Consider the following 45,781-nt stretch of genomic DNA (forward strand, 5'->3'; position numbering starts at 1 on the left):
TTGACCTCCACAGTCAGCTTGTAACGATAGCTCTCGCTTTTCCCGCATCCTGCGAGACAGAGCGCAAGGAGGGCTAAGGCGCCGAGGCGCAAAGGGGCAAATCGCATCTGGTCCACTTGGTTGCATCCAGCCCTTCAGTCAACCAAAAGCGTCACGCATGCTGAATTTTCAGTATGTGGGCCGAAGGTCAGCTATTGGGTCACAATGCGAAGAACTCAACCTGAGCAAATCTGGTCCGGCATGCCTCGGTGAGCGGACCTCGTGGAACGCCGCCGCCACTTCGCTAATGGGCCAACAGCAGACATGCCCCGGGTACCGTCAGTCTGGAGTGTCCCGGCTCATTCCTATGGCATGGAAAGTCTTTCCGCACGATGAGGTCTCGACGAACGCCTCATAGAAGGGTTCTTTTGGGTTCTTGTCGATCTCGGCCTGAGGCATTCTGTACACGACACGGACATAGCGGATTTTGTATCCGAGCAAGGCATCAAGAGATGAGTTGCTCGGTTGAAAGCCTGGTATCGAGCAGCAATTTGGATGGGTTGCTAAGTAGGATCTCGGCGTGTCTTTGGGCAAGTAGTCGCCGATCCTGTAGGCTTCATGGGAGATAGCAGCCTCGAACAGCTCTTGATTGGAGAGATACCGCATCTGGAGATAGCAAAATCCAGTGAGGTTCAGGACGAGCAAGGGGAAGCTGGCAATGATCATCAGCCCGATAAACTTGGCCATGCGATCCCTCAAATCTCTGCCGCGCCTGGCATCTGCCCAAGATAGCCGAACCTAAATCTTACAATCCCCGGCGCTACAAGCGTCGTTTCTGGCACAAATAAGCAATCCGGCATCGGACATGTGCGGTCTTGCCCGGGCTTGTGAGGATCCCGTGCAAAGAAGACAGCTTTGGGTCACAAGCGGTCCTGGACCAACTGCGGGTGGCAGGTCAGCTAGGGGCCAACTAGAGGCATACTCCTTGAAGTTGCCACTCAATTTGGTCTCTACTATTGGGAGCCCTCGGGGATTTATATGCCGGAGCAGCAATATTCCCGTCGTGAGGCTGTTTCATCGCTGGCTGCTACAGTCGCCTGTGCATTGGCCGGCCCCATCTCCGCGACCGCAGAACCAGCTTCCGCGGGCGAGACGCAAGACTGCGCCGGACCGATTTTCTCCACTACAGGTCCAAACGCCGAGCTGTACGGAGCCAAAGATGGTTATCCCCTTCCCGACATTATGGAGGCGCGGAGGCAAGGCGACCCTTGGGAGCCAAAATACCGTGTCGGCGCATTCACTCATATCGATAAGATCTATCCAACACGGCTCATCAAGCGTGCTGTGACGCCTTGGAAGTTCAAGTGCTCGAAGGCAGAAGTTTACTACAATTTTCAGGGAAGCAAGCTTTCGCCCCTCGACTACATGTCGCGCAATCCGGTCACTGGCCTGCTGATCGCGAAGGACGACCAGATTATCTTCGAGCGCTATCAGTACGCGCGAACTGATCAAGATCGGTTCGTATCCCAGTCGATGGTCAAGTCGATAACCGGACTGTTGATCGGGATCGCCATCTCGGAGGGCGCGATCAAGTCAGTCAATGATATCCCCGAAGGTTATGTGCCGGGCTTTATGGGCAGCGAGTACGGCAGGACGCCCATTCGCGACCTGCTGCACATGTCCTCAGGCGTGGATTTCGGTGAAGCAAGAGACGGAGGACGTGACCTCAATCGCCTGTGGAACGGTATGGGGATCGCGTTCCCGGACACGAAGTTGGGCACGATTAAGAGCATCGTGCAATTCAATCAGCGAATCGCCCCAGCGGGAACGAGATTTTACTACGCCAGCATTGAAGCCGACGTGCTCGGCATGGTGCTTCATAGTGCTGTTGACAAGTCAGCGTCTGACTATCTGCGCGAGAAAGTATGGGAGCCGATCGGCGCGGAAGCGGATGCCAATTGGTTGGTAGACGCAGAAGGATTTGAACTGGGACACTTCGGTTTCAATGCCGTTCTGCGCGATTACGCCCGGCTCGGGCGTTTGCTGGCGCATGATGGCGCGTGGAATGGCAAGCAGATCGTTCCGACGCAATGGATGATCGATGCGACAACCGGTCGAGCTTCGGATGGCTATCTGCTACCGGGCGTGGCGACGAAAAGATTTGGTTACGGTTATCTTTTGTGGCTGTTTCCCGGTGAGAGGCGGCAGTTCGCGTTGTTAGGATTCAAAGGCCAGTATATTTGCGTTGACCCGACCTCCAAGATTATCATGGTGCACACCGCAATTGAGGACCCGGTACATCGAGACGAGCCATGGGCCTTGTGGTCAGCACTGGTCGATCAGCTAGGCTGACAGTAGCTCGGAACAAAGTCGGCATTGACCGCTTTGGGTCACAAGCGGTCCTCGGGCGGATGGGCACGGCAGGTCGGCTGTGGGCCGATAGCGGAAATGGCTTTTGGCTTACACAGATGCCTAGTTAAGCACGTGGTCCATCCGCGATGACGCACGCAGGCAATTATTCATCACTCGTCTTCGTTTGTCGCCTGTGCAACCGTCGCTCGATCACTTCGCCTAGTGCCGTATCCGGTGATTTGCGAAACGCCTTCAGCTTCTTCATTCGACCTTTGCGCAATGCTTGCGACTGGGATTCATCGGCAACTTCGTCCGCAACGGCCCCCTGCGCAGCGATGAGGGCTTGGCTCACCGCCCGCCGCTCATCCTGATGCGAGAGCTGCTTGCTGCGCGGAATGTTCTTTCGACTGCTCTTCTGATTTTCGCCGTAGGTGTTTCGTCAGTCGTTTGTGTAGCTCAGTTGCTTCTTTTCCCGTGGAGTTTTGACCTTACTCACAGCTTGCCTCCGAGCTAGACCGCGGATGACGGGGCGGCCGCACGTCCTGCTCGTATTGATCGATAACCGCTCACGTCACCATCGACCAATAGCGTTACAATTTGGTGGTCGCCAGGTCCGCTCCGGCTCGGAAGCGGCCGATCACGACCAAGCAGCGCGCCGTCCGCTGTAAATTAGCGGGCGCTCACGAGCGCCCTCGCCTACGCCGTCCGCAACACCGGCGCCGGCGGCTGCGATGGTCGGATCAGCGCGAAGGCGACCTGGATGATGCCGCCGGCCAGCCCCAGCGCGACGCCGATGCGCCAGGCCATCGTATACGAGCCGAGCGCGTCGTAGAGCACCCCTCCCCCATACGCGCCGAGGAAGCTGCCGATCTGGTGGCTCATGAAGGCGAGGCCCTGGATCATCGCCTGCCAGCGCAGGCCGAACATCTCGGCCACCGCGCCCGCGACCAGCGGGCCGACACCCATCCACAGGAAGCCCATGATCGCGCCGAACAGCAAGGTCGAGGCAGGCGTCGCCGGCAGCATGAAGTACCAGGCCAGCGCGAGTGAGCGGAAGACGTAGATGCCGCCGAGCAGTGCGAGCTTGTTCCAGCGCTGGCCGGCCCAGCCGAAGAACAGCGAGCCGAGCACGTTGAAGCCGCCGATCATGCCGAGCGTCTGTGCGCTCAGCATCGGATCGAGGCCGCAGATCGCGAGATAGGACGGCAGATGCGTGGTGAGGAACACGAGCTGCATGCCGCAGACGAGATAGGCGCAGGTCATCACCACGAAGGACGCGTTGCCGAAGGCGGTCTTCGCTGCAATCATCGCCGTGGCATCGACGATCTCGTCAGTCGCGGGCTTCGGCAGCGGGACAGCGTCGACGCGCCCGGCATACCAGGCCGCCGGGATCATCAGCACCGACATCACGACGAAGCCGGCGAGCCCGACGCGCCAGCCGAAGCCCTCGTTGAGCATCTGCCCGATCGGCGCCGACAGCAGCGCGCCGAGCGAGCCAGCGCCGGAGACGATGCCGAGCACGGTGGAACGCACCGTCGCGGGCACCGCGCGCGCCGCCACCGACATCGCGATCGCAGCCGCGGTGCAGGCGAGCGAGGTGCCGATCAGCACGCCGGCACCGATCATGATGGCGACGAGACCGTTCGCGGTTGCCATCAGCACCAGGCCCGCGATGTACATGAACGAGCCTGCGATCATGATGGGACGGAAGCCGTAGCGCGTGGTCATCGCGCCTGCGAGCGGCTGGAGAAAGCCCCAGGCGAGGTTCTGCACGGCCAGCGCCAGCGTGAAATCGGAGATCGACAGATGGATGTCGTGGGTCAGCGGCTGCATGAAGATGCCGAGGCTCTGCCGCAGCCCCATGCTCAGCGTCAGCATGATCGAGGCGCCGATCAGGATGGGCAATGTCGGGCGCAGGATCTGCAACAGGGGCATTTTTCTTCTCCCTCATCGGCGCGGCGCGGGCGCCGTCGTCTGCAATATCAGTTGATTTTGGTTACACAGACCTGTGTACTTAGGCTATGGTTAGCGCGCGCTGTCAAGCGAACAGGACATTCACCGCCGCATGGCTCCCCCGCCCGCCCCACAGACGATGAAAGAGCGGATCCTCGAGACCGCCGACAAGCTGTTCTATCTGCAGGGCATTCGCGCCATCGGCGTCGACACCATCGCGGCCGAGATCGGCATCTCCAAGCGCACGCTCTACAACCACTTCCCCTCCAAGGACGCGCTGATCGCGGCCTATCTGGAGCGCCGCTTCGTGCAGCCCCGCCCATCGGACAAGCCCGCGGCGGAGCAGATCCTCGCCACCTTCGATTCGCTGGAGCGCCGCTTCGCCGCCAAAGACTTTCGCGGCTGCCCGTTCGTGAATGCGGTCGCCGAGCTTGGCCCGGCCGACCGCGCCGTGAAGAAGATCGCCATCGCCTTCAAGGAAAGCCGCCGCATCTGGTTTCGCGACCGCCTGAACGAGCTCGGCATTGCGAACGCGGAGGCGCTCGCAACGCAGCTCGTGCTGCTGGTCGACGGCTCGATCGCCCAGGACCTCGTCCGCGACGACCCCGCAATGGCGCGTGCCGCGAAGGAGGCGGCGACGGTGTTGTTGCGGAATGCGGGGGTGGACGTGGGAGACGAGGCTGCGGTGAAGCGAGGCGAGCGGTCGGCCCGGCATCCCTGACGCAGCTGAAGGGTCAACGCGATCCGCTCGCCGCAAGAGGGCGGATGGGAGAGCACGTACCGCAGTCTCCACCCCAGTTTGCCATGCTTCACCTTCGACCTCTCCAAGAGAGCGCGCCGATATCGCTGAGGGAGTGCACGCGGCGCAGGTTTCCATGCGGGAACTTTTGTGCACTTTTACACTTATCTGTACTGTCGCGATGGTGCGCGACAGAGGGTGGGGCCGGTGCAAGATAGCCAATTGTTGCTAGTCCTCATTGTAGAGGACGAAGCTCTCATCCAAGAGATGGTGGGCGAGGCCCTCGTAGACGGTGGATTTCAGACCGAGATTGTTTCATCAGGCGAGGACGCGGTTGCCCTGCTGAAAGGCGACCCCACCAAATACCGCGCGTTGCTCACCGATGTTCATTTGGCCGGTAAGCTCACCGGCTGGGACGTTGCAAAGCAAGCCCGAGAGATCAATCCAGAGATGCCGGTGGTCTATATGACCGGCGCTGGAGCCGATCAGTGGCCCTCTCACGGCGTGCCCAATAGCGTTCTGCTGAGCAAGCCCTTCGCGCCCGCCCAGGTCGTTACGGCAGTATCGCAGCTGCTCAACCAAGTCCCACCTTCGCATTGATCTAGTCTTGATCAAAGTCGGCTGCCGAGGAAAGCTGGGGTGACGCATGAGCGATGATCCACCGACGTCCGAGCCAGAAGTGAAAGTCCGCGAGAGGGATGAGAACCATCGAAGAGTATGCCGCGAACGTCCGCGAATTGATCAGGAAGCTCCGCTAGAAGCTGAACTCCTGAAGCGAGTGGAGGAAAAGGAACCATCGTCATTTCGGCGTAGTTGACCTTCTTTACACTGGAGAAGGTCATGAATCGAAAAACGCTTCTTCTTACAGCCGCACTGTCCTTCGCTGTTGCCGCGCCCGTCTTCGCACAAGGCGGCGGTGGTGGTGGTGGTGGTGCCGGCGGAGGCGCGGGTGGCGCGGCGGCGAGCGGCGGCGCGTCCGGATCATCCGCGAGCTCAGGTGCAGGCACTGGCACGTCTGGTGCCGCCAATGGAGGTCCCTCGGCCCCATCCGGCATGGGCACAAACGCAACCTCAACCGGCGCTCACACCAACAACTCTCCAACCAATCCGAACGTTCAGCCCCCGACGCCGAACGGCAACACCGCGAGCACACCGGCCGCACCAAGCAGCTCGGGCACGGGCAACACCGCGTCCGGGTCGACACAGACGGGCACGCCAAACGGGACCGACAGGTCCGGCATCACGGCCACCAACGGTGCCAACAGCGACAACAAGGGCCAGATGAGCCCCGCGGAGCAAGCAAGAACGGGGACCAAGACGCTTCCGCAGGATCAAACTCCAGGAGCCGTCAGTGCGCCCGGCGTTGGCGTCGGTCATGCGGCGAACGGTTTGCCGATCGGCACGCCCGGCTCGGGGACCAGCAACGTCGATCAGAAGTGACCCGGACTTTCTCCATCTCCACAGGGCCCGCTACGGCGGGCCTTTTCTGTGACGTCCCGAAGGGAGTGGACGAGGCATAGGGCTGCGAGGGCGAGACATGGAGTAAACTTGGAATCAGGCGGCCCTGCCGATACACTGGTTTCTTTTTGGGGCGCGCCCATGATTAGGTTTTCGTCGTTGCTGCCAATTTCATTTCTGATCATCTGCACCCCGGCCTGGGCCGACGAGATGAAGATCCAATTCACCTTTGGACCTCCCCGGCCCTGCACCACCGTCTTTCCAAATCCCGAAATCAAGATGAAAAGTGTTCCGCCCGGCACGCGCACGATCGTCGTCAAGTTTCGCAGAGAGAAGAACTACGAGATGGGCGGCCAGGAGATCCCATTTCCTTCAGACAACATCGTGAAGCCGGAGAGCTTACGAACCTGGGGCCCCTGCAATTCCGGCCTGTACACTTACGAGATCATCGCAAAGTCCAGCACGGGCGCGGCCCTGGCCAAGGCAGAATGGTCGGAGCCGTATCCTCCCTGACTTGAAGGGTGGACGCCCGCTGGTCCGCCGTGGCGTGCTTGATTCCCCGCCTGCGCGGGGAATGACGGCGGAGTTCGTGGGATGATCGGGATGCTAGCAGGATGCTCCTGTTTTGCCCGACGAGTCAAACGGCATTGCTGTCTGCATCAGCCGTTTTGCCACCGCGTAAGCTATTGATCCGACTAGTGTCGGCTACTGTGCATGGGGTTGTTTTCGCGCTTTTTTTTTTTGCGCCGGCCTGTGCAATCGGCCTCACGCCGCGTGCGACACCACGCGATTGCGGCCGTCGTGCTTGGCGCGGTACAGCGCGGTGTCGGCACGCTTGAGGACGTCGCCAACCGCCTCGCCCTTCTGCTCCAGCGTGGTCAGGCCGATCGAGATCGTGACCTCGATGCGCTTGGTGCCTTTATGGATCGCAAAGGGCTCGCCGGCGATCGAGCGGCGCAGGCGCTCGGCGACCATGCCGGCGACGTGGAGATCGGTCTCCGGCATCACGATGACGAATTCCTCGCCGCCGTAGCGGCAGGCAAGGTCGATGCCGCGGATCGACTTGCGCACCCGCACGGCGAATTCGCGCAGCACGTCGTCGCCGGCGTCGTGGCCGTAATTGTCGTTGATCGACTTGAAGTAGTCGATGTCCAGGATCATCAGCGCCAGCGGCTTGCCGCGGGTCGCGGCCTGCTCGGCCAGCGTCGCGAGATGGCTCTCCATGTAGCGGCGATTGTGCAGCCCGGTGAGCGCGTCGGTGATCGCCATCTCGATCGAGTTCTGCACGTTGTCGCGCAGATGGTCGGTGTAGCGGCGGCGGCGGATCTGGGTGCGGGCGCGCGCCAAGAGCTCGATCTTGTCGATGGGACGCAGCAGATAGTCGTTGACGCCGATCTCGAGCCCACGCAGCAGCCGCGTCGCGTTCTCGGGGTCGGCGATCGCCAGGATCGGTACATGCCGCGTGCGCTCCAGCGAGCGCGCCTGGCTGCACAGCCTGAGGCCGTCGAAATTGTTGAGGTCGAGCGAGACGATCAGCAGATCGTAATTGCCCTCGGCGGCGTGGAACAGCGCCTCCGTCGGATTCGGCTCGACGTCGATGGTGTGCTCGGCGGCGAGGATCGTCGCCAGCCGCTCATAGGAGGACTGGCGGTCGTCGACCAGCAGGATGCGGCCGCCCTTGCCGGTGTCGGAGATTGCACTGCGCTCGGGCGCCTGCATGCCGATCTCGAGCGAGGTGATGGCGCGCATGCGCAGCTCGTCGGTCATCATCTTCAGCCGCGTCAGCGAGCGCACGCGCGCGATCAGCACGACGTCGGAGACGGGCTTTGTCAGAAAATCGTCGGCGCCGGCTTCCAGCCCGCGGTTGCGATCGGACGGGCTGTCGAGCGCGGTGACCATCACGACGGGAATGTGGTGCGTGGCCGGATCGGTCTTGAGGCGGCGGCAGACCTCGAAACCGTCCATGTCCGGCATCATGACGTCGAGCAGGATGATGTCGCATTCGGCGCGGGCGCAGATCGCCAGCGCCTCGGTGCCGTTCGCGGCGGTCATCACGTCGAAATATTCGGCGGACAGGCGGGCTTCGAGCAGCTTGACGTTGGCAGGGACGTCGTCGACGACGAGAATACGCGCGGACACTGTGAACTCACTTCCTATCCGATGAAACGTCGGACCGTCTCAATGAATTTGCCGACCGAGATCGGCTTGGACAAATAGGCCTCGCAGCCGCCCTCGCGGATGCGCTCTTCGTCGCCCTTCATCGCGAACGCCGTGACGGCGACGACGGGAATGCTGCGCAGCTCCGGATCGTCCTTGATCCAGCGCGTCACCTCCAGGCCCGAGACCTGCGGCAATTGGATATCCATCAGCACGAGGTCGGGCCGCATCTTGCGAACGAGGTCGAGCGCCTCGTAGCCGTTGCTGGTGCCGGTGGTCTGGTAGCCGTGCGCCTCCAACAGGTCGCGGAAGAGCTTCATGTTGAGCTCGTTGTCTTCCACGATCAGGACGGTCTTAGCCATCCCGCCCTCCTGATTGGTCCGCAGACCGATGCATGTGACGCCTCAGGCGCCGGTCGCCGGCGCTTCGAAAACTGGATTCAAACTAGCCTCGAATTCGCTTGAGTTTCGTTAAACCCGAGGGCCAACTTTCTGCGATGTGGTTTCCAGTTGCTTGTCGGGGGTCGCAAGACTTGGCAACAGACTTGGGCAAGAGACTTGGGAACGAGACTCGGGCATGGTGACCCCAAAGTAGACACCTAAAGTTAACGGAAAGGCAAACCGGCCACGTGAAAAAGCCTGTTCACAACCCGCGCGAAGTCGCTGAAATCGTTGCGCTTCAGGCGCTGTCTTTCGTCGCGGGCGAGCCCGAGCGGCTGGGCCTGTTCCTGGCCGAGACAGGGGTCGGCCCGGAGATGCTGCGCAAGGCCGCCTCGGACCCCAATTTCCTGCTCAGCGTGCTCGATTTCGTAATGCGCGATGACGCCACCGTGAAGGCCTTTGCCAGCACTGCGGAACTGCATCCGACCAACGTTGCCGCAGCGCGGCAGGTTCTCGGCGACGCGCTCGGCGACCCCAATTGGGAGCGCGACGTGCCGTGACCTCCCGGGAGACGGCCGGCCCCCGCTGCTTCTGCCGGGATTGTTCGGCCGATCTGGATATGGGCGTGCGGCGCTGTTCCGCCTGCGGTTCCCCCCGCCTCGCCCGCCACCGCGCACTCGCAAGCCTGACCATCGCTCATATCGACTGCGACGCCTTCTACGCGACCGTCGAGAAGCGCGACAATCCCGACATCGCCGACAAACCCGTCATCATCGGCGGGGGCAAGCGCGGGGTGGTGTCGGCGGCCTGCTACATCGCGCGCACCTACGGCGTGCGCTCGGCCATGCCGATGTATAAGGCGCTGGAAGCCTGCCCGCATGCGGCCGTGATCCCGCCGAACATGACGAAATATGTCCGGGTCGGGCGCGAGGTGCGCCAGGCCATGCAGGCGCTGACGCCGCTGGTCGAGCCGCTCTCGATCGACGAGGCCTTCCTCGATCTCTCCGGCACCGAGCGGGTGCACGGCATGATCCCGGCCAAGGTGCTGGCGCGGTTCGCACGCAACATCGAGCGCGACATCGGCATCAGTGTCTCGGTCGGCCTCTCCTGCAACAAGTTCCTGGCGAAGATCGCCTCCGACCTCGACAAGCCGCGCGGGTTTGCCGCGCTCGACCAGGAGGAAGCGCGCGAGATGCTGGCCGACAAACCGGTCGGTTTCATTTTCGGCGTTGGACCCGCAACGCAGGAGCGTCTGGTGCAGCGCGGCTTCCGCATCATCGCCGACCTGCAGAAGGCCGACGAGATCGAGATGATGCGGCATTTTCCGAGCGACGGCCGCAGGCTGTGGCGGCTCGCGCGCGGCATCGACGACCGCCGCGTCGAACCCGATCGGGGCGCCAAGACGATTTCGAGCGAGACGACGTTTGAGACCGACATCCGGGATTTCGCGACGCTGGAGAAGATTCTGTGGCGGCTGTGTGAGAAGACGTCGTCTCGCCTCAAGAGCAGCGAGCTCGCCGGCTCGACCGTCACGCTGAAGCTGAAGACCGCCGATTTCCGCCAACGCACGCGCTCGCAGTCGATCACGGCCCCGACGCAGCTTGCCGCAAAGATCTTTTCGATCTGCTGCGAGATGCTGGCGAAAGAGATCGACGGCACCGCCTTCCGCCTGATGGGCGCCGGCGTCAGCGCATTGCGCGAGGGTTCGGTCGCCGACGACACCGACATGCTCGACCGCCGTGCCGCCCACGCCGAGCGCGCGGTGGACAGCTTGCGTAAGAAATTCGGCAGCGCCGCAGTGATCCGCGGCATCGCCTACGAGGGGCCGGAAAAGGCGCAGGAGTGATGACAGGCGAACGCGATCTCGACGCACTGCTGAGACACATGAAGCCGGATCTGCGGCCAGGCATCTTCGTGTTCTGCACGATCCCGACAGGCCAGTCGATTCCCGCGGCGCTCAGCCCCTTGCTGACGTTCCGCGAGCAGGAAGGAACGACGCTGGTGATCCCGCGCGAACAGGCCGAAGCGGCGGGACTACGCTACGCATTCGTATCGTGCCTGATCACGCTGACGGTTCACTCCGCACTCGATGCGGTGGGCTTTCTGGCGGCGATCACGGCACGTCTCGCCGCAGCCGGGATCAGCGTGAACGCCGTGTCGGCGTTCCACCACGATCATCTGTTTGTGCCGGCTGACAGGGCGGACGACGCGATGGTTCTTCTGCAGGAGATGTCCAAGGCTACGCACTCGTAGCCCGGATGGAGCGCAGCGCAATCCGGGCAACGGGAAAGATCTCAATCCGCGACCGCCACCGCCTCGATCTCGATCATCCATTCCGGCGCGGCGAGCGCCGAGACGCCGACGAGCGTGCTCGCCGGCGGCTCCATGCCTTCGAAGAAGGCCGAGCGGGCCTTGCCGATGATCGGGCGCAGCTCCGGTTTGTAGTTCACGACGAAGGTCGTGATCTTGACGATGTTGGCGTAGCTCGCGCCGGCTGCTTTCAGCGCGTGCCCGAGATTCTGCATCACCTGCGTGGTCTGGGCCGCGATGTCGCCTTCGCCGACGATCCGCCCCTCCTCGTCTACCGATACCTGGCCGGAGATGTAGATCGTCCGCGCCCCCGTGGCAGTGACGACATGCGAATAGGCGGGATTATGATGCAGGCCGCTGGGACGGAGATGATCGAGCTTGGGCATGTCTGGCCTCCCGGATGTTTGTGGTTGGGAGGGAGCGTAGCCAGAGACCGCGTTGCAGGCCAGCCCTCAATTGCAGGGCTTGCTGTCCTTCGCGTCGAACTTGCCCATCGCGCCCGAAATCACAAAATCATTGTAATCGAGCACAAGCTGGCGCGAGACGCCGTTCTCGTAGAGCTCGAACGCCATCGCGTAGACCGGCGTCTGCTCGCCTTCCTTCTGCTGGGCCTCACGGTCGAAATAGCTGACGGTGACGGGCCAGCGCTTGAGCGACTTCATGTGCTCATCGGATGTTGAGGGATCGGGCGAACCTTCGCGCTCGGCCGGGATCGGCTGACCGATCACGGTCAGCGTGTTGTAGACCTTCTGGCCATCGTCAGAGCCGTCATAGACGGAGAGCTCAAGCAGCGACTTGCCGTCCTTTGCGGCGGCAATGATGCGCTGGATCTGTTCGGTCGGAAACACGATCTTGCCGTCGAGCGTAAAGCTCTTCGGCGCCGGCAGCTTCAGCTTGACATTGATGTGGTCGCCGTCGCGCTCCGCCGAACCGTCGACCCGGCCGGCGTCAGCCTCGTTCATCCGCGTCTCGATCTTGAAGCGGTAGCTTTTACCGCCGGCGTCCTCCCAGGAATTGGAGCGGAGGTCGCTGAGCGTGACCTTGCCCTCCCCGCTGTCGAGCTCGGAGACCTGGCGGAATTCGGACGTGTAGCCCTCGCACGAACTTCCGGTGAAATTGTAGAGGATGCGGCCGCGCGCGCTGTTGATCGAATTGGAGCGCGATTTCACCAGGCTCAAATCATAGAGCGCCTGGTGCGCGAGGAACGGACCGTTCGCGGCCAGCGCCCCGCCTCCGGGGGCGAGAGCGGCCGCCGCGAGCGCCGTCACACCGAGCGAAGTCCGGAAAAGGTGCAGCATGTCTGGTCCCTTGGGGAAAGCGCAGATTCGACATTTTAATGAACGTTCCATTGCGTCGCAACTGAGGCCGTTTCACTTAAAGTTGCGGCCTTTGCGTTGAACCTCCTGCCCTGCCTCAACAAAATCCCACCCCGAGGGTTGCTTGCATGTGGCGGCACGATGGGCGAAACAGGGCCCGCCCCGGGCTGCATCGGATGCGCCGGGGCTGATGGATTTTTGGACAACGAGGTCGGACATGGCGGGCACGGTCGAGCAGAAGCTGGCGGAACAAGGCATCAAGCTGCACGAGGCCCCCACCCCCGTGGCCAATTACGTCCCGTTCGTGCGCACCGGTAATCTGCTGTTCGTCTCGGGGCAGGTCTGCTTCGATCCGGCCGGCAAGCTGATCGCCAAGGGCAAGCTCGGCGCCGGCGTGACCATCGAAGAGGGCGCGGCGGCCGCCCGCGGCTGCGCCGTCAACCTGCTGGCCCAGGTCAAGGCGGCGCTTGGCGACCTCGACAAGGTCGTGCGCGTGGTGCGCCTCGGCGGCTTCATCAACTCGGCGCCGGACTTCCTGGACGGGCCGAAGGTCCTCAATGGCGCCTCCGACCTGATGGTCGCCGCCTTCGGTGACAAGGGCCGTCATGCCCGCACCACCGTCGGCGTCGCCTCCCTGCCCGCGGATGCGGCGGTCGAGGTCGAAGGCGTGTTCGAGGTCGCCTGAGGCGAATGCGCGCTCCTGATTGGCTGACAGCCCGCCCGGTCGCCCATCGCGGCCTGCACGACATTTCCCGCGGCATCGTCGAGAACATGCCGGGCGCGGTGCAGGCTGCGATTGCGGGCAATTTCTCGATCGAGGTCGACATCCAGCTCTCCGCCGACGGCGAGGCCATGGTGCATCACGACCATGCGCTCGGCCGCCTGACCGAGGCCACCGGCCCGCTGGTCGAGAAAACCGCCACTGAACTGAAGGCGCTCACGTTCAAGGACACGGCCGAGCGGATGATGTCGCTCAGCGACCTCTGCGCCCTTGTTGGCGGCCGCGTGCCGCTGGTGATCGAGGTCAAGAGTCATTTTGACGGCGACCGCAAGCTGGTGAAGCGGATGGCCGAGGTCCTGGCGTCCTATGACGGCCCCGCCGTCGGCATGTCCTTCGACCCGGACCAGGTGCTGGCGTTGCGGGAGCTGCTGCCCTCCCGCCCGCGCGGCATCGTCGCCCAGCGGAGCTATGGGGACGAATACTGGGCTTACCTGACCCAGGAACAGCGCGATAGCATGCTGTACCTGCGCCACGGCTTCCAGACCCGGCCGCAGTTCGTCGCCTTCAGGGTCGACGACCTGCCCGCCCCCGCCCCCTGGATCGCCCGCAATGTGTTCGGCTGCGCTCTACTGGGCTGGACCGTGCGCACGACCGAGCAGCAGGCGCGGGTCGCGCAACATGCGGATCAGATGATCTTCGAAGGCTTCGTACCGTAGGCTTGATGTTTCCCACTCTTGAAGTCGCTGCTGCAATGCACGATCTTGGGCCCGATGGCACCATCCGAAATAACCCTTGAGGCCGTACCTTCCATTGGCGAAGTATCGCCGGACGACTGGGACGCCTGCGCCAATCCCGGCAAGTCTTGCAACGGGCATGACAGGGGAACCGCATCCGGCCTTCCAGGCGATTCTCTCGGCCTCTCAAAGCCTGCCTATAACCCCTTCGTCTCCCACGCGTTTTTATCGGCCGTTGAGAAATCAGGTTCGGCCACGATCCGTACCGGCTGGGGGCCGCGGCATCTCGTGGCCAAGATCGACGGCCGCGTCGCCGGCGTCGTGCCCTGCTATCTGAAATCGCACTCGCAAGGCGAATATGTCTTCGACCGCGGCTGGGCTGATGCCTATGAGCGCGCAGGCGGGCGCTACTATCCGAAGCTGCAGGTTTCGGTTCCCTTCACGCCGGCCACGGGACCGCGGCTTCTGGTCCGCGACGGCGTCGACCACGCGCGTATCACGGAGGCACTGGCGAGCGGGCTGGTGGCGCTGTGCGGCGTCAGCAAGGCTTCCTCGGTCCACGTCACCTTTGCCCGCGAGGCGGAGTGGAAGCTGCTGGCCGAGCACGGCTTCCTCCAGCGCACCGACCAGCAGTTCCACTGGCACAACGAAGGTTTTGCGAGTTTCGACGATTTCCTGGCGACGCTGAACTCCCGCCACCGCAAATCGATCAAGCGCGAGCGGCGCGATGCGCTGGCAGCCGGAATCACCATCCACTGCCTCACGGGCAAGGACATCACCGAAGATGCCTGGGACGCCTTCTTTCAATTCTACATGGAGACCGGCTCACGCAAATGGGGCCGGCCTTATCTGACCCGGGAATTCTTTTCGCTGATCGGCGAGACCATGAGCGATGACGTACTGCTGGTGATGGCCCGTCGCAACGATCGCTGGATCGCGGGCGCCATCAACTTCATCGGCTCGGACACGCTGTTCGGCCGCAACTGGGGTGCGGTCGAGCATCATCCCTTTCTGCATTTCGAGGTCTGTTATTATCAGGCGATCGACTTTGCCATCAAACGCGGCCTGGGGAATGTCGAGGCCGGTGCGCAGGGCGAGCACAAGATCGCACGCGGCTACCTTCCGCGAACCACCCACTCCGCTCACTTCATCGCCGATCCGGGCTTGCGCCGTGCCATCGACGATTACCTCAAGCGCGAGCGCGCCTATGTCGCAGAAGCCGGACGGGAGCTGGCCGAGCTCGGCCCGTTCCGCAAAGGCGCCGACGAGGCGCCTTGACGGTACACTGCGGCTGGTGACAGTAAGCGCAAAATTCCAGGGAGCCGCCGCCATGACCGCCTACGACCCCAACAACATCTTCGCAAAGATCCTGCGCGGCGAATTCTCCTGCCACAAGGTTTACGAGGATGAACACGTGCTCGCCTTCCTCGACATCATGCCGCGGGTACCGGGCCACACCCTGATCATTCCAAAAGCCCCTGCCCGCAACATCCTCGACATCAAGCCGGATGACTACGCCCATGTCGCCCGCGGCGCGCACAAGATCGCAGCCGCGGCGATGACGGCATTCAAGGCCGACGGCATCACTGTGCAGCAGTTCAACGAGGCCGCCGGCGGACAGTTGGTGTTTCATCTCCACATGCACGTGATGCCCCGCCACGACGGCGTGGCGATGCTTCCGCCCGCCAGCCGCAAGGAAGACGTCAAGGTGCTGGAAGAGAACGCGACCAAGCTGATCGCGGCGTTGAAGGCGGGCTGAGTCTCAGCTGCCGTAGCCCGGATGGAGCGAAGCGCAATCCGGGATCGTTCCCGCATTCCGCTGCGCTCCATGTGGGCTACGATGGCAGCCTCTCACTCCGTCTGGAAATCCCCCGGCTGCGGCGCGGCCAGCGGCGTGAACTCGCAACGATCCGGCTTGATGTCGATCAGCGGCGTGTTATCGAGACAATCGAGCCCGCGCACCAGAATCGCGTTGCCCTCGATACCGACGAGCTTCACGATCGACGTGCCAATCGGATTGGGGCGTACCGGCGAGCGCAGCGAAAACGTGCCGCGAGTCTTCTCGTTGTTCTTCGGGCTTTGCAGGACAATGTCGCGGCGCGACTTGTCGAGCCAGTAGAGCACTTCGAGATTGCTGTAGAAGTCGACGCCCTTGATCGCCGGCACGAACGGCTCGAAGATCTCGAGGCGGCATATCGGGCCGTCATGCCGGCCTTGGCGCGGGGTCTCCATCCGCGAGTTCCAGGGCGTGCGGATGCGCCCGATGAAGACGAGGCCGGCATCCTGCGTCGGCGGCAGCTCGATGGAGACTTCACCCTCGCGGAGCTCGTTTTCGCGAACCATATTTCCAATTCCCTGCTATTCGCCGGCGGTTTTAGCCCAACCACCACTTGCCGGCCAGCATGAAGACTTCGCCCGCGACCACGCCCGCGAAGATCGAGCGGCGGGTCAATAGGAAGACGACCAGGCCGGCGCCGACCGCACCGTAGCGCAAGGCGTCCGGCACGCTCGCAAGCGCCCCGGGCGGCTCGACCACGATCTGGGCGATGACGCCGGCCAGGATCGCGGTGGCGACCGCCCGTACCCAGACCAGAAGCTCGGAGCCCTCGTCGATGCCGCCGCCAAACCACAGGCCGAGCATGCGCCATATCTGGTTGGGAACAACGCCGGCGACGAACAGCACCGCCAGCGCGTGCCAGTCGCCAATGAGCTGCGCAAAGCTCATGCGCGCACCTCCCGCCACCAATGCACGCCATAGGCAATCGTGCCGGCCACGAGGCCGCTGACGAGGATGTCGAGGCCGGAGTTTATCTTCGCGGCCAGCGGATAAAGCAGAACCCCGAGCGCGAGTGCGACGACATCGGCGACCTCGCGACTGTTGCGTGCGGTCGAGAACAGGAAGGACAGCGGCGTCAGCAGCAGGATCGCGGCGCCAAGCGTCTGTGTCAGATTCGCGGCAAGGAAATAGCCGATCGTGTTGGCGGTGAGACACACCGAGACGAGACCGAAGCCAAGTCCGTTGACAAAGGCGATCCGGCGCTCACGCGGTACCTGCGGCAGGAAGCGATGGCATTCGACCCACAGTGTTACCGCGGTGAGATGCGCCGCGAAAAACAGCTCGCGCCGTTTCGTCGTCGGCGTGCGCATCAAGGGCAGCACCGAGACCACCATCGGAAACAGGCGGACGGCGCTCACCGTGACTGCGATCGCCGACTGGATGATCGTCGCGCCGGAGCCGAGCGTGGTGATCAGGATGATCTGCGCCGGCCCCGCCCAGACGAACAGCGTCGAGCAGAGCGCCCATAGCAAGCTGAAATGGGTGTCATGGGCGAGCGCGCCAATGCCGAGATAGGTCGCGAACAGCACGAAGGTGAGGATCGTCTGCGTGATCGAGCGCAGTCCCCACGCAAAGGCGCGCCAGGGACTTTGCCATTGAGGTGAATCGAGCGGAGGAAGCGCCACGGGAGTCTTGGCCGGGTGAGGAATCGTGCCCGCATAACGGGCAATGCGGCGCCTCGCGTCAAGGAAGCGCGCGGCGGGGCTGGCATGCACGCTGGGACAGATGCCCTATCCGCTCACACCGCGATTCTTCAGCACGAAGCATGCCCCGCCAGCCTTGCGGATGCGACCGCAGAGTTCATCCGCCTCGCTCCGCGTATCGGCGCCGATGCGCACCTGGTAGAAGGCGCGCGTGCCACGGCTGCGCATCACTGAGCTCAGCAGGCTCGGATCACGTTCGCCGATAACGGCGCTCAGCCGCGTGACCGCGCGGGAATACATCGCCAAAGCCCGGTTGCGGTCAAAGCCCGCGGCGAGCTGGACGCCCCAGATCTTTGCAGCCGCAAGCTCCACATGCTGCTCGAGCTCGGCGACGAAAGCATTCGGCGCGCGCTTCAACAGAGCCATCAGATCGCGGCAGCTTGTCGGCGGCGCGCTCGGCGGCCCCTTGCCGGTCGCGCCTGCCTTGGCCCAGGCATCGACGCTCGTGCCAGTGATGGCAAGAACGTAATTGCGGGTCTGCTCCGGCATGCCGCCGGTACCGGCGAGCCATTCCTGCACCCGGCGCGGCCCGGCATTGTAGGCGGCCGCCGCCAGCCCGAGATTGCCGAACTGGTTGCGCAGCTCGTTCAGGAATTCCGCCGACTTCGGCAGCGCCTGCACCGGATTGAAGGGATTGAGCAGCCCGCGCTCGCTCGCGGTGCCCGGCATGAACTGCGCGATCCCCTGCGCGTGTTCGCCGCTGCGCGTCATGGGCCCCACCGCATCGGCCTGGAAGCGGCTCTCCTGCCAGATCACGCGGGCGAAGAACTCCAGCGGCAGATTGGCATCGCGCGCTGCGGCCTCGACGATCAGGCAGATCGATTCCCGCGTGTCGCTCTCGCGCGCATCCGCGGGCTTCGCCGGCGGCGTCGCGAGCTCTTCGACGCTGGGGACAGCGACATCGGTCTTGGCGGGCGAACCGTCCCCCGCCGCGGCCCGTGTCGCCGAGACAAGCAGCGCGGGGATGATGCACATCGCAATCTGCACCCATCGCGTGCGGGCATGGCGGTGGCGCGCCTCGGCGCGGCATGCGACAGTGTGATCTGCCATGTTGTGGCATCGTGCCATGGTTCGACGAGTTGCCAATATATGCTGCCTGACCTGCTTCTCCCAATGCGTTACCCCGCCAAACGGATCCAAGCGATCCTTGTCCTCGCCGCGCTCACCCTGAGCGTCGCGCCAGCCGCCGCTCAGGTGGCGTCTCGGGACGCGTCTCAAGTCAATTGGCGGATGACCACGGAATACCCTGAGAATAACATCTCCGGGATTGGACTCTCGACTTTCGCCAGCCGCGTCTCCGACCGTACCCACGGTTTCGTGACCGTGACCAACGCCTTCGACAACCAGCTCAAGATCAACTCGGGCGAGATGCCGCGCGCGGCGCTGGACGGCCGGATCGCGGGCGGCGATGCCTTCGCGGGCGCGCTCTCGGGCCTCGATCCCGTGCTCGGACTGTCCACCCTGCCCTTCCTGGTGCAATCGGTGGATCTCGCCCGCGCCACCAATCTGCGGGCGCGTCCGCTCTATGAGAAGGCGCTCGCGGCGCGCGGCCTCAAGCTGCTGTATGTGACGATTTGGCCGGCCACGGGCCTCTGGTCGGAGCGGCCGCTCGAAGGCGCCGACGACCTGCCGAAACTGAACTTGCGAACCTACGATGCCAACTCCACCGAGGTCATGCGCGCGGCTGGCGCGAACGCGCAATTCCTGCCGATGGACGCGGCGCTCGCCGGACTGAGGGAACACCGGCTGAATGCCTTCCTCACCTCCGGCGACGGCGGCGCGGGGCGCAAATTGTGGGACTTCCTGCCGCATTTTACGGCCATCAACTACGCGATGCCAATCTCGATCGCCTTCGTCCGCAGCGACGCCTTTGCCGAACTGTCCGAGCCGATGCAGCGCGAGGTGCTGGCCGCGGCGGCCGAGACAGAACAGAGCCAACTCGCGCTACTGACCCACCGCACCATCGAGAACTATGCGCGCATGCGCGACAATGGCGTCCATATCGCCGAGCCGGCGCCAGCGTTCCTTGTCACAGAGTTGCGGAAGGCAGCAACGAACGCGATCACCGCCTGGGAAACCCGGGCGGGCGCGGAGGCGATCGCCATCGTCGAATGGGCGAGACAGCAATGAGGGAGCGGTAACGGAATCCGCAATCAACGTCCCGCCGGTATCGCTGCTACCGCCCTAGTTCTTGACCGGAACCGGGATTTCGCCCCGGATGGCGCGGTCGAGGGCATCGATCAGCGCCTGGATCTCGATAAACTTGTTGCGCGCACGCTCGGCCGTGTCGCGCACAAAGGGAGCGGCCAGCACTTTCGCATGCGCGTCCCTGTCCTCGATCATGCGATCACGGGCCTTCTTCAGAGTTTCAAGTCGCTCGCTCATCCGGCCTCTCCTGCAAAATTGTCTCGATCTCTCGTCCGGGTTCGCCGATCAACGAGAACGCGGCGAACGAGCAACCCTCAACAGCCGCGGCAGATGTTCTTCAGCTTCGCTGCCGTTCTGGCCTCTTCCGCCACGAACGGGTCCTTGTAAGCGGCACGGGACCCATCGTTCTCCGCAGCAGCGGGCTTTTTTTCCTTCGGAGGAAACGCAGCATCGTAGCAGGCCAGACGTCCGCTCGTGCTTTCGATCGCGCGGCAGTCCGGTCCTGCCGCGACAGCGCCTTGCGACAGTGGGCCAAGTATCAATGTGCCAAGCATCAATGCGACAAGAACCGCTCTTCGGCGGATCCAGTCGACCAGACGAAATCGAGTCATGCACGCTCCTGCTCAGTCGGCGGGAGCGCTGGTGACCCTCAGTCACCGGTCGATGCCAATGGAAGGCGGTGATGGCGCGACTCTACGCTTCCCTCCCGCAAATAGCGAGCTTTAAGGAATCCGCCGTATCAGGAAGGCGATTTTCGGCGTGGCAATGGTTGCGCGTTTGCCTTGGTCCGCGGCGTCGTTTAGGTCTGGCATAGACGGCGGTAGCAACACAGGCGCGGCAACATGGTGACGATCTATTTCGATCTCGACGGCACGCTGACCGACCCGAAGCCCGGAATCACGCGCTCGATCCAGTACGCCCTGGGGCGGCTGAACGTCGCGGTGCCGAGCGAGGACGAGCTGACCTGGTGCATCGGCCCGCCGCTGCATGCCAGCCTGCAAAAGCTCACGGGCAGCGCGGAACTCGCCGACCGGGCGCTGCTGCTCTATCGCGAGCGCTTCAGCGATGTCGGCCTGTTCGAGAATGAAGCCTATGCCGGTATCGTGGACACGCTGACAACGCTGGCCGCGACAACACCGCGCATGTTCGTGGCGACCAGCAAGCCCGCGGTCTACGCCACCCGCATCGTCGAGCATTTCGGCCTGAAACCGTATTTCGAACGCGTGTTCGGCTCCGAGCTCGACGGCACGCGCGTCGACAAGCGCGACCTGCTGCGCTACGCGCTCCACGAAGCCAGGGTCGATCCCGCCAGCGCGATCATGATCGGCGACCGCAGCCATGACGTGATCGGCGCCCGCACCAACGGCATGACCGCGATCGGCGTGCTCTATGGCTACGGCAGCGAGGCCGAGCTGCGGGACGCCGGCGCGCATCACATCTGCGCCGCGCATCCCGAGCTGCTCGGTCATTGCGTGATCTAGCCGATCAAGCGCTGACGGTCTCCACCGCCGCCAGCATGCCGGCCCTGGCGTGACAGTTCAGATATTCGAAGAACTGCTCGTCGGCAGCCGCCACGGTGACCTCGTGGTAGAGCCGCAGTTTTGCCGAGGGGCCAAGCGTCGACAGGTACTTCATTGCGGCGCCGAATATCTTGACATGGGTCGGATGCGATTCCGCCCACCGCTCCAGCGCTGCCAGGCTCTTCCACCAGCTTTGACCGTAGGACTTTTCACTCGCGTCCCCACCGGCTGCAAGGACGCGCATGTAACGGTTGGCGTAGCAGCCGATGCCGAGACCGTCATCGCGCAGGAAATCCATGCCCTCGCGCAACACCGGTTCGACGTCGTCGAGATAGAGCTTTCGCTCCGAGGTCTCGGTATCGCTCCAATCCTGGCCTGATCGAATCAGGCAGAGATTGTCGTGCGCCTGCACGCGCAGCCGCGCGCCGTCGCGGATCAATTCGGGATTGCCGCCCGGCGACATCGGATCGGTCTGCGACAGCGGGATGCGGTCACGCATGCCGCCCCAATAGGCGTGCTCCTGCACCTCGCCGCTCATGCCGCTGGCGATAGCGGCGACGCCCTCGGGCCGGTCGAGCGAGGAAAACAACGTCTCGTGCCGTGCCACAATGGGGCGCAGCACCTCGATGAAGGTGCCGATGCCCTCGCGCTGCGTTCCGGTCCAGGCCTCGCGCGCCGGTGCAAACCATTTGTCGAACCGCGCAATGTCGTCCCAATAGGCCACCGAGACGACGTTCTCATAGCCGGTCTGATCAACAAATTGGGCGCGATCCCAATGCGAGGGCCCGCCTTCCGCGGCAAACCGCGCCGCGATGTCGGCGAGCGCATCCGTCGCAGCCGCCGGCGCCGTGCCGCGACATTGCAGGCCGAAATAGGCCATCACGACGCGGTTCACGGCAGGCTTATAGCGCGCCACGAAGGACGGGTATGGCGGTTGGTAATCGTCCGGCACGCGCTTGTGGCGCGTGCGTGGGGTATCGAGATGCAGAGGAATTGCGGATTCCATGAGCGTGCCTCCCCTCAATTCCGGCGATCAGCTCGCCGCCGCGGCAATGTCCGTGGGCTCAACAGTGTCGACCGGCAGCGCAAACTGCTCGACGCGCTGGTATCGCTTCTTGTTGAGCAGGAGCCGCGTGACGTCGGGGCGCGAATAGTGCCCGGCTGGATCAGCGGCATTCTTGGCGACGCCGATGGCGCCAAGATCAATCTCGGCGATCAAGAGGCCCTCCTGGTCCGGCGCGAGCTTATCGCCGATCTGGCTGCCGTCGGGACCATAGATCGCAGCGAAGCCACCGCCGGCATGAAGCAGCGCGTGCTTGTCGGGCCGATCGCAGAGCTCGTCGATCATCGCCTGCGAGACCGTTGCGCAAGGGGCAAGCACGAAGCAGGAGCCCTCCACAGCATAGACGCGCGAGGCGGCGTTATTCACCTCGGCGCCGAGCGCCGGCGCGAAGGGATCGTAGAGCGAAAAGCTCGGCCAGGCCGCGACATGGACCTGCTCGTTCTGGGCATACATCGCGTATTTCGACAGCGGCTGGAGATGCTCCCAGCAGCACAGTGCGCCGATGCGGCCGATGTCGGGCCGCGCGTGCACGGCGAGATCGCTGCCGTCGCCCTCACCATAGACGGTGCGCTCGGCATGGGTCGGCCGCAGCTTGCGGCGCTTTGCGATGGTCTCGCCGTCAGGCCCGATCAGCCATTGCGCCAGATAGAGACTGCCGCCGTCGCGCTCGGACAGGCCGAGCACGGCAGTGAGCTTGGCCTTGCGCACGGCATCACGCAGCCGCTCGGCCTGCGGACTGTCGTAGGACAGGGAATTGTCGAAATAGCGCTGCACGAAGCCGCGGCCGATCGCCCAGGCCGGCGAATCCATCCAGATGTGCCAGGGGTAGCCGGGGATGAAGGCTTCCGGAAAGGCGATCAGCTTGGCGCCCTTCTCGGCGGCCTCCCTGATCAAGGCGATCGACTTGTCGATCGAGGCATCGAGATCGAGCCAGGCGGGCGCCGCCTGCACCACCGCGACCTTGTATTTCGGATGTTCGATGCCCATTGCCACCTCCCTTGCCGGTTGATCGGAAGCCAGGTCCGATGCAGTCTATTTGCCCAAGCCGGGCGGCGGGCGCTCGACCACGGCGGAACAAAAACTCGACCGGACGGAATCGCCGGCCCGGTACGGGATTTGCCTCCGTCAGTGGGGACCTGCGCCGACACGCGATGTTGCGGGATGTGAAAGGGAGGCTCTGCAGATGCCAATCCAGTTCACCACGGACGACAGCCCAGGCCACCGTCGGCTTGCGCTCTGGCAGGATATCGTCTGTGACGTCTTCGTCGGGCTCGACTGCAGGTCCGATCTTGGCAGCGCCTTTCGCGGCTCGGTCACCCGGGCGCCACTGGGCAAGGCGGAATGCTCCGAGGTCTGCTCCGACCGTCAGCACGTGTTGCGCACGCCCTCGCGCATCGCGCGCTCGGATCAGGATTTCATCCTGATCGCGCTCGGTAATCGCGGCGCCGGCGCCGTGGTGCAGGACGGCCGCGAGGCCGTGGTGCATCCGGGCGAGTTTGCGCTCTATGACACCACCCGTCCCTACGAGCTGAAATTCGACGGCATCTTCACGCAGACCATCTTCAAGGTGCCCCGCGAGATGCTGCAGCGCCGGCTCGGCGCGACCGAAACCCTTACCGCCAGCGCTTTCGGACCGGACTCGCCGCTGCAGAGGATCGCCTACGATTTCATCTACCGGCTTTGCCAGAGCGCTGATCAGATCGATCCGCACCACGCCGCCGCTCTGTCGGAACAGGCCGTCGATGTGCTCGCAATGGCTCTGGGTGAGCGGCTGGGCAAGACGCCGCTGCCTTCCTCGACCCATCGCTCCGCCCTGCTCTACCGGCTGAAGGCGCATATCCGGGCTCATCTTGCCGATCCCGACCTCTCGCTGTCCGAGACCGCAGCGGCGCTCGGTATCTCGTCCCGCTACGTCAACGATCTCCTCGCCGACGAGGACACCTCGTTCCAGCGCTACGTCCTCGGTGAGCGCCTCGCTCAATGCAGGCGCGACTTCGCCTCCCCCGTGCTCGCACACCGCCACATCAGCGAGATCGCCTTCGCCTGGGGCTTCAACGACCTCTCGCATTTCGGCCGCGTATTCCGCGAGCATTTCGGGATGTCACCGCGCGACTTCAGGCAGAGCCAGTCGCGGCATTGACGTCCGGGCAGCGATTGGCCTGAGCCTTCGCTTCAGGCGAAGGCGATGCTCGTGAATTCCAGATTGTCAGGCGCTGCCGCCGGGACCAGGCTCGGCACATGAAAACCAACGCCACGGTAAGTGGATCGGAAGTCTTGCTCGGCGTGATCGCGATCCGGCTCGCGGTGCTGGTCGCGGTGGGCTGGAGCCTGACGCTCCTGCCACGGCAGGCACGCGAGAGCGAGGCCGCCTGCCTTCCCTCACCGGCAACGAGGAGCGCAGCTCGGCTTCCGACGACGACGGCCGGCCCGCGCGTGACTGACGCAGCATTCGATGACATGCGTCTGCACGACTAGGCCGTTTCCAAGCAAGGCCGCTATGTGAGCGCGGCGTAGGACACTGCGCGTGCTTGCATTACCATCCGGGACAGAGGTCGCGGGGATCGATCAGCGGCCAGCCGAGGAGCATATCGATGGAATACCGACGCTTGGGCCGCTCGGGCCTCATGGTGCCCGCCTTGAGCCTTGGGACCGGCACCTTCGGCGGCGTTGGCCGCCTCGCTGCGTGGGGCACCACTGATGCGACCGAAGCGCGGCGCCTTCTGGATATCTGCCTCGATGCCGGCGTGTCGATGTTCGACACCGCGAACGTCTATTCGCTCGGCGAGTCCGAGCGCGTTCTCGGCGAGGCCATCAAGGGCCGCCGCGACAAGGTTTTGGTCTCGACCAAGGCGACGTTCCGCTTCGGCGACGGCCCCAACGACATCGGGTCGTCGCGACAGCATCTGCTCACAGCCATCGATGCTTCGCTGAGCCGGCTCGGCACCGATTACGTCGACCTATTCCAGCTTCACGGCTTCGACGCCTTCACCCCGCCTGAAGAGGTGCTGGCGACCCTCGACGTGCTCGTGCGCGCCGGCAAGATCCGCTACGTCGGCGTGTCGAATTTTTCGGGCTGGCACCTGATGAAATCGCTTGGCGTTGCCGACAAGCACGGCTTCCCGCGCTACGTCGCCAACCAGACCTATTATTCACTGATCGGGCGCGACTACGAATGGGAGCTGATGCCGCTCGGCCTCGACCAGGGGCTCGGCGCAGTGGTCTGGTCGCCGCTCGGATGGGGGCGCCTCACCGGAAAGATCCGCCGCGGCCAGCCAAAGCCTGACGTCAGCCGCCTGCCCAAGACGGCCGAGTTCGGCCCGCCCGTGCCGGACGAGCACGTCTATCGCGTCGTCGAGGCAATCGACGAGGTCGCCAAGGAAACGGGCAAGAGCGTCTCGCAGATCGCGCTGAACTGGCTGCTGCAGCGTCCGACCGTCTCGACGCTGATCATCGGCGCGCGCAACGAGACGCAGCTGCGCGAAAATCTCGGCGCGGTCGGATGGTCATTGACTAAGGACCAGATCGCAAAGCTCGATGCGGCGAGCAAGGTGACGCTGCCCTATCCCTACTGGCACCAGCGCACAGCCTTCACCGATCGCAATCCGCCGCCGGTGTAGCGACCGCGCGGCGCAGTCCGGCTTGAGCTGCATCAAGCCGGCCCGCACCGACAGTGGCATCGTGCGCTCCCGCGAGGCTCCCGATGCGCCGATTTGCGATGAAGGCCCTGTTCACCGCTCTCAATCTCAACCGCGCCGAGCGGAGCGGAATCGATTGGGACCGCACCATCCTGATCGTCTCGACCGCGGTGACGATTGGGCTCGTCGCGCTCTATGTGTTTGGGAAGTCGACCTCGCGCTGGTGAGCCCCGCGAAGGCCGTCCCGACCCATGCCCGCGGTGCCGGGAGACCCCGCGCCCGGCGCAGGAACCGTCCGTATCCTGCCGGGTTGCGATGCATCTCGCAATTTCCTAATCCGGAGACGAACCACGGCTCGAATCAAGCACGCCGCCATCATGTCGCCAGCCCTTATGGAGCACGCCGACGGCCTGCCGCAGCCGCAGCGGGGCCAGGCGGTCCTGACCATTGCGCTCGGCATCATCATGGCAGTGGTCGACAGCGCCATCGCCAACGTCGCGCTCCCGACGATCGCGGCCGACCTCGACGCGAGCCCGGCGTTCTCGATCTGGATCGTCAATGGCTACCAGCTCGCGATCACGATCTCGCTGCTGCCGCTGGCTTCGCTCGGCGAGATCGTCGGTTATCGCCGCGTCTATCTGGTCGGGCTGGTGCTGTTCACGCTTGCCTCCGCATTCTGCGCGCTGGCGCACACGCTGCCGCTGCTCACGATTGCACGCATCGTGCAGGGGTTCGGCGCGGCCGGCATCATGAGCGTCAACGCAGCGCTGGTGCGTTTCACTTACCCCCGCAGCCAGCTCGGCCGCGGCATCGGGCTCAATGCCCTCGTCGTCGCCTTCTCGGCCGCGGTCGGTCCGACGTTGGCCGCCGGCATCCTCGCGTTCGGCAGCTGGCCCTGGCTGTTCGCCATCAACGTTCCGCTCGGCGTGGTGACACTGGTGCTGGGCCTGCGCAGCCTGCCGCACACCAGGCCTGCGAGCCATTCCTTCGACTGGCAGAGCGCGGGGCTGTCCGCGATCACTTTCGGCGTCGGCATCGCGGCCGTCGATAGCGTCGGTCATGGCGAAGCCGCGATCACCTGCCTCGTGCAGTTCGCCGTCGCGCTCGTCGCCGGCGCACTGCTGATCTACCGCGAGACCCACATGGCCTCGCCGCTGCTGCCGATCGACCTGTTGCGCATCCCGGTGTTCGCGCTGTCGATTGCGACCTCGATCGCCTCGTTCTGCGGGCAGATGCTGGCCTTCGTCGCGATCCCCTTCTACCTCCAGAGCCGCTTCGGCTATTCGGCGGTGCATATGGGCCTCTTGATCACGCCGTGGCCGATCGCGGTGGCGTTCGCAGCCCCCCTCGCCGGCCGCCTGGTCGAGCATTATCCGGCCGGCCTGCTCGGCGGCATCGGGCTCACGCTGTTTGCCTGCGGCCTCGCTGCGCTCGCCTTGCTGCCGGCGGCGCCGACGCCACTCGACGTGATCTGGCGAATGGCGCTGGCCGGCGCCGGCTTCGGCCTGTTCCAGACCCCCAACAACCGCACCATGATCGCAGCCGCCCCGCGCGAGCGTGCCGGCGGCGCCAGCGGCATGCTGGGGACGGCGCGGCTGCTTGGGCAGACCACCGGCGCAGCGCTGGTCGCGCTGTTCCTCGGCCGCTATCCGATCGAGGGAACCAGAATCGCGTTGCTGACCGGCGTCGGCTTTGCGCTCTGCGGCGCGGCGCTGAGCATGTTGCGGCTGTCGCCCGCGGGTGCGCGCGGCGCCGAGCATGTTCGCGTGCAGGACGACCAGCGCCTGCGCGGCGAATAGCGCGCGACCATTTGGGGAGGCCGATTTCTGCTGCGTTCGCCGCGCCTCACATCTTCACCATCTCGGTGCGATATTTCGGCAGCAGTGCTGCGATCAGCTTGCCTTTCTCAGCCATCTCTTCCGGGGTCGGCTTCGGCGGTGGCGATGTGCGGCCTTCAACGGGAAAGCCAACCGCCAGGAAGAATTCGTCCTGTCCCGCTGGCGTGCACATGCAGAGCATACGGGCCGTTTTGCCGGACACGTTCTTGAACGCGTGCGGCGCGTTGGCCGGAACGTTGACGGTCGCCCCCGCACTTACCGTGTGGGACTTACCGCGAAAGGTGAATTCAAGTTCGCCTTCGAGCAGCGTGAACATTTCCTCGAAATCGTGGCGGTGCGGCGGGGGCCCGCCGCCGGCAGGCACCAGCATGTCGACTAGGCAATAGCGTCCTGCGGTCTGCGCGCCTGACACCAGGACCGTGTAGGTGCCGCCGGCCACAGAGATATGCGGCACGTCAGCGCCGTCGGGATCGGCGACCGTCAAGGCGCGTGCGGGATCGTCGGCGGGGATCGAGGAAGCTGACGATGAGTTTGCAGAAGGCATGTTGGTCATGTCGGATCTTCTTGCTTATATTTGGCTGCCAATAAGAAAGGCCGGCTTTTCAGCCGGCCTTTTCAATTCATCGCGTGCGGATCAAGCCTTGACCAGCGGGCTCTTGGTCGGCCCCTTCGAGCCGCCGGGGCCACCGGGTTTGGACTTGCCCGGCGGGCGCTTGCGGGCTCCGGGGAGCTTCTCCTGCTTCGGCGTGACCGGACCCTCGACGAACTCGAAGCCGATCTTGTCCTTGGTCTCGTCGGCCTCGTCCTTGACCAGAACGACGCGGACATGACCGCCGCCCTTGAGCTTGCCGAACAGCACCTCGTCGGCCAGCGGCTTCTTGATGTGCTCCTGGATCACGCGAGCCATCGGACGTGCGCCCATCTGCTCGTCGTAACCATGCTTCACCAGCCAGGTCTTGGCGGGGTCGGACAGTTCGATGGTGACATCGCGATCGCCGAGTTGCGCTTCGAGCTGAAGCACGAACTTCTCGACCACCGTACCGATCACCTCGACGCTGAGATGGCCGAACGACACGACGGCATCGAGACGGTTGCGGAATTCCGGCGCGAACTGCCGGTTGATCGCCTCGTGGTCGTCGCCTTCCCGCTTCGAGCGCGTGAAGCCGAACGCCTGCTTGGCGAGATCGGACGCGCCCGCATTCGTGGTCATGATCAGGATCACGTTGCGGAAGTTGACCTGCTTGCCGTTGTGGTCGGTGAGCCGGCCGTGATCCATGATCTGGAGCAGCACGTTGTACAGATCGGGATGCGCCTTCTCGATCTCGTCCAGCAGCACCACGCAATGCGGATGCTGGTCAACGCCGTCGGTGAGCAAGCCGCCCTGATCGAAGCCGACATAGCCGGGAGGCGCGCCGATCAGGCGCGACACGGTGTGCCGCTCCATGTATTCGGACATGTCGAAGCGCAACAGCTCGACACCGAGCGACGCCGCGAGCTGTTTCGCGACCTCGGTCTTGCCGACGCCGGTCGGACCCGAGAACAGATAGCAGCCGATCGGCTTCTCCGGCTCGCGCAGGCCGGCTCGCGCCAGCTTGATCGAAGCGGCGAGCGATTCGATCGCCTTGTCCTGACCGAACACGGTGCGCTTCAGGGTCTGCTCGAGATGCTTGAGCACCTCGGCATCGTCTTTCGACACGCTCTTCGGCGGGATCCGCGCCATCGAGGCGATCGTGGTCTCGATCTCCTTGATGCCGATGGTCTTCTTGCGCTTGTTCTCGGCGACCAGCATCTGCGCCGCGCCGGATTCGTCGATCACGTCGATCGCCTTGTCCGGCAGCTTGCGGTCATGGATGTAGCGCGAAGAGAGCTGCACCGCAGCCTCGATCGCCTCATTGGTGTATTTCAGCCGGTGGTAGTCTTCGAAGTACGGCTTGAGGCCCTTGAGGATCGCGATCGCGTCCTCGACCGTCGGCTCGTTGACGTCGATCTTCTGGAAGCGCCGCACCAGCGCGCGGTCCTTCTCGAAGTGCTGCCGGTATTCCTTGTAGGTGGTCGAGCCCATGCAGCGGATGGTGCCGGAAGCGAGCGCGGGCTTGAGCAGGTTCGAGGCATCCATCGCCCCGCCCGAGGTCGCGCCCGCACCGATCACGGTGTGGATCTCGTCGATGAACAGGATGGCGTTGGGATGCGCCTCGAGCTCTTTCAGCACCTGCTTCAGGCGTTCCTCGAAGTCGCCGCGATAGCGCGTACCGGCGAGCAGCGTGCCCATGTCGAGCGAGAACACGGTCGCAGCCGCCAGCACCTCCGGCACCTCGCTGTCGACGATGCGCTTGGCCAGGCCCTCCGCGATCGCGGTCTTGCCGACGCCGGCCTCGCCCACGAACAGCGGATTGTTCTTCTGCCGGCGGCACAGCACCTGGATCGCGCGGTTGATCTCGGAATTGCGTCCGATCACCGGATCGATCTTGCCGTCGCGCGCCTTCTTGTTGAGGTTGACGCAATAGGTCTCGAGCGCCTCGCCCTTCTTCTTGGTGTCCTCGCTGCCCTTGGTCTCGGTCTCCTCGTCGACGCCGCGCACCGGCCGCGCCTCGGAGACGCCCGGCCGCTTGGCGATGCCGTGGCTGATGTAGTTGACGGCGTCGTAGCGCGTCATGTCCTGCTCCTGCAGGAAATACGCGGCATGGCTCTCGCGCTCGGCAAAGATCGCGATCAGCACGTTGGCGCCGGTCACCTCTTCGCGACCGGACGACTGCACGTGGATCACCGCGCGCTGGATCACGCGCTGGAAACCTGCGGTCGGCTTGGCGTCGTCGGCGCCGTCCGTCACCAGGTTCTCGAATTCGGTCTCAAGATAATTGACGAGGCTCGTACGGAGCTTGTCGAGGTCGACGCTACAGGCGCGCATGACAGCGGCTGCATCGGAGTCGTCGATCAGGGAGAGCAAAAGATGCTCAAGCGTCGCGTATTGGTGATGACGCTCGTTTGCGATCGCCAGTGCACGATGCAGGGATTGTTCAAGGCTTTGGGAAAAAGTCGGCATTCGCGTCCTCTATGGCCCCACCATCATGATCGCCATCGCCCGGTCAGGCAACAACAACCTTTGTCACATATAGTTATACAAGATCGCGGCGAAAGACCGGTTCCGCGACTCAGGCGGCTGCACAGCTGCGGTATTTTTCGATGCAAAACCCGTTCCGGTTTGGGTACGATCGGCACCGGTCCGAAATTCCGTAGTTTTGCCGTCTGCAACGAACATCGCGCGCAGACATCACGCGGCAATCACACTGCGGCATGCACAAGCCGGCTTCGAACGCGCCGTAACGTGTCGTGTCTTACTTCTTTTCCATCACGCATTGCAGCGGATGCTGGTGCTTGCGAGCGAAATCCATCACCTGCGTCACCTTGGTCTCGGCGATCTCGTAGGTGAACACGCCGCATTCCCCGATCCCGTGATGATGAACGTGCAGCATGATCTTGGTTGCAGCCTCGGCGTCCTTCTGGAAGAATTTCTCCAGCACATGAACGACGAATTCCATCGGCGTATAGTCGTCGTTCAGGATCAGCACACGGTACAGGTTCGGCCGTTTGGTCTTCGGCTTGACCTTGGTGATGACGGACGTGTTTGGCGCGGAGGGACCGCCGGAACGGTTCTCGTCGTTGCTCATCAGGGCAGCGTGGGCGGCGGCGGCCGCGGACGGATCTGGTCTGGAAGACAGTTGCGGCATGGCTCAGGCGTTCAAATTCCCCACGGAAGCGTATGGCAGTTCGCCGCGCGGCCCCGGCCTTCGGAGCTTCGCAAAGGCGCACCGCCTTGTTGGATCGCCGCTTCCGGCCGGTCCGGTCCAAGCCGGATCGGCCTCACCGAATATGGGCCTGCCCCCGGCTCGCCGCAAGCGTGCGACAGCTCGGCCGAGGCGGCCATGGCGGTCCCGATTCCCGGTCCGGGCGATCCTTGCCAAGGTTAATCAATCCGGACTGATTTGACAAAAGCTTCCGCCCCGCCCGTTTAGAAGATGTTGACCAGGAACCCGGCCGGTAACGCGGCTGCGGCGGTTTCGCGCGGGCTATCTCCGGTTTTCTACGGACCAATTTACCCTGCGTTCAACGGCGTGGCGCGAAAACGGGCAAAGTCACAGATTTCCGGGAATCGTCATGTCTCGCCTGCCATTCGCCAGCTGTATTGGTCGACACCTCGCCCGGTTTGCTGCGGCCGAACAAGGCAATATCGCCGTGATCTTCGCCATCGCGCTGCTCCCGGTTCTAGGCTTCGTCGGAGCTGCAATCGATTACAGCCGCGCAGCCCAGGCTCGTTCCGCAATGCAGGCGGCCCTCGATTCGACCTCGCTGATGGTCTCCAAGGATCTATCGTCCGGCACCATTACGACGTCGCAGATCAGCATCAAGGCGCAGGCTTATTTCAACGCCCTGTTCACCGCCACCAACGCCCTGCCGTCGGTCAGCATCGCGGCCACTTACACCGCAAGCACCAGCATGGGGTCCACCATCCAGGTCACCGGCACCGGCACCTACACGACCACCTTCATGAAGGTCGCAGGCTTCCCGACACTCGACGTCGGCGCAAATTCCACCAGCGCCTGGGGCCTGGTGCGCATGCGCGTGGCCTTAGTGCTCGACAACACGGGGTCGATGGCCGACGACGGCAAGATGGCGGCGATGCAGACCGCCGCGAAGAGCCTGGTCGACCAGCTCAGCCCACTCGCCAAGACCGATGGCGACGTCTACATCTCGATTGTTCCGTTTGCCAAGGATGTCAACGTCGGCGCCAGCAACTACAGCAAGTACTGGGTCGATTTCAGCGAGTGGGACGCGGCCCGCGGCACCAGGTTCGCCAACCACAACACATGGACGGGATGCGTGGTCGACCGCGACCAGGACTACGACACGAAGAACACGACGCCCACGAGCGGCAACGCGGGAACGCAGTTCCCGGCCGAACAGTACTCCTACTGCGACCCCGGCAGTTCGTCCTATCTGCAGCCAATCATGCCGCTGAGCTACGACTGGAGCTTGCTCAAGAGCCGGATCGACGCCATGAAGCCCACCGGCAACACCAACCAGGGCATTGGCCTCGCCTGGGGCTGGATGACGCTGTCGGCTGGCGATCCCATGAACGCGCCGGCCAAGGACCCCAACTACACCTACAAGGATGCGATCGTGCTGCTCTCCGACGGTCTCAACACGCAGAACCGCTGGTACAGCAACGCCTGGCAAATCGACGCGCGGCAGAAGAAGCTGTGCGACAACGCCAAGGCGGCGAACATCACGATCTATACGGTGCAGGTGAACACCGGCAGCGATCCGACGTCCAGCGTGCTGCAATATTGCGCGAGCGGCACCGACAAGTTCTACCTGGTGACGAAGGCAGATCAGACCGTCACGGTGTTCAAGGACATCGGCACGTCGTTGTCCAAGCTGCGCGTAGCGCGCTGAGATCGACACGCCACGACAAACAAAAAAAGCCCGGCTGCTTCAGCCGGGCTTTTGATTCCAGGGCGTCAGGAAACGTTAGCTGGCGGCCGGAGTGAACTTCGACACGATGGTCTCGACCGGCTTGAACGCCTGCTTGGCGAGGTCGCCGTAAAGGCCGGCGATCTTCTGCGATTCCGCGACGAAGGACTCGTAGGCGGAACGGGCGAATTCGGTCTGCGCTTCGACGGCCTTGTCCAGCGACTTCACGCCGGAAAGCTTCTCGACGAAGGACTTGGTGTCTTCGAACGACTTCTTGGTGTAGTCGCCATAGGCGCTGGCGATCGCCTGAAGGCCGTGCTGCATCGAGGTCGCGGAGGCGACGTACTGCTCGAAGTGCTCTTTCCCGTAGCCTTGAAAGTCTTCAACCTTGAACATTCGGAATCCTTTTCCCTAGCTCTCGTCGGGAAGCCCCGGCTCCCTGACTCTGCTCACAATTAGTGCAACGCACAAAAAAGTCAAGAATTTTGTGCGTCGCACAAAATTGCATGCAAAATCGTCAAAATTCCCGGGGTTTCCCGCAATGGTTCCTTAAGCTTTTGGAAACCGCGGCCCCCTACTTTGATTCCCTGGACGTGTTCAGCTTCCACAAGCGGCCGAAAGCCGTTGGAGAACATCACCTTAGCCAGAACAGCGGCTCAGGCCAAACGTCCCCCGCGGCCAACACCTGCGGAGGACAGCCTGAGCAGGTAATGATCCCGGGTCCCTTGGGCACAATTTCGCCTCACGAGCCGGTGATCAAGTCAGAAACGGGGACGGGGTTTCATGCTTCGTAAAAACTTGTCTTCCTCGCGCTTTGCGCGGGTTGGCGTCTTTGGGCTTCTTGCGGTCACCAGTGCAGTCATCTTCACCACAGATGCTGCCGAGGCGCGGCGCCACCGGCGTCAGTACGTGCACCACCGCGTGCAGCGCGATGTGTCCGAGAGTTCCAGCCCGAAATTCGCGTCGATCATCGTCGACGGCAATTCCGGCTCCGTGCTTCAGGCCACGAGTCCCGACGGGATTCGCCATCCGGCCTCGCTGACCAAGATCATGACGCTCTATCTGCTGTTCGAGCGCCTCGAGTCCGGCAAGATGAAGCTCGACACCGAGATGCCGGTGTCGCAGCACGCCGCCGATCAGGATCCGACCAAGTTGAACCTGCGTGCCGGCCAGACCATTCGCGTCGAGGACGCAATCAAGGGTCTCGTCACCCGCTCCGCCAACGACGCAGCCGTTGTGATCGCGGAAGCGATTGGCGGCGACGAGGACGACTTCGCCCAGATGATGACGCGCAAGGCGCGTTCGCTCGGCATGTCCAGGACGGTTTACCGCAACGCCAACGGTCTTCCCAACGACGAGCAGGTCACGACCGCGCGCGACCAGGCCACGCTCGGCCGCGCCATCCAGGAGCGCTTCCCGCGCTATTATCGCTATTTCGCGACCTCGACGTTCAACTGGCGCGGACAGTCGATCCGGAACCACAATCATCTGCTCGGGAATGTCGAGGGCGTGGACGGCATCAAGACCGGCTACACCCGCGCCTCCGGCTTCAATCTCGTGACCTCGATGCGCCGCGGCAACCGCCACCTGATCGGCGTGGTGCTGGGCGGCCGTAGCGGCGGCTCGCGCGACGCCATCATGCGCAACCTGCTCGCGGAGAACCTCGACAAGGCCGCGACCACCCACACCGTCGCCGCGGTCACCGAGCGCAACGGCTCCGACGCCGCTGCCGAAGTCGCTGATGCGTCGGACACCCCGGCCCGCTCCGCTCCGCAGGTTCAGGCTGCCCCTGCTCCCGAAGCAGCCCCGTCGCGTCTCGCCTCGCGCCTGTCGACGCTTGCGGCTGCGACTGCCGCGGTGCCGCCGGCTCAGCCCAGATCTGAAGCCAACAAGCCTGAAGTTCGGTCGATTGAATCCAAGATCGAGCCTGCGCCGCTCACCAATGGCGTGATCTCGAGCCAGCCCCTCTCGATCATCCCCGGCTCGTCCGAGCCGATGAAGCCGGTCCGGGTCAAGACCGTGCAGGTCAAGGCCGGCGCCGTGAAGGTCGCCTCCGCCGCCCCGGCTCAGATCGCACCGCAGGTCACGAGCACGATCGCGTCCCGCTCCGACGTCGCCGAAACCTCCGGCGCCTTCGTGGCCCGGGCAGACCTCATCAACAAGCCCGAGGTCGCCAGCCAACCGGAGGCGCCGAAGGCCGAGATCGCCCGTACCGAGCTGCCGCGTCAGCCGGCGGGCTTCGGCACCGGCAATGGCATCCTCGGCGTATTGCCGGCCGCCACCGCCGCCGCACCCGCCCCGGCTGCTACGAAGCTTGCGTCAGCCGACCCGGCGCTGCAGCCGGTCCAGATGAGCGCCACCACGAAGCCGGTCGTCACCCACAGCGGCTGGATCGTCCAGGTCGGCGCGCTCGAGAGCGAGAACGAAGCCCAGCAGCGCATCGACGCGGCGCGCAGCTCGGCTCGCGGCCTGCTCAGCAAGGCCGATCCGTTCACCGAGCCGGTCGTCGCGAAAGACAATCGCAAGCTCTACCGCGCCCGCTTCGCCGGCCTCGACCGCGACCAGGCGGAAGCCGTCTGCCGCACCCTGAAGCGTGCCGATATCTCCTGCATGACCGTCCGCAACTGATCTTTTCGCGCCGTTCCAATCAAAATGCCCGCGCCTTGCGCGGGCATTTTCATTTTCGGGACGCGGTGACCGACGAGGCTGTTCCACGACAACCTCTCGTCAAGGATTTACGGTTAAAACTTTACGCAAGGGATCGACCACGCCGACAATGGCGGGCATCGGGGCGACGGCAAACAGAGCAAGCGGGGCTCACACGGGACGAGCGTTTGTAGCGTGGTGCCGGAGTTAGCCGTTATGCGTGCGAAGCAGAGTATCCTTGGCCTCGTTTACCCGGGCAGCGAGATACGTCGAGCCCCCCTGGTCGGGATGCAGTTTCTTCATCAGGGACTTGTGAGCCCGGCTGATGTCGTCACGCCCCGCCCCCGGCTGCAGGCCAAGGATCTGATAGGCCTCCTCCGTCGTCATTTTGCCGGTCGCCACCGTGCGGCGCTGCCCCCCTGCCGCGTCGCCCTGCGCGTTCTGACGCCAAGCGGGAAACCGGCGGTCCAGATAGCTTTCAAGTAGGGCCACGCTCTCGGCGTCGAACGCCGGGACCATTGCCAGCAGGGCCGCGAGATCGAACTCATCGAGATCGCGCCCGGCGTGAGGCCCGGCGACGATCCGGCCTCCGAGCTGGCCGGAATCGTGATCGAGCCGCATATCCAGGAATTGCGAGCGCACGCGCGAGGCCTGACCGGTCGGGCGCGTCGCGCCGGCGCCGAACAGCCCGCCGATATTGCCGAAGCCGGCGTTTGCCATCGGTGTCCAGCCCAGGAGCCCGGCGCCGAATATCCCGAGCGGGATCGCCACCACCAGTTCGCCCTTCAATCCCGTGAACGCTGCGACAGCCAGCGCGACCACGCCGCCACCGAACCTGATCGCGCGTGCAAGCACGGCCGGATTGGCCGAACGGAACATCTGGAGCAGCAGATAAAGGGTGATAACAGCGATAGCACCGGCAATCAGGGTCATGGTCGGAATATAGGCGGCCTATCGCCAAAAAGCATCGAGTCCTTGTCCCCCCGCAGACCGCTGCAGCGCTACTTCATCTGGCCGATCAGCCTGGCCGCCCCACTGGCGGTCTTCGCCAATTGCAACAGCGCCTCGCGTCCGCCGGCCGCGTAGGCGGCGGCTGCGCGCAACAACTCGCGCAACTGTGCCGCCGCGCCCGGATCGAACCGGCACCAGGCGCCGCCGGTCAGGCGCGCGATCTCGCGAAAGGCCTGCTCGGCCACCGCGTCATGGCCTTCCTGAAATACGAACACAGGCACCTTGAGCATGCCGAGCTCGCCGGCTTTGGCGCAGAGTTCGTCGACGTTCTCCTCCATGGCGTCGCCGACGAAGACGACGGCGCGCACGCCGGATGCGACCGCCTCGCGCCGCGCCTCGCTCAGGACCTTGCCGATCTGGGTGTCGCCGCCACGGCAATCGATCTTGCCCATCAGCGTCGCAAGCCTGGCGCTGTCGGAGATCCATCCCGTGGCGCGGCACTCGTTGAAGCCGCGATAGTAGACAAGCCGGATGTCGAGACTGCCGAGCGCGGCGGTCTCACGGAACATGTCTGCCTGAAGCGCACAGGCCATGTCCCAGGTCGGCTGCCGGCTCATCGTCGCATCCAGCGCGAAGATCAGCCGCCCTTTCGCACCGGGCACATGCGGTGACAGCGCGCGCGCGTTGGCGAGGAAGGCTGCGATGTCCTCCGAGGTCGAGGTCCCCGCCTGCGGCACAGCGCCGCCTGGTTGCGTCGAGACGGCATCGCGGCCGCGCGGTTTGATGGGTTCGCCCGACATTCCTTGACCTTAGCGTGAACGGCTAATGTGGTCAGCGCATGCCGCCCGGTCAATGTGCAAAGCCCCCGCAGGCGGCAACCGGCGGAGGCTTTGAAAATCGGTATCGACGACGAGGACGGCGTCAGCTCTTGGCAGGCGCCATCAAGGCGACCGGCCCGGGCTCGAGAATCTTGGGCGGGGACGATTGCGTGTCGACCGGCGCCACTTCGCTGTCGGTCGCGCTCAGGAACTTGTCGAGCATGCCCTGGATCGAGTTCTTGGCAGCGTCCGGACCGGTGTCACGCATGTCGTTGTGCTGGAATTCGGTCTTCACGACCTGAATGCCGGCCTTCTCGCATTCCTCGTCGGTCGGGATCACGCCCGCATCGGCCTTGAACTGCGGATCGGTCGAGCGGAACGACAGGATCTTGAACTTGCCGGCGGTGACGAAGGGCACGCGAAGATTGTCGAGCGTGACGACCTTCTTGACCTCATCCGGATACTGTTTGGCGAAATACATTGTGATATCGCCGCCCATGGAGTGGCCGACCATCGTCACCTTGTCGTAGTCGGCGTTGGGCTGAACCTTCCTCATCTCCTGCATGGCGAGATGGATGTTGGCCACGCCGCGCAGGATCTGCGGCAGCCGGCCGACATAGATCTCGCCGGGCTTGGTCACCATCGGAGGATCGGTCGGCAAATCATGCTGCGGGCTGACGACGAGGTAGCCGCGCGCAGCGAAAATGTTGGCGAGGAAGCCGTACTCGGTGTTCTTGACGGTGTTGCCGTGGTTGATCACGGCGACCGGCATCGTGATCATGCCGGCATTGGCCTGCATTTCCTTGTCACGACGGATCGCGATATCGACGGGCACCGCACGGTTGTCGCGCGAGGCATCGTAGAAGGTGATGGTCTCGTGCCTGATTGCCCACTTGCTCGCCGTGAAATAGGCGACGCCACAGAGGGCACTGACCGAAACCAGAACGGCAATTCCACGCTTCATTTTCGTCCTCAGCCTCAGGCTCTTGCGGCCTGAATCCCTGTTGAAAATCGTGTTCTTCCGGAGCTCTTCGGCCCCTGGTCGCCTATTCCCTAATATATGTCACAGCCGCGTGACAGGAAGGCTAAATATTGTGAACTGGCAGCCCTTTCATTGTGCGGCGCACACGTTTGTTGGGCACCTCGCTCTCATACGGCTACGTCGGGGTGCACGTCACCTTCCGACGCAACCTGTCTCGATCGGGTTCAATTTTGCAGTAAACGCGGGGTGAAAACGGTTGAGCGCAGGCTCGGTTCCCACGGGAACCGACCGCTTTGATCGACTGGAAGTAGCGATATACCGCCGCCTCAGGCGCCGAGGATGTCGTGGACCTCGAGCGGCTTGTCGACCTGGTTGAACCACTCGGCGCGGTTGGCCGCGCGGCGGCGTCCGCGCTCGTCGAGCGGAAGCTTGAGCTGGCGGAGCAGGCTCGTCACCTCCTCCCGCGCGGTGAGATGGCCGAGATTCGGCCGCATGCCGAGGGTGGCCTCGTCGATCTCGTCCAGCGCGGTCAGCCCGCGCGGGAAGAACTCCCGATAGACGACGCGTTCGGCGAAGCCGTCGACATAGCGGAAGCCGAGCCGCATCGACAAATCCTTCAACCCCTCGGCAACCAGCTGCTTGTTGCGGGAGCCGAGCATCGACAGGCGGTTGCGCACGACGATCCAGTCGGTGGTCGCGCCGTCGAGCTGGCGGCGTTTGCGCCTGACATCCCGCACCATTTCGGCGTAGTGGCTCTCGCCCGTCACCGCGTAATTGGCGGGATCGACGGTGCCGAGCACATCGAAATCGAGGAAGCTGTCGTTGATTGGGGTCACCAGCGTGTCGGCCATCGAGTGCGCAAGCCGCATCAGATAGCTGTCGGTGCCGGGCGTATCGATGACGATGAAGTCGAAGCTGCTCTCGACCGCCGAGACCGCTTCCATGAACTGAAGGAACTCCGAATTCTCGTTCTCGGCAACCTGCATGGTCTCGCCGAGCTTGATGCAGCGATGCAGCGGCAGTTCGAGGTCGAGCTTGGTGCGGCGCGCCCAGGCGGAACGGTTGTTGATGTAGTGAGTAAAGCTCTGCTGACGGCAGTCGAGGTCGATGGTGGCGACGCGCTGGCCGGCTTTCAGAAGCGCGACTGCGATGTGCAGGGCGGTCGTCGACTTGCCGGAGCCGCCCTTCTCGTTGCCGAGCACGACAACATGCGCCGAGCCGGACTGGCCTTGGCTAGCTTGCACAAGCATCGCGATCCTCAACACCCCTAACGAATATCTTCGAGTTGGCCGCGTCTGCGGTCAAGTGAAATGCGTGACAGGCAATACAAATCGCGGCGCGCCGTCCTTCACCATGAATCACCGCACCGCTTCGCGTCTGTGATCCAGCCCACAATGTCGCGACCTCTTGCGCGGCTTTGCGCGGGATGCTGTGCCGCATCCGGATGCGTGGCGTCCATGGGCGCCGCTTGTTAAGGTTAGCCTGCCGGGCGCCGGGACGTGCCCGCCGATTCCCAACCCCGTCGAGTTCTGATGTCACGCAGCCCCTTGATCGCCCGCACGGTCCCCACCTTGCGACGCGCCGTCGACAATCTTCGCAAGCGAAAGGCCACGATCGCGCTGGTCCCGACCATGGGAGCGCTCCATGACGGCCATGTGTCGCTGGTGCGCCTGGCCAGGCGGCGCGCGAGCCGCGTCGTGGTGTCGATCTTCGTCAACCCGACCCAGTTCGCTCCGACCGAGGATTTTGGCGCCTATCCGCGAACCTGGAAGGCCGATCTCGCCAAGCTCGCCGCCGAGGACGTCGATATCGTCTGGCATCCCGGCGCCGAGGCCATGTATCCGGAGGGCTTTGCCACCCGCATCGTACCGGAGGGACCGGCGCTGGCCGGCCTCGAGGACCGCTTCCGCCCGCATTTCTTCGGCGGCGTCGCCACCGTCGTCGGCAAGCTGTTCACGCAGTGCCGGCCTGATGTCGCGATCTTCGGCGAGAAGGATTTTCAGCAGTTGCGGGTGGTGGCGCAGATGGCCCGCGACCTCGACCTCGGCGTCAAGGTGATCGGTTCCCGCACCGTGCGCGAGCGCGACGGGCTCGCGATGTCCTCGCGCAACGTCTATTTGTCACCACAGGAGCGGCAGACCGCAACCACGCTGTACCGCGCCATGAAGGAGAGCGCCGGGCGCATCCGCGCCGGCGAAGCGGTCGCGGCCGCAATGGCGCGCGGTGCCGCGATGATCACGGCGGCCGGCTTTGAGCTCGACTATTTCGAGGTGCGCCATGCAGCGACCCTAGCACAGGTCAGCTCGCATAAGGACGGACCGTTGCGCATCCTGGTCGCAGCCAAGCTCGGCACGACCCGGCTGATCGACAATATCGCGGTGTAACCGCCAAGGTTGATCTTGCACCTTTGCTCGCCCGGATGGATGATCGGCGCGATGAAGCGAGCCGACTGGCGGGGCATGTCGTCCATCAGCGCGAGGATCGTGAGCTGCGTGCTGGCGCTGGTTGCCGCAGGCGCCGTACAGGCACAACAGCGTCCGCCGATCGGCGCCTTCGGCTCGCCGCCCGACGCCATGATCTTCTACGTCGCCCATGGCCCGGCCGATGCCTGCGGGTCGGGGTGTTCGGATTGGATTGCCGCGGAAGGGGCTGTGCAGTGGGACAGCTACAAGCGGCTGATCGCGATCCTCGACCGTCAGGCCGGGCGCAAGCTGCCTGTCGTGATCCATAGCTGGGGCGTATCCAATCTCAAGGTCGCAAGCAGCCTCGGCCGCATCCTGCGCGACCGCGGCCTCGACGCCACGGCCGGGACGACCGAGGTCACAGCCTGCGCCGGGAAGCCGGACGCCGAATGCTTTACGCTGAAGCGTCCGGGCGGACCGCTCGATGCAAGATTGTCAGTGTCGAATCTGATTTGCGATTTTGCCTGCGTGCTCGCGCTGGCGGGCGGCGTGCATCGCAGCCTGCCGCCGGGCACCAAGGTTGTGCTGGGCAGCCGCTCCGTCCGTAACCGGCTCGCGCCCAATATCCCGGCTGAGCAGCGCGAGAGCCTCACGGAGTATTTTGGCGAGCAACACCGGAAATATCTGAACGAGATGGGCATTGCGCCCGATCTCGTCGACATCGTGGATGGCATCGGCGAAGGCGGGCGCCCCGTCGTCATACCGCCGTCCGACTGGGCGCGGCTGCACATCGTGACGCCTTCGCAGTGACGCCTTGGGAGTAGCGGACTACAACAGCCCGAGATCGCGCAGCTCGCGCCGCATCGGCTCCGGCATCGCAGCGATCGAGCCGGCGGCGGACTTGCCGAGATCGGGCGGCACCGAATCGTCGGCGAGATAGCGCCAGCCCTGGAACGGGCGCATCGGCCGCGGCGACACCGCGATCACCTTCGGCTGCATCACGATCCGGCAGCGTCCGATGCCGTCCTTGTCGCGGAACGGCTCGATGCCGATGATCTTTTCGCGCGCGGCGACCTCGCCCTTGATCACCCAATAGAGCGACCCGCCCGACAGGATCTCGGCGTCGCGCTTGGGCACCATGCGGGTGATATGGATGTGATGTTGCGGCAGACCCTTCTTCTTGGCGGCCTGCATCCGTTCGGCGGTCCACTCCTTCAATTCCTTGATGGATTCGCAGCCGACGGCGAGCTTGATCAGGTGTAGTGGCATGCCCAAGCATTAGCCGGGCAGCCACGCATTTGGAATGCCGATCTACTCGTTATCCGCAGCCGGGGGAGCTGCCGCCGGCGGCGTGAGCGGAACCGGTGCTGCCGCCGGCGCCCGCGCAGCCTTCGGCGCAGGCGGCTTCTTCGCGGCGGGAGCTGCGGCCTGTGCCGAGGCCGCTGCCGGGGGGCGCGGAGCCGCTGCGTTCGCGGTGGGCGACGCCTGGCGCGTCGGCGGCTCCGGATTCATGATGCTGACCGGCGGCGTCGACGAGGCACTCGGGAACTCGGCATTGGTCGGCTTGCCCGTCGGCATCGACGGCGGCAGTCCGGCAAGCGCGGCAGTGGCCGGCAACGATTGCGCTGCTGCAGGCGCATTCCAGGTCGGGGCGTAGCGCGCGACCAGCGTGTCGTAGAGATGGGAATCCATGTTGGCGGCGACCTGCTGCTGATCGGTCAGCGAGCGGAAGGCCGCGCAGTCAAACTGCGTGCAGCCGTCGCGCGCGACCAGCACATGCGCGACCAGGCCGTAGCGATCACGCTCCAGCGACTTGCGCAGCACCTTGATGTCGGGCGTCAGGCTCCTCTCCGCGGTCGCGGCATCGCCGAGCGCCGTCAGCCGGTCGATCCTGGCCGCGGTCGTGGAGACGGCCGCAGCCGCCACGTCAGGCGCGCCGAACAGCGCCTTCTCGCAGCCAATGGCCACGGCATCGCCGGCGAGATCGTCGAGACAGGACAACGCCGGCAGGCTCGCGGTCATCGCGGCCTGCGCGCGGGCCTCGGTCGGCGTGGTCTGCCCCGCCGGTCCATCGACACGCACGACGGCAGCCAGCGCGATGGCAATGGCGAGCAGCGTAACGACGGCCAGCGCACCGTTGGCGACTGATCGCTCGGCGCGCAGCAGCGTGACCAGGAGGATCAGTCCGAAGAAGCCGGCAGCCGCCAGCATCATCCACATTGGAAAGACCGGCGAGCGCCAGATTTGGTCGAGCGACGAGGCCCATGGCCAGTTCATGCGCGACGTCCCCTCACGCGAGCAGAGAGCGAATGGTCAAAGCGAGCACCGAGAGTCGGCAACTGCCCCCGGCCCCCCTTTTGAAGGTGAAGCGGGCCTTTTGACGGCGGCAGAATACAAATTCCCGGGAACGCGCCAATGCGCGGGTAGCGTCGGCCTTCAGGACAGCGCGAGCTGGCTTTCCTTGGCGACGCGTTCGAAGGCTTCGGTCGAGCTCTTGATTCGGTACTGACAGTCGTCACCATCCGTCGGCAGGAGGCGGATGACCTCATACGAGCCGCTGGCAGCGGGGCGTGCGACATTGCTGGCGGTGAACAATACGCGCGCGCCAATAGGGAATTTGTGCTTCAACACCCTCTCCATCACTCAAACAACGCCTGCCACGCCCATGGTCCCACTGCGTCGGCCGGCCGGAAACCCGGGCGTGGTATAGCATGCGGCGGGCGTTTTTGGCCAGCAGTATGCAACATGGCAAACGTGCGAATTTTGCAGTTATTTCAGAGTGATGCCGCCAGCCGATGATACCGCTGGAACCGGTCCTTCAGGCGGTATGGGGCAAACGGCTGTCGGGCTGGCGTGATCCACCGCCTTGGGCGGTTCCTGGGCCGTGAGGTCCCTCTCCTTGCCGACCACTCGGGCGATCGAGCGCGGCCGGCTTGCTGCGTCAAGCCAGGCCGATCGCAACCACAGATTACACGTTCTCGAACTTGTCGATGACGAGCGTTTCGGCGAGCGCGTCCCGGGTCCATTCCTGGAATGCCGGCAGCGCCAGCATCGTGTCCATGTAGGCCCGGGTCTCCGGCGTGACCTCGATCGCGTAGGTGCGGAAGCGGTGCACGACCGGGGCATACATCGCATCTGCCGCGCCGAAGCGCCCGAACAGGAACGGTCCATTGGCGCCATACCGGGTCCGGCATTCGCGCCAGATCTCCTGCACCCGCGCGATATTGGCCTCGGCGTCCGCCGACAGCGTCACGGGGCGCACCGGGCGGTGCAGATTCATGCCGCATTCGTTGCGAAGGGCCATGAAGCCGGAATGCATCTCGGCGCACACCGAACGGGCATGGGCGCGGGCGGCGGCGTCGTCCGGCCACAGCTTCACTTCCGGGTAGCGCTCGGCAAGGTATTCGATGATGCTGAGCGAATCCCATACCGTGATGTCGCCGTCGACCAGCACCGGCACTTTACCGGCGCGGCTGAACGAGATGATCTGCTCCTTGTCCGCGGGATTGTCGGTGTAGAGCGGGATCAGGGTCTCCACGAACGGGATGTCGTTCGCGCGGAGCGCGAGCCACGGCCGCATCGACCATGACGAGTAATTCTTGTTGCCGATTGCGAGTTTCAGCGCAGCCATGTCATCAGTCCTTCTCGATCCGCCTTGAAGCGAGCCGCTTTTAACGCCATCGCCTGCCGCCAATCAATCGTTGCTGCACCTCGCCATGCGTGGCAAGCGTTGCGATCAGGAGACACACATGAGCAGGCATTGGGTCGACATCACCGCCGTCGGCTTCTTCATCATCGAATGGCTGGTCTACGCGCTGACGCTGGAGCATTCGGCCTATGGCCGCGACAGCCTGTCGGCGCGCATGAACCGCTACCGCGAAGTGTGGGTGCGCCGGCTGCTCGACCGCGACGCGCGCATGGTCGATATGCAGATCATGGCCTCGCTGCAGAACGGCACCGCCTTCTTCGCCTCCACCAGCCTGATCGCGCTCGGCGGCGCGCTGGCGCTGCTGCACGCGACCAACGATGCGATCACGATCTTGAGCAAGCTGCCGATCGATCTCAGCACCTCGCCGGCCATGTGGGAGCTGAAATGCGTCGGCCTCGTCCTGATCTGCGTCTACGCCTTCTTCAAATTCGCCTGGTCGTACCGCCTGTTCAACTATGTCGCGATCCTGTTCGGCGGCATGCCCGCGGCCTCGCAGCGTGACACGCCGGAGGCCGAAGCTCATGTGATCCGCACCTCGCGCCTGTTCGAATCCGCCGGCCGCCATTTCAACCGCGGCCAGCGCGCCTTCTTCTTCGCACTCGGCTATCTCGGCTGGTTCGTCAGCCCCTGGGTGTTGTTCGTGACCACGGCCGCCGTGGTGATCGTGACCTGGCGGCGGCAATTCGCCTCGAGCGCGTGGGAGGCAATGGCCCCGGAGGTGGTGGACGGCGAGGAGATGAGGCGCGGTCGTTGACGCGCTCGCAATGACGGAGCAAGGGGCAGCAGCATCGCTCTTTCATCTCGCATTTTGAATGGCAGACACGCCTTCGCGTCCTCGCGGCTGATTTCGCCCGAGCTTTGCTTTGTCGTTTCACCCTCAAATTCAAGAGGGCGCAGGGAAGGCCGGGTGCCGGCTGGCACCCGCGGTCCGCTGCGCGAAAAGCACACGCAGGAAAACCGC

At 64.1% G+C, this 45,781-nt stretch carries 50 protein-coding genes; 24 read left to right on the top strand and 26 right to left on the bottom strand.

Features of this window, described 5'->3' with window-relative positions; all coding sequences use genetic code 11:
• Positions 1-318 precede the first annotated feature (318 nt).
• Positions 319-726: a hypothetical protein gene (locus AC0L3J_RS34595; protein ID WP_473350055.1), complete on the bottom strand. Its 408-nt coding sequence runs from the start codon at positions 724-726 to the stop codon at positions 319-321.
• A 291-nt stretch (positions 727-1,017) separates the two neighbouring features.
• Between AC0L3J_RS34595 and AC0L3J_RS34600 the strand changes: the two genes are divergently transcribed.
• Positions 1,018-2,331: a serine hydrolase domain-containing protein gene (locus tag AC0L3J_RS34600; RefSeq protein ID WP_473350056.1), complete on the top strand. Its 1,314-nt coding sequence runs from the start codon at positions 1,018-1,020 to the stop codon at positions 2,329-2,331.
• Between the two features lie 163 nt (positions 2,332-2,494).
• Here AC0L3J_RS34600 and AC0L3J_RS34605 read toward each other — a convergent pair whose 3' ends face one another.
• Entirely contained in the window at positions 2,495-2,683 is a 189-nt protein-coding gene (locus AC0L3J_RS34605; RefSeq protein WP_473350057.1) for a hypothetical protein, read from the bottom strand.
• A gap of 344 nt (positions 2,684-3,027) precedes the next feature.
• On the bottom strand, positions 3,028-4,266 hold the full coding sequence (locus AC0L3J_RS34610) for an MFS transporter (protein ID WP_473350058.1): 1,239 nt from the start codon (positions 4,264-4,266) through the stop codon (positions 3,028-3,030).
• A gap of 130 nt (positions 4,267-4,396) precedes the next feature.
• Here AC0L3J_RS34610 and AC0L3J_RS34615 point away from each other — a divergent pair, with 130 nt between their 5' ends.
• From AC0L3J_RS34615 to AC0L3J_RS34630, 4 genes are all read left to right on the top strand, one after another.
• Positions 4,397-5,005 (top strand): TetR/AcrR family transcriptional regulator, encoded by a 609-nt coding sequence (locus AC0L3J_RS34615; RefSeq protein ID WP_473350059.1) that lies wholly within the window; start codon positions 4,397-4,399, stop codon positions 5,003-5,005.
• Between the two features lie 240 nt (positions 5,006-5,245).
• Positions 5,246-5,623: a response regulator gene (locus AC0L3J_RS34620; RefSeq protein WP_027518408.1), complete on the top strand. Its 378-nt coding sequence runs from the start codon at positions 5,246-5,248 to the stop codon at positions 5,621-5,623.
• Positions 5,624-5,863: 240 nt separating this feature from the next.
• Positions 5,864-6,463 carry a hypothetical protein gene (locus tag AC0L3J_RS34625; protein ID WP_473350060.1) on the top strand — a complete coding sequence of 200 codons (600 nt, stop codon included), beginning with the start codon at positions 5,864-5,866 and terminating at the stop codon, positions 6,461-6,463.
• Between the two features lie 108 nt (positions 6,464-6,571).
• Complete coding sequence (locus tag AC0L3J_RS34630; RefSeq protein WP_473350061.1) at positions 6,572-6,994, top strand: hypothetical protein; 423 nt, start codon at positions 6,572-6,574, stop codon at positions 6,992-6,994.
• Between the two features lie 252 nt (positions 6,995-7,246).
• Here AC0L3J_RS34630 and AC0L3J_RS34635 read toward each other — a convergent pair whose 3' ends face one another.
• Both AC0L3J_RS34635 and AC0L3J_RS34640 read right to left on the bottom strand, forming a co-directional pair.
• Positions 7,247-8,620, bottom strand: coding sequence for a PleD family two-component system response regulator (locus AC0L3J_RS34635; RefSeq protein WP_018455158.1), 1,374 nt, complete (start codon positions 8,618-8,620; stop codon positions 7,247-7,249).
• Positions 8,621-8,634: 14 nt separating this feature from the next.
• Positions 8,635-9,000 carry a response regulator gene (locus AC0L3J_RS34640; protein ID WP_007603272.1) on the bottom strand — a complete coding sequence of 122 codons (366 nt, stop codon included), beginning with the start codon at positions 8,998-9,000 and terminating at the stop codon, positions 8,635-8,637.
• A 266-nt stretch (positions 9,001-9,266) separates the two neighbouring features.
• Here AC0L3J_RS34640 and AC0L3J_RS34645 point away from each other — a divergent pair, with 266 nt between their 5' ends.
• The 3 genes from AC0L3J_RS34645 to AC0L3J_RS34655 are packed head-to-tail and all read left to right on the top strand — an operon-like array spanning position 9,267 to position 11,271.
• Entirely contained in the window at positions 9,267-9,578 is a 312-nt protein-coding gene (locus AC0L3J_RS34645) for a DUF3572 domain-containing protein (protein WP_456769577.1), read from the top strand.
• Complete coding sequence (locus AC0L3J_RS34650; protein WP_473350062.1) at positions 9,575-10,864, top strand: DNA polymerase IV; 1,290 nt, start codon at positions 9,575-9,577, stop codon at positions 10,862-10,864. Before AC0L3J_RS34645 ends, AC0L3J_RS34650 begins: the two co-directional genes overlap by 4 nt.
• Positions 10,864-11,271 (top strand): ACT domain-containing protein, encoded by a 408-nt coding sequence (locus AC0L3J_RS34655; protein ID WP_473350063.1) that lies wholly within the window; start codon positions 10,864-10,866, stop codon positions 11,269-11,271. The genes AC0L3J_RS34650 and AC0L3J_RS34655 overlap by 1 nt, the downstream gene beginning before the upstream one ends.
• Positions 11,272-11,312: 41 nt before the next feature.
• On the opposite strand, the gene AC0L3J_RS34660 is transcribed toward AC0L3J_RS34655, so the two are convergent.
• Together AC0L3J_RS34660 and AC0L3J_RS34665 are read right to left on the bottom strand one after the other, a co-directional pair.
• Entirely contained in the window at positions 11,313-11,714 is a 402-nt protein-coding gene (locus AC0L3J_RS34660) for a RidA family protein (protein WP_085351382.1), read from the bottom strand.
• 66 nt (positions 11,715-11,780) lie between these two features.
• Positions 11,781-12,626: a cell envelope integrity EipB family protein gene (locus tag AC0L3J_RS34665; RefSeq protein WP_473350064.1), complete on the bottom strand. Its 846-nt coding sequence runs from the start codon at positions 12,624-12,626 to the stop codon at positions 11,781-11,783.
• Positions 12,627-12,861: 235 nt separating this feature from the next.
• On the opposite strand from AC0L3J_RS34665, the gene AC0L3J_RS34670 reads away from it, so the two are divergent.
• The 4 genes from AC0L3J_RS34670 to AC0L3J_RS34685 are packed head-to-tail and all read left to right on the top strand — an operon-like array spanning position 12,862 to position 15,858.
• Complete coding sequence (locus AC0L3J_RS34670; RefSeq protein ID WP_007603263.1) at positions 12,862-13,329, top strand: RidA family protein; 468 nt, start codon at positions 12,862-12,864, stop codon at positions 13,327-13,329.
• A 5-nt stretch (positions 13,330-13,334) separates the two neighbouring features.
• Positions 13,335-14,081 carry a glycerophosphodiester phosphodiesterase gene (locus AC0L3J_RS34675; RefSeq protein WP_473350065.1) on the top strand — a complete coding sequence of 249 codons (747 nt, stop codon included), beginning with the start codon at positions 13,335-13,337 and terminating at the stop codon, positions 14,079-14,081.
• Between the two features lie 54 nt (positions 14,082-14,135).
• Positions 14,136-15,377, top strand: a complete 1,242-nt coding sequence (locus AC0L3J_RS34680) for a GNAT family N-acetyltransferase (protein WP_473350066.1) — start codon at positions 14,136-14,138, stop codon at positions 15,375-15,377.
• 52 nt (positions 15,378-15,429) lie between these two features.
• Positions 15,430-15,858 (top strand): HIT domain-containing protein, encoded by a 429-nt coding sequence (locus AC0L3J_RS34685; protein WP_473350067.1) that lies wholly within the window; start codon positions 15,430-15,432, stop codon positions 15,856-15,858.
• Positions 15,859-15,950: 92 nt separating this feature from the next.
• On the opposite strand, the gene tsaA is transcribed toward AC0L3J_RS34685, so the two are convergent.
• From tsaA to AC0L3J_RS34705, 4 genes are all read right to left on the bottom strand, one after another.
• Positions 15,951-16,442, bottom strand: coding sequence for a tRNA (N6-threonylcarbamoyladenosine(37)-N6)-methyltransferase TrmO (gene tsaA / locus AC0L3J_RS34690; RefSeq protein ID WP_473350068.1), 492 nt, complete (start codon positions 16,440-16,442; stop codon positions 15,951-15,953).
• 31 nt (positions 16,443-16,473) lie between these two features.
• Positions 16,474-16,824, bottom strand: coding sequence for an AzlD domain-containing protein (locus AC0L3J_RS34695; RefSeq protein WP_007603256.1), 351 nt, complete (start codon positions 16,822-16,824; stop codon positions 16,474-16,476).
• Complete coding sequence (locus AC0L3J_RS34700; protein WP_473350069.1) at positions 16,821-17,561, bottom strand: AzlC family ABC transporter permease; 741 nt, start codon at positions 17,559-17,561, stop codon at positions 16,821-16,823. The genes AC0L3J_RS34695 and AC0L3J_RS34700 overlap by 4 nt, the downstream gene beginning before the upstream one ends.
• A gap of 105 nt (positions 17,562-17,666) precedes the next feature.
• Entirely contained in the window at positions 17,667-18,614 is a 948-nt protein-coding gene (locus AC0L3J_RS34705; RefSeq protein WP_473350087.1) for a transglycosylase SLT domain-containing protein, read from the bottom strand.
• Positions 18,615-18,728: 114 nt separating this feature from the next.
• On the opposite strand from AC0L3J_RS34705, the gene AC0L3J_RS34710 reads away from it, so the two are divergent.
• Positions 18,729-19,769 carry a TRAP transporter substrate-binding protein gene (locus AC0L3J_RS34710; protein ID WP_473350088.1) on the top strand — a complete coding sequence of 347 codons (1,041 nt, stop codon included), beginning with the start codon at positions 18,729-18,731 and terminating at the stop codon, positions 19,767-19,769.
• Positions 19,770-19,823: 54 nt separating this feature from the next.
• Here the strand turns inward: AC0L3J_RS34710 and AC0L3J_RS34715 are convergent, their stop codons facing one another.
• Positions 19,824-20,024: a hypothetical protein gene (locus tag AC0L3J_RS34715; protein ID WP_106944186.1), complete on the bottom strand. Its 201-nt coding sequence runs from the start codon at positions 20,022-20,024 to the stop codon at positions 19,824-19,826.
• Positions 20,025-20,629: 605 nt separating this feature from the next.
• Between AC0L3J_RS34715 and AC0L3J_RS34720 the strand changes: the two genes are divergently transcribed.
• Positions 20,630-21,268, top strand: a complete 639-nt coding sequence (locus AC0L3J_RS34720) for an HAD family hydrolase (RefSeq protein WP_473350070.1) — start codon at positions 20,630-20,632, stop codon at positions 21,266-21,268.
• A gap of 4 nt (positions 21,269-21,272) precedes the next feature.
• Here AC0L3J_RS34720 and AC0L3J_RS34725 read toward each other — a convergent pair whose 3' ends face one another.
• Complete coding sequence (locus AC0L3J_RS34725; protein WP_473350071.1) at positions 21,273-22,313, bottom strand: phenylacetaldoxime dehydratase family protein; 1,041 nt, start codon at positions 22,311-22,313, stop codon at positions 21,273-21,275.
• A gap of 27 nt (positions 22,314-22,340) precedes the next feature.
• Complete coding sequence (locus AC0L3J_RS34730; protein WP_473350072.1) at positions 22,341-23,357, bottom strand: carbon-nitrogen hydrolase family protein; 1,017 nt, start codon at positions 23,355-23,357, stop codon at positions 22,341-22,343.
• A 196-nt stretch (positions 23,358-23,553) separates the two neighbouring features.
• Here AC0L3J_RS34730 and AC0L3J_RS34735 point away from each other — a divergent pair, with 196 nt between their 5' ends.
• The 5 genes from AC0L3J_RS34735 (at position 23,554) to AC0L3J_RS34755 (ending at position 27,804) form a co-directional block, all read left to right on the top strand.
• Entirely contained in the window at positions 23,554-24,510 is a 957-nt protein-coding gene (locus tag AC0L3J_RS34735) for an AraC-like ligand-binding domain-containing protein (protein ID WP_473350073.1), read from the top strand.
• A gap of 98 nt (positions 24,511-24,608) precedes the next feature.
• Complete coding sequence (locus AC0L3J_RS34740) at positions 24,609-24,845, top strand: hypothetical protein (RefSeq protein WP_473350074.1); 237 nt, start codon at positions 24,609-24,611, stop codon at positions 24,843-24,845.
• 116 nt (positions 24,846-24,961) lie between these two features.
• The gene (locus AC0L3J_RS34745; protein WP_473350075.1) at positions 24,962-25,987 is read left to right on the top strand and encodes an aldo/keto reductase; all 1,026 of its coding nucleotides are present in this window, start codon (positions 24,962-24,964) and stop codon (positions 25,985-25,987) included.
• 83 nt (positions 25,988-26,070) lie between these two features.
• Complete coding sequence (locus AC0L3J_RS34750) at positions 26,071-26,232, top strand: hypothetical protein (protein WP_456769562.1); 162 nt, start codon at positions 26,071-26,073, stop codon at positions 26,230-26,232.
• A 150-nt stretch (positions 26,233-26,382) separates the two neighbouring features.
• A complete protein-coding gene (locus AC0L3J_RS34755) occupies positions 26,383-27,804 on the top strand; it encodes an MFS transporter (protein WP_473295001.1) in 1,422 nt (473 codons plus the stop codon).
• 46 nt (positions 27,805-27,850) lie between these two features.
• Here AC0L3J_RS34755 and AC0L3J_RS34760 read toward each other — a convergent pair whose 3' ends face one another.
• From AC0L3J_RS34760 to clpS, 3 genes are all read right to left on the bottom strand, one after another.
• A complete protein-coding gene (locus AC0L3J_RS34760) occupies positions 27,851-28,396 on the bottom strand; it encodes a cupin domain-containing protein (protein ID WP_473350076.1) in 546 nt (181 codons plus the stop codon).
• A gap of 81 nt (positions 28,397-28,477) precedes the next feature.
• Entirely contained in the window at positions 28,478-30,883 is a 2,406-nt protein-coding gene (gene clpA / locus AC0L3J_RS34765; protein WP_473350077.1) for an ATP-dependent Clp protease ATP-binding subunit ClpA, read from the bottom strand.
• 292 nt (positions 30,884-31,175) lie between these two features.
• The gene (gene clpS / locus AC0L3J_RS34770) at positions 31,176-31,508 is read right to left on the bottom strand and encodes an ATP-dependent Clp protease adapter ClpS (protein WP_018455182.1); all 333 of its coding nucleotides are present in this window, start codon (positions 31,506-31,508) and stop codon (positions 31,176-31,178) included.
• Between the two features lie 487 nt (positions 31,509-31,995).
• Between clpS and AC0L3J_RS34775 the strand changes: the two genes are divergently transcribed.
• On the top strand, positions 31,996-33,294 hold the full coding sequence (locus AC0L3J_RS34775) for a vWA domain-containing protein (protein WP_473350078.1): 1,299 nt from the start codon (positions 31,996-31,998) through the stop codon (positions 33,292-33,294).
• Between the two features lie 75 nt (positions 33,295-33,369).
• On the opposite strand, the gene AC0L3J_RS34780 is transcribed toward AC0L3J_RS34775, so the two are convergent.
• The gene (locus AC0L3J_RS34780) at positions 33,370-33,708 is read right to left on the bottom strand and encodes a phasin family protein (protein WP_219684910.1); all 339 of its coding nucleotides are present in this window, start codon (positions 33,706-33,708) and stop codon (positions 33,370-33,372) included.
• Between the two features lie 387 nt (positions 33,709-34,095).
• On the opposite strand from AC0L3J_RS34780, the gene AC0L3J_RS34785 reads away from it, so the two are divergent.
• Positions 34,096-35,940 (top strand): serine hydrolase, encoded by a 1,845-nt coding sequence (locus tag AC0L3J_RS34785; RefSeq protein WP_473350079.1) that lies wholly within the window; start codon positions 34,096-34,098, stop codon positions 35,938-35,940.
• A 225-nt stretch (positions 35,941-36,165) separates the two neighbouring features.
• Here AC0L3J_RS34785 and AC0L3J_RS34790 read toward each other — a convergent pair whose 3' ends face one another.
• The 4 genes from AC0L3J_RS34790 to AC0L3J_RS34805 form a co-directional block, all read right to left on the bottom strand.
• On the bottom strand, positions 36,166-36,891 hold the full coding sequence (locus tag AC0L3J_RS34790; protein ID WP_473350080.1) for a DnaJ domain-containing protein: 726 nt from the start codon (positions 36,889-36,891) through the stop codon (positions 36,166-36,168).
• 68 nt (positions 36,892-36,959) lie between these two features.
• Complete coding sequence (locus AC0L3J_RS34795) at positions 36,960-37,709, bottom strand: vWA domain-containing protein (protein WP_473350081.1); 750 nt, start codon at positions 37,707-37,709, stop codon at positions 36,960-36,962.
• Positions 37,710-37,830: 121 nt separating this feature from the next.
• A complete protein-coding gene (locus tag AC0L3J_RS34800; RefSeq protein WP_247462698.1) occupies positions 37,831-38,691 on the bottom strand; it encodes an alpha/beta fold hydrolase in 861 nt (286 codons plus the stop codon).
• Positions 38,692-39,035: 344 nt separating this feature from the next.
• Complete coding sequence (locus AC0L3J_RS34805) at positions 39,036-39,959, bottom strand: division plane positioning ATPase MipZ (RefSeq protein WP_027567358.1); 924 nt, start codon at positions 39,957-39,959, stop codon at positions 39,036-39,038.
• A 282-nt stretch (positions 39,960-40,241) separates the two neighbouring features.
• Here AC0L3J_RS34805 and panC point away from each other — a divergent pair, with 282 nt between their 5' ends.
• Together panC and AC0L3J_RS34815 are read left to right on the top strand one after the other, a co-directional pair.
• Positions 40,242-41,093, top strand: a complete 852-nt coding sequence (panC, locus tag AC0L3J_RS34810; RefSeq protein WP_473350082.1) for a pantoate--beta-alanine ligase — start codon at positions 40,242-40,244, stop codon at positions 41,091-41,093.
• 51 nt (positions 41,094-41,144) lie between these two features.
• A complete protein-coding gene (locus AC0L3J_RS34815; protein WP_473350083.1) occupies positions 41,145-41,921 on the top strand; it encodes a hypothetical protein in 777 nt (258 codons plus the stop codon).
• Positions 41,922-41,939: 18 nt separating this feature from the next.
• Here AC0L3J_RS34815 and AC0L3J_RS34820 read toward each other — a convergent pair whose 3' ends face one another.
• From AC0L3J_RS34820 to AC0L3J_RS34835, 4 genes are all read right to left on the bottom strand, one after another.
• Positions 41,940-42,380: a DUF1489 family protein gene (locus tag AC0L3J_RS34820; RefSeq protein WP_473350084.1), complete on the bottom strand. Its 441-nt coding sequence runs from the start codon at positions 42,378-42,380 to the stop codon at positions 41,940-41,942.
• A gap of 42 nt (positions 42,381-42,422) precedes the next feature.
• Positions 42,423-43,388 carry a hypothetical protein gene (locus AC0L3J_RS34825; RefSeq protein WP_473350085.1) on the bottom strand — a complete coding sequence of 322 codons (966 nt, stop codon included), beginning with the start codon at positions 43,386-43,388 and terminating at the stop codon, positions 42,423-42,425.
• A gap of 159 nt (positions 43,389-43,547) precedes the next feature.
• The gene (locus tag AC0L3J_RS34830; RefSeq protein ID WP_007611353.1) at positions 43,548-43,751 is read right to left on the bottom strand and encodes a hypothetical protein; all 204 of its coding nucleotides are present in this window, start codon (positions 43,749-43,751) and stop codon (positions 43,548-43,550) included.
• Positions 43,752-44,079: 328 nt separating this feature from the next.
• Complete coding sequence (locus AC0L3J_RS34835; RefSeq protein WP_473350086.1) at positions 44,080-44,742, bottom strand: glutathione S-transferase family protein; 663 nt, start codon at positions 44,740-44,742, stop codon at positions 44,080-44,082.
• Between the two features lie 118 nt (positions 44,743-44,860).
• Between AC0L3J_RS34835 and AC0L3J_RS34840 the strand changes: the two genes are divergently transcribed.
• A complete protein-coding gene (locus tag AC0L3J_RS34840; protein ID WP_027567364.1) occupies positions 44,861-45,574 on the top strand; it encodes a DUF599 domain-containing protein in 714 nt (237 codons plus the stop codon).
• The last annotated feature ends 207 nt before the right edge of the window (positions 45,575-45,781 follow it).

The sequence above is a fragment of the Bradyrhizobium sp. Kon37 genome, from assembly GCF_055807535.1.

Coding starts and splice junctions, on each gene's coding strand:
- AC0L3J_RS34595 (WP_473350055.1), bottom strand. CDS start 726: ATGGCCAAGTTTATCGGGCTGATGATCATTGCCAGCTTCCCCTTGCTC.
- AC0L3J_RS34600 (WP_473350056.1), top strand. CDS start 1,018: ATGCCGGAGCAGCAATATTCCCGTCGTGAGGCTGTTTCATCGCTGGCT.
- AC0L3J_RS34610 (WP_473350058.1), bottom strand. CDS start 4,266: ATGCCCCTGTTGCAGATCCTGCGCCCGACATTGCCCATCCTGATCGGC.
- AC0L3J_RS34615 (WP_473350059.1), top strand. CDS start 4,397: ATGGCTCCCCCGCCCGCCCCACAGACGATGAAAGAGCGGATCCTCGAG.
- AC0L3J_RS34625 (WP_473350060.1), top strand. CDS start 5,864: ATGAATCGAAAAACGCTTCTTCTTACAGCCGCACTGTCCTTCGCTGTT.
- AC0L3J_RS34640 (WP_007603272.1), bottom strand. CDS start 9,000: ATGGCTAAGACCGTCCTGATCGTGGAAGACAACGAGCTCAACATGAAG.
- AC0L3J_RS34655 (WP_473350063.1), top strand. CDS start 10,864: ATGACAGGCGAACGCGATCTCGACGCACTGCTGAGACACATGAAGCCG.
- AC0L3J_RS34660 (WP_085351382.1), bottom strand. CDS start 11,714: ATGCCCAAGCTCGATCATCTCCGTCCCAGCGGCCTGCATCATAATCCC.
- AC0L3J_RS34665 (WP_473350064.1), bottom strand. CDS start 12,626: ATGCTGCACCTTTTCCGGACTTCGCTCGGTGTGACGGCGCTCGCGGCG.
- AC0L3J_RS34670 (WP_007603263.1), top strand. CDS start 12,862: ATGGCGGGCACGGTCGAGCAGAAGCTGGCGGAACAAGGCATCAAGCTG.
- AC0L3J_RS34675 (WP_473350065.1), top strand. CDS start 13,335: ATGCGCGCTCCTGATTGGCTGACAGCCCGCCCGGTCGCCCATCGCGGC.
- AC0L3J_RS34680 (WP_473350066.1), top strand. CDS start 14,136: ATGGCACCATCCGAAATAACCCTTGAGGCCGTACCTTCCATTGGCGAA.
- AC0L3J_RS34685 (WP_473350067.1), top strand. CDS start 15,430: ATGACCGCCTACGACCCCAACAACATCTTCGCAAAGATCCTGCGCGGC.
- tsaA (WP_473350068.1), bottom strand. CDS start 16,442: ATGGTTCGCGAAAACGAGCTCCGCGAGGGTGAAGTCTCCATCGAGCTG.
- AC0L3J_RS34695 (WP_007603256.1), bottom strand. CDS start 16,824: ATGAGCTTTGCGCAGCTCATTGGCGACTGGCACGCGCTGGCGGTGCTG.
- AC0L3J_RS34705 (WP_473350087.1), bottom strand. CDS start 18,614: ATGTGCATCATCCCCGCGCTGCTTGTCTCGGCGACACGGGCCGCGGCG.
- AC0L3J_RS34710 (WP_473350088.1), top strand. CDS start 18,729: ATGCTGCCTGACCTGCTTCTCCCAATGCGTTACCCCGCCAAACGGATC.
- AC0L3J_RS34715 (WP_106944186.1), bottom strand. CDS start 20,024: ATGAGCGAGCGACTTGAAACTCTGAAGAAGGCCCGTGATCGCATGATC.
- AC0L3J_RS34720 (WP_473350070.1), top strand. CDS start 20,630: ATGGTGACGATCTATTTCGATCTCGACGGCACGCTGACCGACCCGAAG.
- AC0L3J_RS34725 (WP_473350071.1), bottom strand. CDS start 22,313: ATGGAATCCGCAATTCCTCTGCATCTCGATACCCCACGCACGCGCCAC.
- AC0L3J_RS34730 (WP_473350072.1), bottom strand. CDS start 23,357: ATGGGCATCGAACATCCGAAATACAAGGTCGCGGTGGTGCAGGCGGCG.
- AC0L3J_RS34735 (WP_473350073.1), top strand. CDS start 23,554: ATGCCAATCCAGTTCACCACGGACGACAGCCCAGGCCACCGTCGGCTT.
- AC0L3J_RS34740 (WP_473350074.1), top strand. CDS start 24,609: ATGAAAACCAACGCCACGGTAAGTGGATCGGAAGTCTTGCTCGGCGTG.
- AC0L3J_RS34745 (WP_473350075.1), top strand. CDS start 24,962: ATGGAATACCGACGCTTGGGCCGCTCGGGCCTCATGGTGCCCGCCTTG.
- AC0L3J_RS34750 (WP_456769562.1), top strand. CDS start 26,071: ATGCGCCGATTTGCGATGAAGGCCCTGTTCACCGCTCTCAATCTCAAC.
- AC0L3J_RS34755 (WP_473295001.1), top strand. CDS start 26,383: ATGTCGCCAGCCCTTATGGAGCACGCCGACGGCCTGCCGCAGCCGCAG.
- AC0L3J_RS34760 (WP_473350076.1), bottom strand. CDS start 28,396: ATGACCAACATGCCTTCTGCAAACTCATCGTCAGCTTCCTCGATCCCC.
- clpA (WP_473350077.1), bottom strand. CDS start 30,883: ATGCCGACTTTTTCCCAAAGCCTTGAACAATCCCTGCATCGTGCACTG.
- clpS (WP_018455182.1), bottom strand. CDS start 31,508: ATGAGCAACGACGAGAACCGTTCCGGCGGTCCCTCCGCGCCAAACACG.
- AC0L3J_RS34775 (WP_473350078.1), top strand. CDS start 31,996: ATGTCTCGCCTGCCATTCGCCAGCTGTATTGGTCGACACCTCGCCCGG.
- AC0L3J_RS34780 (WP_219684910.1), bottom strand. CDS start 33,708: ATGTTCAAGGTTGAAGACTTTCAAGGCTACGGGAAAGAGCACTTCGAG.
- AC0L3J_RS34785 (WP_473350079.1), top strand. CDS start 34,096: ATGCTTCGTAAAAACTTGTCTTCCTCGCGCTTTGCGCGGGTTGGCGTC.
- AC0L3J_RS34790 (WP_473350080.1), bottom strand. CDS start 36,891: ATGACCCTGATTGCCGGTGCTATCGCTGTTATCACCCTTTATCTGCTG.
- AC0L3J_RS34795 (WP_473350081.1), bottom strand. CDS start 37,709: ATGTCGGGCGAACCCATCAAACCGCGCGGCCGCGATGCCGTCTCGACG.
- AC0L3J_RS34800 (WP_247462698.1), bottom strand. CDS start 38,691: ATGAAGCGTGGAATTGCCGTTCTGGTTTCGGTCAGTGCCCTCTGTGGC.
- AC0L3J_RS34805 (WP_027567358.1), bottom strand. CDS start 39,959: ATGCTTGTGCAAGCTAGCCAAGGCCAGTCCGGCTCGGCGCATGTTGTC.
- panC (WP_473350082.1), top strand. CDS start 40,242: ATGTCACGCAGCCCCTTGATCGCCCGCACGGTCCCCACCTTGCGACGC.
- AC0L3J_RS34815 (WP_473350083.1), top strand. CDS start 41,145: ATGAAGCGAGCCGACTGGCGGGGCATGTCGTCCATCAGCGCGAGGATC.
- AC0L3J_RS34820 (WP_473350084.1), bottom strand. CDS start 42,380: ATGCCACTACACCTGATCAAGCTCGCCGTCGGCTGCGAATCCATCAAG.
- AC0L3J_RS34825 (WP_473350085.1), bottom strand. CDS start 43,388: ATGAACTGGCCATGGGCCTCGTCGCTCGACCAAATCTGGCGCTCGCCG.
- AC0L3J_RS34830 (WP_007611353.1), bottom strand. CDS start 43,751: ATGGAGAGGGTGTTGAAGCACAAATTCCCTATTGGCGCGCGCGTATTG.
- AC0L3J_RS34835 (WP_473350086.1), bottom strand. CDS start 44,742: ATGGCTGCGCTGAAACTCGCAATCGGCAACAAGAATTACTCGTCATGG.
- AC0L3J_RS34840 (WP_027567364.1), top strand. CDS start 44,861: ATGAGCAGGCATTGGGTCGACATCACCGCCGTCGGCTTCTTCATCATC.